This is a genomic window from Vibrio variabilis, assembly GCF_003263785.1.
In the GTDB taxonomy this organism is placed as follows: domain Bacteria; phylum Pseudomonadota; class Gammaproteobacteria; order Enterobacterales; family Vibrionaceae; genus Vibrio; species Vibrio variabilis.
In genome coordinates this window covers 1-54,945 of sequence record NZ_JYJK01000110.1, presented here as the reverse complement: position 1 = coordinate 54,945, position 54,945 = coordinate 1, and the positions used below count along the sequence as shown (strand labels likewise).

Genomic DNA, 54,945 nt, shown 5'->3' with positions numbered 1-54,945 from the left:
AAATTGAGTTTAGTGATTACGGTGGCTTTGTTTGAGTGTAGTGGTAGTTAGCTGCTACTTAAAAATGCGTTATGCGCCATAATCATTTGTAGCTACTCCACCTAGAGTAAACAGTTTTGGGCTTTAAAGGGTAATATATGAACGAGCGACTTTTCGAGTATTGGAGTAAGGCTAGAAAACACGGGGGGCTAACATGGATTTTAAAAAAAACACTAACAATTAGCGCTTTATTTGTAGTTTTTCATACTCTTTTAAATTATCCATCCTCAGATGTTGTAAGTATTTTCGCATATTTTAAGCAGGAGGCTGCAATTTATGTGATATTCCCTAGTCTAATGTTTTTTGTTAACTGGGGTATTTGGTTGTATCGTGAGAGTAAGTTCAAGGAAGAGATCAAGCGTAGAAATGTCACATAACAAATTGTTTAAGCAGACAGCTAACAGTAGGCGATTTTGGTTTGGTTGAGTTCAGTGACTACGTGGCTTTGCTTTAGTGTTGTGGTCGTTAGCTGCAACTTAACAATGCGTTATGTGCACTTCCAAAAATTTTTCAGTTTCTCAAAGTTAATAGGTGCCTAGTTGCGCACTCTTCTTTTTGTGTTGGAGGGCGAATATGAGTTATGAAAGAAAGTTGGGGCTTGCATTTAGTGTACTGGAAGCCGCTCGGATCTGGAAATGGAATTACAATCCACCATTGCACCGATGGGTAAGGAAGGCTGGTTTCAAGTTGAGACCACCATTCTATGTCCCGTTCTGGCATAATCTATGTATTCGTTTCGTTGAGTGTTTCATATTTTTCTTCCCTCTTATCTTTTTGCTTGGCTCTTTAATAGCAGAAGCTTCTGAATTTCATCCACTATATGAGTCAGTGGTGGTTAGCTTATTTTATTCAGTGGTAATGTGTTTGTATTACCTTTGGACTTTCAAACGGTGTCAATTGAGTAATTGGGATGAGCTCTAGGGATACCGTGAACATAACAAATTGTTCAAGCAGACAGCAATTAGTTGGCGATTTTGGTTTGATTAAGCCTAGTGACTACGGTGGTCTTGTTTTAGTGTAGTGCTACTTAACAAGGCGTTATGTGTAAACGGTGGCATGGGGTTAATTTTTGAAAAATCTAGCTATGGCAGTCGTTGCTCGGGACAAAAAGGTACTGCTTCAAAGGCGTTTCAGAAAAAACATAGGTATGGTTTTTGAGTTTCCTGGGGGAGCGGTTGATTGCTCCGAATCTGGAACAGACGCTGCGATACGTGAACTCTGGAAAGAGACAGCATTAATCGGGCTTGAAGTATTGGGCAGTCATATTTTGCAAAACGAATATGGAGGTGAAATTCATTACGTCGTGATGGTATCGTGTATTAGTGATGAACCAACAGCTACAGATTCGGAAAGACAACAAGAGTTTTATTGGTTTAGTGTACCCGAAATACCTACTGGGCACTTTTTCAGAGCCGATTTGGAGTTCATTTCGAATAGTCTAGAGTCTTATACATAACAAATTTTTCAAGCAGACAGCTGCCGTTTGCCGATTTTGGTTTGGCTGAGTGTAGTGATTACGGTGGCTTTGTTTGAGTGCACTGACAGTTAGCTGTTACTTGACATGGCGTTAGCTACCTTAGAGGCAATTAATGAAAATAAAACATTTATCTATTAACTCACTTCAACCGAAACGTAGTTCGCTGGTTTTGGCAGAGCTTACTAATGGTGAGGCTAAAGCGTTTCCGTCAAAGACAATGATTGGTGCATGGATGTGTGTTTGGAGTGAAATTGACAATGAGCTAGTAGAGTTTATTCCAGCTAGTTACAAGCTGGTATATGGTGACTTGGCTGCAACTTATAAAGAGCAAAGCGAACCCCAAAACTTTCAAGCATCTCACTTTATGCTAGAAGCAAATAAGTCTGTTGATGAGTTGGTCGCAATAGCAGAGAAACATCAATTAAAGCATCGTTTTAGAAAGCATTTTGGTGGTCCTTTGTATGAGGTTTGGCTTGAGGATAGCTTGCTAGTTGAATTTTACTCAGATGAGATCTCAAAGCTTTAGGTATGCAATCAATAGTTGACAATTGGTTCAAGCAAATAGCAAAAGTTTGGTTGGGTTTAGTGATTAAGGTGTTTTTGTTGGATTGAGGTGGCAGTTAGCTGCTTGTTAATAACGAGTTATATGCTTAGAGGAAAGAATGGACAATATCCTAGAGTTGGCGGTGAAGGAGTTAAAACGTAAGTATTCCCCCATACTATAATTCTGTATGGTTCTTACGCTCGAAATGAAGCGACAGAAACAAGTGATATAGATATTGCTTGTATTTGGGATCGTTCACAAGAGGTCAAAGATGCTAGGTTGTTTCATGGGGTTTTCCTCGATCTATGGGTTTATCCGACTTCGTTTTTCGATACTGTCTCTGAAGAGTCGTTAAGGTTTGGAGACGGAAGGATAATTCTTGATACCCATGGTTTAGGTCAAGATTTTATTCGCCGTGTTCAAAAAAAACTTAGCGTTGGCAAAGAAGCTATGTCTGAAGAAGATAAGGCACACCTTCAGCAATGGGTCACCAAAATGCTTGAACGAGCATGTGATGGCAATTTAGATGGTAACTATCGCCGCACTTGGCTTCAACACGAACTATTGGAGATGTACTTTGATGTTCGTGGTATGTGGTATTTGGGCTCTAAAAAGAGTTTTAATTACTTGGAGAAGTATGACAAACATCTTTATAGCTTGTTCGAACAAATGTATCGAGAACCTTTAAACTTAAACATATTAAGTGAAGTGGCGAAGCGAGTAGTGCGCATATAATAAATTGCTCAAGAAGGTTGCTAACGTTTAGCGACTTTGATTTAGGGATTGTGTTGGCTTTTTTAATAGGGTGGTGGCGCGTTACTATATAACAAGGCGTATATCATGGGGATGAATGGAATTAATAGAAATAACCGATAACAACTTAATCAAAAAATATATCGGCAAGCTTTATGGTGAGCTATTTGGAACTTCTTCCATACCAAGTGATATGAGTTTTCAAAAAGTCTTTGATGAGCTGTCTGACAATACCCATTTTGCTTACGAAGTGAAGTGTGATAATGAGGTGGTAGCTTTCGTTACGTTAAGTGAGTCTTTCTCGATTTTTGCTCATGGACGATATGGAATAATTAATGAGCTTTGGGTTCACGAAGATCATCGTTCAAAAGGTATTGGTCAAGCTGTCATTCAAGAACTCGTTGAAATCAGTCATGTTTATGGTTGGTCGCGAATCGATGTAACAGCCCCACCAAGTAAGAGCTGGAATAGAACGTTCGAGTTTTATCAAAAGTGTGGCTTTGAGTTCACCGGTAGGAAGTTAAAGATGTATCCTGCGTGACATAAATAAGGTTTTGACTGTTAACGCCAAAAGCTTTGCATTGTTCCTTTTACGCCCAAGGTTATCAAGACACTTGATAGTGGCACATACTGTTGTGAGCATCTCTGCAAAAGCCTAACAAGCTACTCGAGATGGGCACTCGACGCATGGCATTTTTGTTAGCGTAAAAGTATGTCCCCGGTTTGTGCCCATTCACAAGACGTGGAGCACTCGTATTACAATTTCTGGTTTTCATCAAGTTTTCCCTCTTTGCACCATAAATCTCGACTCACTTAAAAGTTTATTGCTCGCCAACGTTACAAATGTGAACTCAACTGGTTGAATGTCATGATGGTTAGCGGCTACTTAACAAAGCGTTTTGTATTATCTGAGTATTGAGGAAAATTATGGTCAAAGGGAGTTGTTTGTGTGGTTCAGTTAAATATGAAATTTCGGGTCAAATTGGTGACATAGTACATTGTCACTGTCAGACCTGCAGAAAAGCACATGGTTCAGCATTCTCTAGCGTCGGAGCTGTCGAGGCTAAGGATTTCTCTATATTAGGTGCTGATAGTCTGAAATCCTTTGAGTCATCCAAAGGGAAGTTTCGCTATTTTTGCTCGAACTGCGGCACTCAAATCTATGCTAAACGAGAGAAAGCCGAACATATTATACTCAGGCTGGGCTCACTTGATAGTGACATTACATCGCTAGAAAAGGAACATATATGGGTTTCCCAAAAAGCTAGTTGGTACAACCCTAAATTAAAGTTACCCCAGCGCAAAGAATATGAGTAGCCCATAAGACATGGTTCAAACCGACAGCTAGCAGGCACTTACACGGCATTATGCGTCTCGATAAAAAGGAGTGGTGAGTGGAGAAAGTAATTGATGAGTTAGTTGCTCAGGGATATGAAGTATCAGGCAGTGATTCCAGTGTTCGGGTTAAGATAGGTGCATTAACAGGTAAGGCTGTTATTCGTAAGAGTGCGTATTCAAATACTTTTGTAATTTCCACTCATACTTGGGCTCAACTTCTGAGTTTGACGTTATTGCTTTCTGCAGTTCTATCGTCGCTACTCAGCCAATGGGGGCAGGTCGAAGCAAGCTGGTCAATGTGGTTTAGTATTGTAATTGCTATCCCCATGATAATCGCAGGCTTTATTTCTGTAATTATTTCAGAGATCCAGTTGCAACCCGTACGCAAGATCGTCCGATTGGCTAATTCAAAGTTGTCACGACCAGTCGTATAGCATTTTGCTTCGGCTAGGTGGCAGCGTTATATACTAGCAAATTGGTCGGGAGATGACAGTGACCGTAAGGAATGCGATTAAGAGTGACGCAAGTACATTGTTGAGCCTTATAGAGCAAAAAGCGGAGTTTGACCGTGCTATGAAGGGCTTTAATGGTGAAATATCCACGACAGTTGAGAAAATTGAACGCACTTTGTTTGGTGATTACCCATTTGCCCACGCTTTATTATTGGAGCAGGACAACGACGTTTTAGGTTTTGCCTTATTCCACTACCGATATTCTTCTTTTAGTGGAGAGCCTTCCATCTGGCTTGATGACCTTTTAGTGGTAGAAAATCAAAGATCAAAAGGTTACGGCTACAAGCTAATGTTGGCCTTGAAAACGCAAGCAATATCATCATCTGTTTCTCACATCTCGTGGACTGCTAGTCCCCACAATGACAAAGCTCATGAGTTCTATAAAAGGCTCGGTGCGGAGGTGGAACGTTTGGATGGACAGAGGCCGTACTTTCGTTGGGTAATGCGAGAGCAGCAATAGCGAACTTTTAACGACGGTGAAGAAGTGTTCGTTGTCTTAGATGGTGTGGTAGACATGCTCTATAGAGAGAATAGAGTCGAGAAGGCAGCTGTGCTCAATGTCGGTGATATCTTTTATGCGTCTATCGCAACGGAACAGGTGGCTCACCCAGTCGGCGTTGTGAGGGTGTGAGTTATCGAAAGTGAAAGTAGCGTGTAGAATTATTTAAAACGAAAACAAAGGAATTTTCTTGCGCATGAAATACAAAGAGAGAGCGGCCTCTCATGATGACTTTGAGTTTCTTTTTGAACTCAAGAAAGCCGCAGAGTATGACGCAGTGTATAGAGTCTTTGGTTGGGATGAAGCACTTCAGCGTCAATTGCATGAACAAGAGTGGAACGAGGCTAGGCCAACAGTAATTGAACTTGATGGGAAAAGGATAGGTAGTTACTTATTTGAAGTACGAAGCGATGGTTACTACTTCGGTCGTTTCTTCTTGTTGCCCGAGTATCAAGGTATAGGCATTGGAAGCGCCGTCATGAAAGCCTGTATTGCGCGATCTCGCTCGAAACCTATTCATCTTTGTTACCTTATAGGTAATCAAGTACATAGCTTGTATGAGAGATTTGGCTTTAAGGTGGTTAGTCAAGATGAGCACTTTGTGTATATGCGTAACTAGATCTCAGCGACATGATTTAAAAACAACAGAGGTTTGAAAGCAATGGAAACCGTATTCATTACTGGAATATCGCGTGGTATTGGGCTGGAGCTAGCTAAACAATATCTCGCTTTAGGTTGGCGAGTTATTGGCACTCATAGAGGGAAGCCGACTTCTGCTCTAATTGAGCTGCTCAAATACGATCAATTGTCGTTACTTGAACTTGAAGTCACAGCGCAAGATTCAGTTAAAGCTATTAGTGAAAGCCTTTCCGACGTTGTGGTTGATGTGCTGATCAACAATGCTGGTGTGATAGGTTCAGATGAACAGTCAATGCTGGCGATTGATCCCGCCGATTGGTTGGACACATTTGCGGTAAATACGGTAGCACCATTAATGGTTACTCGTGAGATACTGCCATTTATGGCGAAGTCATCCAGACCAAGAGTCATTACCATTTCAAGCCAAATGGGTTCGCTTAATCGTGAGTCAACAGGAATGTATGCTTATCGCAGCTCTAAGGCTGCAGTCAACAAAGTCATGCAGGTGTTGTCGGTTGAGTTAAAGGAGCGTGGGATTATCGTTTGTCCGATCCATCCAGGCTGGGTACAAACAGACATGGGCGGCAGTGAGGCTGACATTACTGTAACTGAAAGCGCAGCGGGTATTATCAGCCTGATTGATTCGCTAACTATGGCCTCAACTGGGCGATTTTGGACGTGGAATGGTCAAGAGCATGAGTGGTAAGTCCAATCAAAGACGGGTAATCGTAGGACGCACTCCAATTGGTCAGGTGCACGAAGCAGAGGCGGTATGAACATAGTCCAGTGTAAGCCAGACTCTAAATATTTCTTTGAAGTCGAAGGGCTATTTAAGGTGCAGTGGCCCGACTTTTCCTTCGGTGACTACAGTGTTCAGTTACCTAAGCCGATGGCTGTGGTAGCCGACAATAAGCCTTTCGCAGGCATTGCTTTTACGCATCATCCACACCCTTTGTCTCGTAAGTCGGTGATATGGATAAATGCGCTTTATGTTTTACCTAAATTTCGTGAAAAAGGTCTCGCGAAAAAGCTAGTGGAGCTCGCTACTCAAAAAGTGATGGTGTTGGGACAATCTCAAATTTTGGCATATACAGATATTCCAGAGTTTTATCAAGCTATGGGGTGGGTTGAAATTGATTCCAGTTCAGATTCAGTCCATAAAATTATGGCTTTCACAATATCATAAAGATGAGGAGCATGCGGCAGTATGGAAGTGCACACTGTTTCAAAAGGTGATTTAAATAGTATACATGCATTGGTCAAAGAGGTTGCGACCATTGATGTATTACCTCTCCTCAATACACAAGGAAAGAACGAATTTCTAACACGAGTTCTGGGTGACATAGAGTCGACCTTTGATACGTCCTCGTACTATAGCGTTAAAGTTTTGGTCGAAGGGGAGATAGTTGGATATGGTGCTATACGAGATGGCAATTATCTAACACATCTATTTGTTTCTAAACAATCACAAGGACTGGGGGTTGGCCACTTTATTTTGTCACACTTGTTAGGCAGCACCGATGCGGCAGAAGTCAGCCTACGTTCATCGGTCAACGCGATGAGTTTCTATGAGAAGCATGGTTTTGTTGCAACAGGATCGGAGTCGAAATTCAATGGAATAAGATTTGTGCCAATGACTTTGCAAATTGCGCCTTAGGTATTGAAAGTGGGGGTAGAAAAACATTGGAGAATGGATCGTGGATCATTTAACTCTTAAATCAGCATCCATAGTTGATGCTAGGAACCTGCAAAACTGCGCATTGGATGCGTTTGAAGAAGATAGCCGTAAATATGGATCTTACCCACCAAACATAGAATCGATTGAATGGATAGAATCTCAAATCAAGGCTGGTAACTTCTTTCTAATCATATGGCAGAACCAGTTAGTCGGTGGTTTGTGTGCTGAGCTTGATAGTGATGAGCTGGTGGAGGTTAAGTATGTGTTTGTGGCATCGAGCTTTCAAGGCAAGCAAATCGGTTCATGGGTGATGACAGAGTTGGAAAAGCACTATCTCAATGCTATTGGCTTCAAACTGCTGACACCCGCCGAGTCATACAGAAACCACCATTTTTATGAAAAACTCGGCTATGTGAAAATTAGTGAAAGTGCCCCCATTCCAAATGACGAGTTTCGCGTTTTTAAGTATGTCAAAAAGCGAAATTGTGGCGCACTTTGGCAGCACTGACTTTAAAGAGTTAAAAAAAGTTTGCTCAAGGAACTTCAGTGCATAACTCCAATAGCCACTATAAGGAAATAGACTTTGGCTAAGTATTTAGAAACAACGAAACGGCTCACAATCGAGTTTTTTCGATATTTCGCGGCATCAGTATTGGTGCTTGGTATTAATGGCGAGTTGTTTAACATTGGACTTAGGGTATGGTCTGAAGGTGAGATGTCGTTTTATAGCCATGGTCTTTGGGGTGTGAGTTTATTTTTAGCCTTTGTCCTAACCTGCTGTGTGATGTTTAACAAGTACTGTCCGAAGTAGCCGTTGATATTAAAAACCATCAAATTTATACAGAGAGAATTTAACTTGATAGAGGAATTATCTGGAGGCAGAGGTGCTGCCATTTATCGAAAGGAAGATAAGGTATTAAGACCCGCAGGTCCTTGGTCGCCAGCGGTTCATGCATTACTGAATCATCTAGAACGCGTCGGGTTTTCAGCTGCTCCTAAGTCTTTTGGTTTTGATGATAACGACAATGAAATCTTGTCTTTTGTCCCGGGCGAAACGACCAATTTTCCTCTTGATGGCGCTATCGTCGGCTCTCATGCACTTATATCTGCCGCAGAGCTGTTACGAGCGTATCATGATGCATCGAGTAGCTTAATTGAAGCGGCAGACGTGACCACTATGCGTTGGATGTTACCTACGGTTCAGCCCATAGAGGTTATTTGCCATGGCGACTTTGCGCCATACAACGTTGCCTTAAATGGGAGCTCGGTTGTCGGGGTGTTTGATTTTGATACTGCACATCCAGGCCCTAGGATTTGGGATATCGCCTACGCTGTTTATACTTGGGCACCGTTTAAAACTCATAGCGATGATGCACTCGGTGATCTACAAACTCAAATGCAAAGAGCAAAGTTGTTTTGTGACGCCTATGACTTAAATGTTGAGTTGAGACTGTGTTTGGTCGAGGTGATGGTGAACCGAATTCAGGCGCTCGTTGACTTCATGCATACCGAAGCAAATCAAGGTAATCGGGCTTTTCTGGAGAATATCAACGACGGTCATCATCTTGCCTATCTATCAGATATTGCCTACCTAAAAGAGAATGAAACCGTTATTACAAAGACTTTAGTCGCGGATGTGTGATGACTCGCATTGTGAGGAAACTCATATCCTATCCTGGAATCTATCTGTTAGCGTCGGTACTGAATTGACACTATTTGGGGAGGATTCATGGAGTTTAAGTTCTTTACGAAAGATGGCGGTTATACCTACTTAGAGACAAGTTCTGAGACCTACAAACAAGAGGCAAGTCAGTTGATTCAACAGGGGTTTATTGAACAGTCTTTGATCATTAGTGCCGATAGCGCTCAAGAAGCAGAAGCGATTTTTAAAGATGAGCATCAAGGTTTTTTGAAACAGCTTAACATGCTGTTGGGGCCTTTTATTACTCCTGCTATCACCGAAGTAAATAGCAAGTAGCAGTCAATATTTCTCTCATATATAAATATCAAACTTGTTAATATCTGGAGTGTTGACTACTTACTTCACATTGTGAGGACTTTTTTGCATAAAGTTTATTATTGAGTATTTTCACAACTTCTCTACTTGGTTAGCCTTGGCGAGATAATTAACTAAAGGCGGACTATATGGAAAGCTATTGTAAAAAGTGCAGTCAAGTTACTCAGCATAAACAACACCTTCAAGAGGCAAAGGATAACTATCCCAATACATTCTGGGCGGGGTTAAAAAGTACATCGTTGAGACTCTGCTAATAGGCGGAAATACAGATATGGCACTTAAAAAACTCGATGAGCAAGAACTGGTGCTCACTTGTACCTCGTGCGGAAACAAAAAAGTAGAAAATCAAGCGACAGAACTTCAATAGTCGCTATAGAAATAACGACATAGATCTTTTTGAGGCGGCAATATGGCTTGCCGCCTCTGTCATAAACAAGATTCGTATAATCCTAGAAGTGTTAATCCTTCCAACCAAAGTCTGTACTGCCCAAGTTCTGATCGTTTGTACGGCGTATCTTTGCTCTATTCTAGAGTCACTTCAAAGTTCCTCACTTAGTATGGTTACAACTTGCTTATCAACTGGTTGAATATTTACATCGCATGAGATACCTCAAAATGGGGTCGAGATATACGGTGAACAAGGAAGAACCATGATACGTTTTTTACCAAAATTGCCATCAGGAAGGCAGATAATCGCGCTATTAATCGTGACGAATTTGATCTATGCATTAATGCTGGGGTATACCATACCCACACTAATGGAGTACTCCTCTGGGCTACCAATATTTGATATGTCGCCGATGGGGTACAGTTACGATCAAGCAATGACCTTGCTGACCGCACTGGGTGGTGAAGGGCGTGCATTCTATTTAACGCAGCTAGCATTGGATATGATCTATCCGGCAATGTTTGCGATGACTTATTACCTTTTGTTTGTCTGGCTTCTAACGAAATGCGGAATTACCAACGGCGTATGGCAGTGGTTGGCAATGTTGCCTGTACTCTCAGCACTTGCGGACTATCTAGAAAACATCTGTATTTGGTTGATGCTATCGAGCTACGAGGATGTGACTCCGTTAATGGTCGAGACCGCATCAATGTTTACCGTAACCAAGAGCATGCTTGGAATGTTGTATTGGATCTTTTTACTCGCGTTTGTGGTGGTTGCGATAGTGCGCTGGGTAAGGCGTAGCAAGATGGGAGCTAAAAACGCCGAAGTGGTTTCTGGAGCGGCGAATGAAACAAAGTCAAAGTGAGTTCTGGTCTGGTGCTGAGTATGATGACCAATATGGTGAATTGTACGATGAAGAGCTGGCATTCTTGAAGTCGTTAGTAGAGCGATTCAACTTTGAGACATCTCTAGATGTTTGCTGTGGGACCGGAATTTTGGCGATAGAGATGTCCAACTGGCTTGATTGTGTGGTGGGTATAGATATCTCCAAACCTATGCTGGATCACGCAAGGCTGAAGTCGGCTCACTCGAATATTAAATTTATACAAGCTGATGCCACTGATTTTGCTTTGGACGTTGACTTTGATTTAGTCGTTATGACAGGAAATGCCTTTCAAGCGTTTCTCACTGACGACGACTGTCTTGCGATGCTGAATAGTATTCGTTGCCATATGAAAGCAGAGAGTTTATTTGTGTTTGATACGCGCCTTCGCGGGCTAAGTCGAGCCGATTCTTCTACCTATCGCGACAGTTACTTAACGTCAGAGGGTGAACAGGTTCAGGTAATGGGCGTTCAAAGAGCACATGAAAGTATCGAAAATACAGTCATTTATGACATTCAACGTAATTATGAGCATAGTGAGACTCGCAGAACCACCATCGAGTTAAGATATCGCTGTATTGAAGAAATCCGTAATTGTCTGGCTATGGCTGGTCTTGAATTAGTAGAGATCTATTCAGATTGGAGTAAATTAGAATTTTTTAACGATACTCGCACTGTAGTTTGTATAGCGAAGAAAAAGGATTGTCCATGAAGCTAATTTCCCCAAGCGAAGAGTATCGCACCCCGTTTTATCTCGACGTGTAATGTCTTCGATTACATGTTGAATCTTCTGCTAACTTCCCGAGGCAGTTCAAAATTTAGTCTTGTTAAAGGTTACATTTATTGATTCAACTGGTTGAATGCTTGGATACAGAAACTCAAGCGAATCATCCATGATAGTGACATCGGTTTGGTTGGGAAAACAAAAATTCGTTTGGCACAGGGAACTCAGAGTTATGGGAAAGAAATTTAGTGAGCTAACACAAAAGCACGTTGAATTTATCGAGTCGCAGAAAATCTATTTTGTGGCAACGGCGGCTGAGAGTGGCACAGTAAACTTGTCGCCAAAAGGAGGTGACTCATTACGAGTCATTAATAACAAGCAGATCGCCTGGCTGAACTTAACAGGAAGCGGCAATGAATCTGCCGCTCATGTTCTTCTCAACAACCGCATGACGCTGATGTTTTGTGCATTCGAAGGTGCTCCTCTGATTTTGAGAACTTACGGGCAAGCAGAAGCGCTTCACATTAATGATGAGCGGTGGAACGATTACGCGCCTTTATTTCCTCATAGCCATTCTAATAGGCAAATCTTCATTCTTGATATAGAGCTTGTGCAGGCATCGTGTGGTATGTCAGTCCTGTACTATCACTATGAGGGTGATCGAGATGACTTGGATAAGTGGGCGAATAGACTTGGCTCTGAGGGTATCGAGAATTATTGGCGAAAGAAAAACCAGCAAAGTATTGATGGTTTCGAGTCCGAGATTGTGGAACGAGCTGGATTAAAACAAGAGTAGCGTGTGCACTAAAAGGAGACCTTATGTCTATCGAAAGTAGAATGGCAGAACTTGAACTCGTCCTCCCCACCGCGAGTGATCCTCAGGGTAGCTATTGTAACTGTGTCCGTACCGGAAATCTTTTGTATGTGTCTGGGAAAGGCCCCGTAGCAGGTCTAAATGATGTCCCTAAAGGCAAGCTGGGGCGAGAATATACGACTGAGCAAGGATATGAGTTTGCTAAGGTGACTGGACTAGACATATTGGCAGCGGTAAAACTCGAACTAGGTAGTCTTGATAGAGTCGCCAGAGTGATCAAGCTTCAAGGTTTTGTTAATGCAACAGAGACGTTTGAACAGCACCCTAAAGTCCTAGATGGCTGTTCGGACTTAATGGCCGAAGTGTTTGGAGATAAAGGGGTTCATGCTCGTTCGGTCTTTGGTGCGCAGTCTTTGAGGGGCAATTTACCAATCATTATTGACTCTATTTTCGAGGTTTACCCTGAGAGTGCTGTTATCATTGATTGAGTCTGCACGGGCATGAAAAATAGACATTAACATCGCCCCGATAAAATGAAATCTTCGCAGCTTGGCTCAAGCACTAAGTATTGGAACATCTATGAACTATGAAATCGATCTCGACCCTACGGATGCCGACATTAATGAGATACGACAAGGGTTAGTTGAGCACAACCGACCTTTTTTGGGAACAGTACGTCATGACAAGGTCGCGTTTTATGTCACTGAGCAAGGAAAGAAGAAGGCCGGAGTCACCGCAGAAATCATCGGAGATTGGTTGTCTATTCAATATCTTTGGGTTGATTCTTCGATTCGCGGCACCGGCATTGGTAGTGAGTTGCTATCGCGCGTCGAATCCCATGCCAAAGAGGTAGGCTGTCACTCGGTGTTGCTTGATACCTTTAGTTTTCAAGCAAAAGCGTTCTATGAAAAGCATGGATACCGGTGTCATATGACGTTAGAAAACTACCCATCAAATCACAGTAAGCATTACTTTACTAAACGACTGGTGTGAGCCGTGGCGAATCTAGCACTATTTGATTTTGACGGCACCATTACCACTGAGGATACGTTTACTGCTTTTTTATTTTACGCATCTTCCAAGTCACGGATTGTCATTGGGCTCAGTATACTGTGGCCGGTGATTGCTCTCTACAAACTAGGCTGGTTGCCCGCGAGTAAAACCAGACCCATTTTGTCGAAAGTTGCCTATTGGCGCCGAAAAGAAAGCGATGTGATTGCTAGTGCTCACCACTTTAATCATGAGTACTTAAACAAGGTAGTAAGACCTGAAATGGTCGAGAAGATCCGCTGGCATCAGCAGCAAGGCGATGAGGTCATTGTCGTCTCAGCATCGCTAGACCCTTATCTCCGGATTTGGTGTGAACAACAGAGTGTTCAACTCATCTGTAGTCAATTAGAGGTGAGAGGTGTTCGCTATACCGGGCGTTATGTTCAAGGGGATTGCAGCGAAGAGCGTAAGGTGACGTTTCTAAAATCGTCACTCGATATCACGCAATTTGGCAAAATTTACGCCTATGGCGATACCCCAGAGGATCTGCCTATGCTGGAGCTTGCCGATGTAAAGTACTACCAGGGGCAAGAGATTACCCAACAGTGAATTATATAAGAGCAAGGAGGCTCTATGGACATTGCCGCTAACTTTAGAGTGTTAGCGCTGTACAACCAGCGAATGAATCGGCAACTGATAAAAGTATGCGAAACTCTGAGTAGTGAAGAGCTTCATAAAGATCGCGGTGCATTCTTTACATCGATTATGGCGCATTGGAACCACATATTGTTTGGTGATTTGATCATGTTACAACGCTTGGTCGCCAACCAGTGTGTGGATGTCGCGGAGGATAGGTTAGCCAATCTCCCTACATCCAAATCGATCCACGATACCTTTGTGAAAGATATCGAACATTTGAAATCTTTAAGAAGCACTGTCGATGACATTTATATCGATGTCACTCGTCAGCTTACGTATGAATCTTGCCAACGACTTGTTCGCTACACCACGACAGAAGGCATACTAATGGAGCGAACCGTCGCTCAGTTTTACCAGCATATCTTTAACCATCAAACTCATCATAGAGGGCAGCTTACCTGCCTACTGAGTCAAATGGGTTTAGATTTTGGTTGTACTGATTTGCCGATGATTGTTCCTGAAATGCCAGAATAGAGTGTTTTTCGAGCTATATCACTTTGGTGGCACTGCGCTTTATTTGATATATTTGAGTTTGCTATTGTTACCGACAGGTTTTAGTGAAATAAAGTAACGGGTTCATTTTTAAGGATGAAAAATGAAAGTCTATGATGTGGTAAGTTATGCTCCTCAAACGATAAATCGTACCGCAGATGTGGTCGAAAAACTTGCTGACCCAGATAGTCTTAGCATTACAAAAGACAAGATGTCAAAGTACGTTGGTTATGCGGGACAGTATGCACAAGATGGAATGGGGTTTGCTGTCGATACGGTCAAAGATACAGCATTAGCGACACAGCGACTTTATGATGCTACATCATCTACCGTAAATTTCTATAATGAACGCTCCAAAGCTTCTAGTTATCAACCAGGCTCAATAATAAGCCTAAGTGTCTGATATCTTCTAAAGGCTATGAATGACACCGTCTTCTTCACTCGCTCTATTTTTCGCTTTAGCCCTTTCCGCAGCCATTCCGGGACCAAGTGTTTTAGCTGTCGTCTCTAGGAGTTTGTCGAGTGGCATGGCACAAGGCGTGCTGGTGGTGGTCGGTGTGATTATTGCGGACATACTCTTAATTAGTTTGGCGCTACTTGGGCTAACGACATTAGCTTCACTGTTAGGCGAGTTCGCTGCAATATTGAAGTATATTGGAGCGTCTTATCTAATTTGGATGGCATGGAAGGTGTGGCATTCGAATCCTAATACTGAGCAAAGTGGTGCAGAGGGGATAGGTTCCAGTGTGTTGACAGGCTTAGTGATGACGCTTTCCAACCCAAAAGCCATTTTGTTTTACATGGGGTTTCTTCCTGCATTCGTAGATCTTAGTTCGCTAACCATAGTTGATAGCGCCACTATCTATGTGCTTTCGATGTTTGCTGTGGGTGGCGTGCTGACATTGTATGCTGGCTTTGCTAGCACAATGCGTGAACATGTGAAAAACAGTCGTTCAAGTCGTTGGTTGAGCAAACTCTCTAGTGGCACTTTCGCTTCTTGCGGGGTTTTACTTGTGGTGAAACAATAGCTCGCTCCTTCACATGCTAGGGCAATTCAATGCAGCAAATACTGAACCTCATTAAGCAAGACCCGCTAAGACTGGCGGTGTTAGAGCAAGTTTGTAGGCTTAATTTGCCTCAGTGTTATGTCGCAGCAGGCTTTGTCAGAAACCTCGTTTGGGATCATTTGCATAATAAGCCTACCGCAACGCCCTTCAATGATATCGACGTTGTCTATTTTGACGAACGTGAATCCGACCCCAACGCTTACCTTGATTACCAGCATCAGCTTTCAACAGCGATGCCAGAGCTTGAATGGCAAGTTCGCAATCAAGCTTTAATGCACCAAAGAAACGGTGACGAGCCATACACAAGCACATTACATGCGATGAGTTTCTGGCCTGAGAAAGAGACGGCAGTAGGCATAAAAAAGCTTGCTGAGAATGAGTTTGAATGTATCGCTGCGTTTGGTTTTGAAACTCTTTTAGCTGGCCATATCTCTCACAATCCCAAAAGAGACAGAAGCACTTTTCTGCAACGAATCGAAGAAAAGCGATGGCTGATGCATTGGCCACAGCTTAAGGTGATAACAAGAAAAACGAATGAAAATTAGTTGTTGACCTCAATGTAACTTGAGGTTTTACGCTTAGCCTGTATCTAGGGAAACTAAAGAGGGCAGGCTATGCAAAACAACTACGATAAAACACTCGCGACAAAAACATTTCAAGAAGAGATTCGCCGAGAGTACTACAAAGCGGAAGGTAGCCGGTTTCATTGGCCGAGCTTTTCGGCTGGTATTTTGATTGCCATGATGGTGAGCATCCCCTGGTAGAACAGGCTTTGGTAGAGGCTCACCGTCATGTGCATGCAAGAATTAAAGCGCTTTTAGAATGGCCTCAGCGGTGCTGACCTCAAACTGATTTGGTGCTTCGACATTGAGTTGGGTTACCACGCCGTTATCTACGATCATTGCGTAGCGCTGAGAGCGAACTCCACCAAACGAAGCGGTATCCATATCTAGGCCAATGGCTTTGGTGAATGCGCCATCGCCATCAGCGAGCATCATCAGTTCACTGGCATTTTGGGAGTCACCCCATGCTTCATCACAAACGCGTCATTAACTGAAACGCAGCAAATCAAATCCACGCCTTTATCTTTTAATTTATCAGCTAGAACAATGAAGCCCGGTAAATGTGCTTCCGAACAGGTTGGGGTAAATGCGCCTGGGACGGCAAATAAAACGACCTTCTTGTCTTTAAAGAGTGTGGCGACCTCATGGTTTACCATGCCATCGGATGTAAGTTCGCTCAGCGTCGAGGCTGGTAACGATTGACCTTGTTGAATCATAACGTAGTTCCTTGTTGTTTGTTCTAACGATGGTGCTTAACTTGGGTATTTAGAGTACGAAGCTGAATTCAGTGTAGTTCGTCTTCTCAGGCTTGGTACGTGATAATTGTGAAGCGGGTTCGGTTCTTATTGAAAATAGCAGTTGGAACAGTCTTTGCTGGGTTGTTTGATAGAAGGGCTAAGGTCGACAGGTAAGTGGTAATAAGGCAGAATACCCCGCATTATTTGCTAAAGAATTGATGAAGTTATGTCGTTACCTCCTTGTCCAAATTGCCAGTCTGAATATGTCTATCAAGACCAAAACCAATTGATTTGTCCTGAATGTGCTCATGAGTGGAACCCTGTTGAGCTTGCAGAGGACAGTGAGCTCAACATCAAAGATGCCAACGGCACAAAGCTTGAAGAAGGTGACCGTGTCACGTTAGCCAAGGATCTGAAAGTCAAAGGAAGCTCATTGGTGTTAAAAATCGGTACCAAAGCGGTGGTAAGGCGTATCGTGGATGGCAAAGACCATCAGTTGGACTGTAAAGTTGATGGAGCGGGTGAGATGATGATCACCGCTAAGTTCGTTAAAAAAGCCAGCTAGAAAAATTTAAGCCAAAGTGCTATTCGCGCTTATAGGGATGTGGGGTAGCAGAAATGGATGTTGAGCGACTCAATACACAGCATTTTGATGCGTTGTTCGACTTTGAACAACAAAACAAAGCGTGGTTTGAACAGTATGTTCCTGCCAGGCCTGCTAGCTACTCTCATTTCGCTTCGTTCTGTCATGCTCAGCAAGCACTACTTAACGAACATGAGCAGGAAACCAGTCTATTTTTTGTCGTTGTTGAATCAGATAAAATTATTGCGCGGATAAATGCGACCCAACTGACTGAAGGGGAACCCACCCATGGAGAGTGCGCTTCTAGAGAGTGTGAGCTGGGCTACCGAGTAGGGGAAGATTACCAACAGCAAGGCGTTGCATCTTTTGCCGTTGCTAGAGTGCTGCAGCTTCTTCATAAAGATTACGGTGTGAAGCTTGTCTATGCGAAAGCTGCGACTGACAATGCTGCGTCGGCACGAGTATTAGAAAAGTCCGGTTTTAATAGAGTCTCGAAACGAACTGAACCAGTGCGAGTCAATGGTAGAGCATTGCATCTAGCTCAGTTCGAATGCCTGCTAACGCCTTAACGTAATGGTGAATACATCATTTCCCGACTGCGATACCTTCTCTTCGCGGATCGGCCGCGCCTTCAAGTCCCTCTGAAGTCATTCTAATCGCGTGCAAACCTGAGTTAAGCTCACGAGCTTTCACTTTATAGCCCATCTTCTCAAACTGCTGTGCATACTCAGCCAGCGGTGTATTGACTTCAATATCCATTTCACCAAATCGATTGATCATTCTCGGTTGGTCTATCGCTTCTTGAATAGTCATTCCCCAATCTAAATGTGCTATCAGAGTTTGAGCGACATAACCTATGATGCGACTCCCACCCGGTGAGCCAATGGCCATGTAGGGCTTTCCTTGCTCCATGACAATAGTGGGTGCCATAGATGAGCGAGGTCGTTTGTTAGGCTCTACGCGATTGGCAACGGGTTTGCCGTTGCTTTCGGCCACGAATGAAAAGTCGGTAAGTTCATTGTTGAGCAGAAAGCCGCTGGCCATGACTCGGGAACCAAATACATTCTCGATAGAAGAGGTCATTGAAACGACGTTGCCTTCGCTATCGACCACATTAAAGTGAGTCGTTGAAGGTAGCTCAAGACTTTGATCGGCCGAAAGGCTGCTTGTATTAACAGAAGGGGAGTACCGGCAGTCGCAGACGCCAGTGCACGGTTTGGTGTAATGAGTTCACTGCGTGAGCGCATATAGTTGGAATCAAGTAAGCCCGCTGAAGGCACATCAACAAAATCACTGTCCGCCATGTACAATCCACGGTCAGCAAAGGCGAGCCTTGAAGCGTCCGCTATAATTTGCCAACTCACCGGGTTGTCACTGCCGAGTTTATCGAGCTTATGTGGTTCGGTGAGCATCATAATTTGCCCAAGTGTCAGTGCGCCGCTACTCGGTGGTCCCATTCCACAAATATCGAACTGCTTATAAGGTGCACAGACTGCGCTGCGCTCAGCAACTTGATAGCGAGTGAGATCGTCGAGCGTTAATAGCCCAGGGTTGGTTTCCGACTGACTTTTAACGGCATTGACCATAGATTCTGCGACCGGCCCTTTGTAGAAGCCATCGCTGCCTTTAGCTGCCATGAGTCGCAGAGTTTTTGCATATTGTGGGTTCTTGAGTAGCGTGCCTTCCGTTTTCGGTGAGCCGTCGCTTTGCAAGAAATAGCGAGCAGTATCAGGATGTTTAGCAAGGAAGGTCACATCATTTGCTATCAGTTTAGCGAGTCGAGCACTAATCACGAAGCCTTGTTCTGCTTGTTCTGCGATAGGTTCGATAATTTGTTTCCAATCTAACTTACCGTATTTCTGATGCACGTCCCATAGCAGTTTTACGGTGCCAGGTGTGCCTACAGAACGCCCTCCAACGACGGCGTCAAAAAAGCCCATCGGCTTGCCATCTTCGCCAATAAATAGATCACTATCGACGGCGGCTGGCGCCGTCTCTCGACCATCATAAGTCGTTAGCTTGGATTGCTCGCTGTCCCAATACACCAAGAAAGACCCGCCGCCAATGCCGCTTGATTGAGGCTCAACAAGTCCGAGCATAAGTTGAATGGCGACCATCGCATCAATAGCGTTGCCACCTTGTTCAAGCACCTTAGCACCCGCATTGGTTGCTGTGGGGTTCGCGGCGGTGACCATCCAATCTTGACTGACGACGAGTGACTTCTTGTTTAAACCAGTGGCGATTTCTGGAGCAAATGCATCTGTGGCTTGAGAATTTGCGAAAGCCGAGAGAGAGGTAAATAAAGCCACAAGTGGGACAAGCCGCTTTAGCTGATGCGCCATAAACTATCCTTATAAATATGGAATGTTGACTGAATGCTTAAGGTATAAAAATAAGTGACTGACATCTATTTGCCAACGAAATGTAACGCGTTTGTCATGACTCGGGATCACAATTGTGCGTGAATTATTACAGTAACTTATCAGTTACGAAGTTTAGTATAAAAGGAAGTCAACGTGAGCCAATTTAATTACGACGATGATCAGCGTCCACTCGATCAAGAACCAGAATTTAATAAGTTTGTCGATGCAGCGATGTCGCGCCGAGGTTTTCTAAAAGGGACTGGAGCGGCTGCCACCGTTGGTTTTTTTGCTGCTACGCCGTTAAGTCAAGCGGTGGCAAGTGTAAAACCAGCGTCGTCTGCGCTGATGGGTTTTGATGCTATTCCGATTTCGACTTCAGATGCTGTCACTGTACCTGAAGGTTACCAAGCGGACGTGCTCATTTCATGGGGAGATGCGATTAAAAAAGGCGCGCCGGCTTTTAGTCAGAACAATGACTCCAAAGCACAAGAAATGCAGTTTGGTGACAACAATGACGGCATGACATTTTTCTTAATCGATAATGATCGCGCGGTTTTGGTAGTTAACAACGAGTACACCAATAACGAATATTTGTATCCTCACCAAGGTAAAAGCATTACTGCCGATGACGCCCGTAAAGCGCAAGCCGCGCACGGCGTATCTGTCATTGAACTTAAAAAGAACTTTGGTCAGTGGCAAGTAAACCTAGATGGGCGTCTTAACCGACGTGTGACCGCGTATACCGAGATGGAAATGACAGGCGTTGCTGCAGGTCATGATTTACTAAAGACAAGTGCAGACAAGTCAGGCAAGAAGATTCTAGGTACATTCAACAACTGTGCTAATGGCCAAACGCCTTGGGGCACATACCTGACTTGTGAAGAAAACTTCAATGGTTACTTTGCCGATACTAAAGGCTCTGATCTAGGTGAAAGCTATGCACGTTATGGGCTAAACAAGAAAGACCGTGGCTACGATTGGTACAAACACGATGCTCGTTTTGACATGGGTAAAGAGCCAAATGAACCTCATCGTCACGGTTGGGTTGTTGAAATTGATCCGATGAACCCGAATTCGACACCGAAAAAACGCAGTGCGCTAGGTCGATTTAAGCATGAAAATGCGGCGCTAACGATCAACGGTGATGGCCATGTGGTGGTGTATCTGGGTGATGATGAACGCGGCGAGCACCTCTACAAGTTCGTATCTAAGAATAAGTATATTGAAGGTGCAGAATCGAATCGCGACCTATTGGAAGAGGGCACGTTGTATGTTGCTAAGTTTGAAGGCACGCAAGGCGAACTCAAAGGCAAAGGTCAGTGGCTTGAACTGACTTGGGGCAAGAATGGCTTAACACCAGAGAATGGCTTTCCTGATGCGGCATCAGTAATGATTTTTGCTCGCATGGCTGCAACGCAAGTCGGTGCGACGACCATGGATCGCCCAGAGTGGGTAACCGTCCACCCTGACAATCAGTCAGTGTTCTGTACACTTACCAACAACAAATATCGCGGTGTTAAAGAGTCGCAGCCTATCAACGCGGTTAATCCGCGTGAAAAAAATCCTTATGGGCATATTGTCCGCTGGAACCCTACAGCAGGAAATCACACGTCAGATACCTTTGAGTGGGACATTTACGTGATTGCAGGTAATCCAGAAGTCCACAACTCTGGCTTGATGGCAGGTACGGACAACATCAATAAAGACAACATGTTTAACAGCCCAGACGGCATTGGTTTTGATAAATCAGGTCGTTTGTGGATCCAAACAGATGGTAAGTACTCAAACAAAGGTGACTTTGCAGGTATGGGTAATAACCAAATGTTGTGTAGCGATCCAGCGACAGGCGAAATCCGCCGTTTCTTAACCGGGCCTATTGCTTGTGAGATCACTGGCTTGACCTTCTCGCCGGATTACAAAACCATGTTTGTCGGTGTTCAGCACCCCGGTGAAGATCTCGCGCCTTCGCATTTCCCGGAAGGTGGTAATGCAGTACCGCGTTCATCGGTAATGATGATTACACGTAAAGATGGTGGCGTGATTGGTGCCTAGCTGCCTATCGTGAACGAAAAGGGAGGCAATGATCGCCTCCCTTTTTAGTTGGAATGAATGTGCCTACTTTTTATATATCTAAGCACGTGAATTAGTTTTAGGAAGCTTGAATACGAGCATCGAGCTTCTCCATGAGTATGTCGCGCTTGAAAGGCTTGGGTAGATAGTCATCCATACCACTGTCGTAACATCGCTTAATGTCATCGTCCAGCACTGATGCGGTAAGTGCGATAATGTGAGTCTGTTTAATTTCCTCACTCTTTTCATAATCTCGAATAGCTTTAGTGGCTTCAAAACCGTCCAGTACAGGCATCATACAATCCATAAGGATGAGGCCAATCGAGTCGTGTTGATGCTGATAAATATCGACGGCTTCCTGCCCATTATTAGCAATGACAAAATCGATGGAGAGCTTCTTCAAATTGAGGCTGACAATTTGCTGGTTCACTTTATTGTCTTCGACCACCAATATTTTGAAATGGCGTCTGTTTAGATCTTCATTACTTTCTGTAGATGTAACAGTCTCTGAAGTGTTCTCGGTTTCAGCGGCGGAAGTAACAAGGGTGTGAGTTCCATCAGCGTTGTTGCTGGTAGCGTGGTTAGAAGTCATGTTTTCGCGGGAAATAGCCGCAATCTGTCGAAGCGTGTTCATCATCCGGTTACCAAAAAGTGGGGCAGTTAGGTAGCCATCGACGTTGATATCTGAATTTTCTTGTCCATGTTTATTATCGCGCAGCAACACGAAACGATAACGGGCACTGGCTTTTTGTAGCTGTGCAATCTGGTGTGCGTCATCTGAAATAACGATAGTATTTGTGCTGAGGTTTAAGAGTTCGTCGCTTACATCTGAAAGTTGAGTTAAGTTGCAACCAAAGCGTTGTAGATCGTTGATCAGTAGAGCACTCGGCTTTTGAGAAATATAGGCGATGCTCAAACTCTCCTCGCTGTTAACCTCATGGTTATCACGCGGGAAAGTCAATGTGAAGCCAAACAGGCTACCAGAACCTTTCTTTGATTGAAGCTCAATCTTGCCGCCCATCATCTCAACCATTTTTGCACAGATGGCGAGACCCAGCCCGGTTCCCCCATAGTGTTTAGACGTATCCGAATTTTCTTGCTTGAACTCTTCAAATACGTGGCGCTGTTTTTCTGGGTCAATACCAATGCCAGTGTCCTTGACGCTAAAACCGATAGAGACCTCAGTGTCACTGGAGTGAATGGCTTTTAACGCAAAGGAGATGCTTCCAGTGTCGGTAAACTTGATGGCGTTGGATGCCAGATTCATTAGAGTCTGACGCACCTTTTGTTCATCCGCTTGAACGTAATCAGGCACGTTTGGGTCTATGTCGATGATGATATCCAGTGACTTTTGCTGCGCTTTGGGGGCTATAAGAGCGGCAGTATCATAAATAGTTTCCTTGATGGCTGTGGTGTGAGGGCAAATCTCAAGGTGCCCTGATTCGATTTTGGAGAGATCGAGAATGTCATTAATCAACATCAACAGCGTTTGTGAAGACGCGTTAATCGTCTCTAGGTAGTCCTTTTGGCTAGCGGATAACTTAGTGTCAGAAAGTATCTCTGTCATTCCCAATATGCCGTTCAGAGGTGTGCGAATTTCATGGGACATATTGGCAAGAAAGGCGCTTTTCGCCCTGCTAGCTTGTGCTTCGTCCTTGCGCGCTTGGATGAGTTGCTTCTCTAGTGCAGTCACTCGTTGGGTAACACTAAGAAGGACCAAAATAATAGCGGCGACCAAAGCCAGCGCCGACATGACGCGATAGGATTCATAGTCGCTGAGCTTGGCCGCAATTAATGGCGGTAAATCAGTAAACAAGCTATTGAGTGATTGTTCCAACTGGTGGATGGTGGCTCTTAACTTGCCAAGTTCGCCTTGCTGATGTGTGTAGCCAAACTCTTCATAGGCACTTTGCAAAGCGTAAAATGCGAGTTTGAATTCTTGAAATTGGCTGAAGGTTTCAAAGCCCAACTGCTCTTGAGTAATCGCTTGTTGAAGCTGCGTGAGATTGCGGTCGATACGCGGCAAAATGTTAGGGTCAAGGTCGCTGAAGAACTGGTACATCAGGTCTTTGGTGACAAGCGCTATCTGGTCGATGTTATTTGAATTGGCGCGAATGAGCGCGTGTTCGAGCGTAAGAACCTTATCTTTAAAATGTTCAATCAGACCTTCTCCTTGGTCTGCGCCATGAATGACGACCACTAATTCTCCGAGTTTGAAAAATCGTTGGGTATACGCATCTACATTGGCGAGTGCTTGTTGTCCGTTGTAATCAATGCTGATTTCAGACTCCATCACTCCGGTATTGATTTGTCCAATTTGGGACAGAATGCTTTGATATTCCGACTCCATTTTTTCGACATATTGATTTTCAACTCGCGCAATAAAGTCCTTCTCATGACGGCGCATCATAAGCATTGAATTCGCCGCTTTTAGTACATCTTTTTGGAGCCCAATGAGTTGTTGTTTAGTTTGGTCAAATGAGCGCTCGATGTAGAAGAAAATTGCGAGCAGCACCATAATGGCGCAACCACCTGATATTAAAATCTTTCGTAGGGATTGAGAGGTGTCTGAACGACGGTCTGGCATAACCCAACATCCTTGTAATAACCGCAAACAGGTTTCAGTTTAGCGCATTGTGGGCTGTAACGAAAATGAAACATTCGCTGAGAGCTATTTATAAATCAGACGGTTAGTTGTCGGATTATCCTTATATTTTCATAAATAAGTGCGACTAATCTAACATAGGGCACGCTATGTTCTAAAGGGTGCCGATTTTTAGGCGATAACAGAGAAAGAAAAATAAAGTTAAGTCTAATAATTGGAGTAATGTATGCAATGGTTTGATAATGCCAGCCTACGGCTAAAAATGTTGTTGCCCGTGCTGTTAATGGCGGTGATATTCAGTGGTCTCGCAGTTTACAACGTGTTGCTGTTTAACAAGCAAGCCGCAATAAATGATCAGCTCAACGACCACATCACCCCGGTCATGAACTCTCTAGAAGATGCTTATCGTGACTACTATCAAGTTGTGGGCGCAAGCTATGCGATGTTAGTTGCTAATGGCGATCCTGTTGAGTTTGATAAGCAAAAATTCGAATTTGAAGATAACGCTTACAACGCGGTGCCAAGGGTAGAGATTGTTCAGCAGCTCATCGACCAAGGCATTCTTGATTCGCGTTTCCAGTCATACCTCGACACGCTGCTGAGCAACACAAAGCAGTTTGTTGCAGGTTATGAAGCGATGTTTGCTGATCCAGAACAGTCCATGGCGGCATTCTCTAAAGATAAAGCCAGATTGGTAGACTTGTTCACGACGATGCGAAGCGACTTGAAAGTCATTCTTGATGAAATGGAGAGACTCCAAAATCAAGCTCGCGTCGATAGCGATAAAGCAGTCAAAGAAGCCGAATTTGCTATTGAAGTTGGCACATTATTGGCGATTGTAATTGCACTGGCATTGGCTGCTTGGGTGACGCGTTTGATCGTGAGTCCAATCCAGCGTCTAGAGCAATCAATGGCCGATATTGCCTCAGGTGAGGGCGATCTGACGCGTCGTGTGGATGTGACTTCCGGTGATGAAATTGGCCGACTAGGTCAGTCATTCAACCTGTTTGTGGGCAAAATTCAAGCGACGGTGACAGAAGTGATTGAGTCAACGACGCAAGTAAGACAGCAAACTCAAGAGTTGATTATGCTAGCGTCTGACATCACCGCATCTTCTCAATCTCAACAGCAAGAAAGTGACATGGTGGCGACGGCCATTAATGAAATGCGCGTAACGAGTGAGAATGTCAGTCAGAATGCTCAAGAAGCCGCACAAGCGACTGACAGAAGTGCAGAAGAAGCGGCCGTTGCTAATCAAGGCATTGGTGATACTGTTACATCTATTCAAGGGCTAGCGACTGAAATCTCTGCAGCTGAAGAAAGTGTTCAACGCTTGAATCAAGATGTAACCAATATTGTCTCTGTACTTGATGTGATTCGTGGTATTGCCGAACAAACAAACTTGCTCGCCCTCAACGCAGCAATTGAAGCTGCACGGGCTGGTGAGCAAGGACGTGGATTCGCGGTAGTGGCCGACGAGGTTCGTTCTTTGGCGAGCAAAACTCAAGAAAGCACCGGAGACATTCAAACAATGATTGAACGTCTTCAAGAAGGCACCAACGTTGTGGTTCATGCAATGGAATCCAGCCGTTCAACCAGTGAGAAAACAATTTCATTGGTGCAAAGCGCGTCGACCGCTCTTGGCGAGATATCAAACTCCGTTGGCATCATCAATGAGATGAACACGCATATCGCAACGGCGGCGTCGCAACAAACATCGGTGAGCGGTGAGCTAAACGCAAGTATTCAGAAAATTGCTGAGGATAGCCATAAAATGGCCGAGATCATCAAGCGTGCGGAAGGTGCTTGCGTTGGCCTTGAGAAGCGTTGTCAGAGTTTGGATGATGTTGTGGGGCAGTTTAGGGTTTAATAAAACGGCGATGCGTAGCGAGCCCCTAGTGTTCTCCCCCTTAATAACGGGGCGCGTAGCCGGGGAGTTAGAGGGGTGCTTTTGAGTTCTTTTTCTTTTGTATTTTAGCGAGTTAAAACATAAAGAGCACCCTCCCAGCCTCCCGGCTACGCGCCCCGCTTTAAAGGGGAGGAGCTAAAGGCTCGCTGCGCGTCGCCTGATTTTGAGCGAAGTATCAAACATCCAACTCAAACCCACCATCAACACGGCGAACTACAACATCTTTCGGAGCGTTCACGTAACTATCAGCTTTAGGTAACTGCTCTCTAGACGCGTGGCTTAACACCGCAATCGTCATACATCCTGCAGCAATCCCCGACTCCAAACCAGCAGACGCATCCTCAAAGCAAATACAGTCTTTTGCATCTAGCCCTAGCGCCTCTGCTCCGCGTAGATACGGCTCTGGATGCGGTTTACCTTGTTTGAGAACTTCGGGCGTTATCAGTACTTTTGGCTGAGGTAGTTGCGTGGTTTTAATGCGCGCGGTAGCGACAGGTAGGGTGCCGGATGTGACGATTGCCCATGGAATGCCAAGCTCGTTCAAACCCTTTAGAAGATCAATTGCGCCGGGCAGTGCGACGGTTCCGTCGGTGTGGGTGGCTTCATACTGTTCCAAATAGTCAAATTCAGCTTGAACTTCAGGGGAGGAAACCGGTGCGTCAAGCAGTTCGGCAATGGATTCAATGGCAGGTCTTCCATGGATGCGAGACATGACATAGTCTGGGTCTAACCCTTTAGATTCAGCCCAGGTTGACCAAGTGCGGGTGACACAAGGAATGGAGTCGATCAAGGTACCATCAAGGTCGAATAATAGACCTTTAAAACAAAGCGTAGTCACGATAAGTGTTCCTATTTTAAATACGAAGAGAGTACGTCGACGATTAGCTGGTGGTCTTCTTGTTGAGGCAGACCTGAAACCGTAATCGTTCCTATCATACCGCTATTTTGAATGCGAACTGGGAACGAGCCCCCAAAAGGACTGTAATCTTGTGTGTCAACGAAGGAGGCTTCAGCGATGGTTTTCCCTTTCATTTCCAAGTAATGCTTCATGTACCAAGAGCTGCGTTGAAACCGTTTGGTGACGTTTGATTTGCGTCTTACCCATTCTTGGTTGTTGTATGTCGCGCCCTCGAGCGCAGTGAAAAACAGCCGTTGCTCGCCAATGGTGATATCAATCGCGACTTTGGCCTGTTTTTGCTCAGCTCGAGCACGCAGTGCGCAGCCAATATCCCAAGCGGTTTGTTGGTTAAAATAGGGGAACTGGAGCTGATTCTCTTGTTCAATAAGAGTGTCTAGAAGAGGTTGGTAATCGATCGTTGACATAATTTTAAGCCTTTTTAAAACGAAAAAGGGCGAAGTAACACTGGACACGAATGAGGTTACTTCGCCAAAACTTGGAGCCGAACTAGAGCCTCAGTCCAAGTCAGAGGTGAGAAGGTTTTGGTTCCTTCTTACTACCATGTTTGTGGGGACTACAGTTCTAGCTCCGCCATCAGTTTTTGTTCAATTTCGGTACTCGAGCTGGCGTTGAACAGCGCATCACGGAAGTCAGCATGCATGATTTTACGAGCAAGCTTAGAGAAGATCTTCATGTGTTGGTCACCCGCCGCATGCTTGTTCAGCGTCAGCATGATGACGAACTGCGCTTCTTCATCTCCCCATTGAATAGGCTTGGCGAGTCGGCAAACACTGACCGCAGATTGTTCAATGTGCTCACTTTTAGTGTGAGGAATCGCAAAACCAAAACCTAGACCAGTAGAGAACACATCTTCACGTGCCCAAAGGTCATCAGCCAACTTGTTTGGATAGCGGCAGCGGCCGGTTAGGAACAAGTTGTCAGCAAGGGTTTTGATGACCTCTTCTTTGCTTCGAAGATCGAGGTCCAGCTTGATGCAGTCTTCAGAAATAAGTGGTGCTTCTGTTTGCGCCATGCGGAACTGAGCAAGCAGATGTTCGACTTCCAGTGGTGTGCGGCATTGCATTGCTTTATTCAGTAGTTGGCGACATTCACGGCTGTCTAGATTAGAAATGCGCTCTTTTGTTGCAGCAATACTTGGTGCGCTCATGCTGATTTCATCTAGCCCTAGACCAACAAGCAATGGTAGTACTGAGCCTTTCGCGCCCAACTCACCGCACAAACCAATCCATTTACCATGACGGTGTACTTCGTTGACCACATGATCAAGTGTTCTCAAGAATGCTGGATTCAAACTATTGTAGTGCTTGGTGACTTTCGCGTTGTCACGGTCTACTGCCATCAAGTACTGAGTTAGGTCGTTTGAACCGATAGAGAAGAAATCTACTTCTTCACAGCACTGGTCGATAATAAACGCCACCGATGGCACTTCCATCATGATCCCGAGTGGAATTTTCTCATCGAAGGGTACTTGCTCTTTACGCAGGTCTTGGCGTACTTCGGCGAGTATGTCTTTCACCCACAAGATCTCTTCCATCGAGGAAATCATTGGGATCATAATCTTCAGTGGACCATGGGCAGAAGCTCTTAAAATAGCGCGAAGCTGCGTTTTAAATAGCTCCAAAAACTCTTCATAAATACGAACCGCACGATAGCCTAGGAACGGGTTGTTCTCTTTTGGAATGTTGAGGTAATCAACTGGCTTGTCGCCACCAATATCAATGGTGCGCACGATGATCGCGCGGCCCGAAGTTGCGTCCAGGGCTTGGCAAAAGATGTTGTAGAGTTCGTCTTCTTTTGGTGCGCTTTTGCGATCCATATAGAGCATTTCAGTGCGGAACAGACCAATCGCCTCTGCACCTGACTCAAACGCAGCTTTTGCTTCTACTGAGTGAGCGATATTGGCAGCCACTTCCAATTTCTTGCCATCTTGGGTCATTCCTTGAGTGTCCTTGAAGGCTGCTTGGCGTTCGCGAACGGTTGCAATGACTCGATTTTCTTGTTCATAGTAGCGAATGACTGGCTCAGACAGGTCGGTGACAATCGCGCCTAAGTTGGCATCGAGATACACTTCATTACCAATTGCTTGATCCAGCGCTCCGTCTTTAAGACCGACAACGGTTGGAATGCCAAATGAGCGCGCTAGGATTACGGTATGTGACGTGCTTCCGCCATGAGTTAAAACCAAACCTTTCAACAGTGATTTATCCAACTCTAAGAACTGGCTAGGTGTGAGATCTTCAGCCATACAAATTGAAGGCTCAGTTAATTCCAGCTGGTTTGTGTAATGTTCGTCACCATAAATGGCTTGTAGCAGTTGGAAGCAGACATCGCGAATATCCAACTCACGCTCGCGCAGGTATTGGCTAGACGACTTTTGTAGCTGCTCCGCATAGTGTTTTGCAGTAGCAACAATCGCTTGTGCGCAGCTGCGTCCTTCAACAAGATTGGTGGATAGCTGTTCAGCAAAAGAGTCATCTTTTAAGATAGACAGGTGCGCCGCGAGCACTTCACTTTCGGTATCGACAGAGGTTTTTGCTTGCATTTCAATAGATTTTGCAAGATGTGCGATACCAGCAGAGAGATCACGTTGCTCATTCTCTAGCGCTTTGACTTCTGGCATATAAGGGAGTTGGTCAAAATTGATTGCCCCAACTTTCACTACAACGCCGCGTCCAACACCTGAGCTGACAGATGTTGCTCGTACGACGCCTTCGGTGAGATTCGATAGGTTACGCGGCAGTGGCTGTTGCTCTTCATCGGCTTGAGTTTTTTCTAGCGGCGCATCACAGTGCGGGAACTCATTAGCAATAAAGCTTTGCAGTGCTTCTAGTGCAATCTCTTCATCTTCGCCTTCAATGGTAATCACACATTTGTCACCGAGTAGGGTGTCCGTACCAATAAGAGAGAGAACGCTCTTAGCGTTGCCGGATAAGCCGGTACGTTCGTTTTGCCATTCGATGTTGGAGTTATATTGATTACAAAGGGTTTCTACATGACCCGCTGGTCTCGCGTGAACGCCGTTTGGCAGTTCACAAGAAAACGTAAAACTTCTCATAGGGGCTCATTCCTTAGTTTCGAATTTGTTATTGATGTTTATGCCTACCACTTTAACAAAACGCTCAACTTCATCTATTGGATAAAAGTGCTAAAAACTGGATATTTGTTAGGTTGAAATTTAATTGTGATACCGCTCAAAAATGCAGTTGTATATGTGATCTTCATCTTCTTTTTATAGAGTTTTTAAAGGGTGGGTTTCTATATAAGTCTTTATTTAACAAATACTTGCTACATTAATCCTAATAATCTAACAAATAGTCCATCAAAGTGTGCTCAAGATCAATATTCACATTCAACCTTACAAATATCCAGTAAAAAGCAGTTTTGTCCTCTAACTGAATAGCACAATTGCTCACTATTATAACCCTGTGCTGTAGAGATAGAGTTTCTCAGAAGCGAAATCAGAAACGTGAGCCAATAAATACAACAAGTACCTTCTTTTAATAAAAATTTTAATACTTATGTACTCTAAGGAGAGGTCAATGAATGACTTAATCTCAATTCTAAAAAACACGCGACAACATCTAATGACGGGTGTATCGCACATGATTCCATTCGTCGTGGCGGGCGGTATCTTACTTGCTGCTCGGTGATGATTTATGGTGAAGGCGCGGTGCCAGCTGAAGGGACGTGGTTGCACGATCTGTTCTTTATCGGCGTGGCAGGCTTTCAACTCATGGTTCCAATACTAGCGGCTTACATCGGTTACTCCATTGCAGACCGTTCAGCGCTAGCGCCATCAGCGATTGCAGCCTTCATCGGCGCAAACATGTACAACACAGGCTTCTTTGGTGCGATTTTCGCCGGTTTACTGGGTGGTATTGTTGTCTTCTACCTCAAGAAAATCAAAGTACCCGCGTTTGCTCGCTCGATCATGCCAATCTTCGTCATTCCTATCATTGGTACGTTTATTACCGCTGGTGCCATCGTATGGGGTATCGGTGAGCCAATCGGTGCAGCGACAGAAGGCCTAACTGCGTTCCTTAAAGGCATGCAAGACTCAAGCATCGTGGTACTGGCTATCATCATGGGTCTGATGATTGCTTTCGATATGGGCGGTCCTGTAAACAAAGTGGCTTATGCGTTTGTCATCCTTTGTGTTGGTGAAGGTATCTACAACGTAGCGGGTATCAGTGCCGTTGCCGTAGCAACACCTTCAATTGGTATGGGTCTAGCGACTTTCCTAAACAAAAAACTGTATGGTGCAGACGAGCAAGAAGCAGGTCGTGCATCCATGCTAATGGGCACCATGGGTATTACTGAAGGCGCGATTCCATTTGCAGCAGCAGACCCACTACGCGTTCTTCCTTCAATCATGATTGGTACCGCAACAGGTGCCGCAACTGCAGCAGTACTGGGTGTTGAGTGTTTCGCAGCTTGGGGTGGTCTGATTGTACTACCTGTTGTTGAAGGTCGCTTTGGTTTCCTAATTGCACTGGCAGTTGGTGCGCTAGTAACAGCATTGATGGTGAACTTCCTAAAGGCGCGTCGCAAAGTGGAAGAGCCAAAACAACAAGAATCTGATGACTTAGACCTAGATATCACTATCGGTTAACTCTGAGTCTTTGAAAACTAAATCCAATAAAAACAGAAATTTAAAATAAAGGTGAGAATTATGACTAGCATCGTAGCAGTAACAGCATGCCCATCTGGTGTAGCACACACTTACATGGCAGCAGAAGCAGTAGAATCAGCAGCGAAAGCGAAAGGTTGGAACTGCAAAGTGGAAACTCAAGGTTCGATTGGTATCGAAAATGAGCTAACAGCAGAGGAAATTGCAGCAGCCGATATCGTTATCTTGACCAAAGACATCGGTATTAAAAATGAAGAGCGTTTCCAAGGCAAAACCATCGTGCGAATCGGCGTCAGTGATGCAGTAAAACGCGCAGCAGCAGTGATGGATAAAATCGCTGCCCATCTAGAGAAGGCTACAGCGTAGCGAACCTTGGCTCCCTTTTACCAAAGGGAGCCTTCATACCACAGTCACTTTACATCGCCCGAGGTGACTTTGTTATGACATCAGCCTGTCCCAAAAAATAAAAATATGGAGCCTATTGTGAGCACCGAGAGAATATCCCGATTAAAGTCTGCCCTGTTTGAAGCCCAACGAGAAATTTCCTTAGAGCGTGCGCTCTTATATACCGAAAGTCATCAACAGACCGAAGGTGAGCATACGCTAATACGCCGAGCGAAAGCGACGGCGCATGTTATGGACAACGTGGCTATTTCAATCCGCGACGATGAGCTTATTGCTGGCAACCGCACTATCAAACCGCGTGCGGGCATTGTGTCTCCAGAAATGGATCCTTACTGGATAGACAAAGAACTGGATATTTTTGAGTCGCGTCCGCAAGACAAATTCTATATCAGTGATGAGGACAAGGCGGTTTATAAAGAAACCTTGCTGAGCTACTGGTCACAACGTTCGATGAAGGACTTCATCAACGCACAAGTTCCAGACAACGTGAAACACGCTGTCTCTGAAAAAGTATTTAGCGTTAACCAAACCGACAAAGGCCAAGGCCATATCATTATTGACTTTGACCGTTTGCTACGAAACGGTCTTGGTGCACTCACAGATGAAATGTCGACGCTGGCCACAGTGAATGCTGACAACGAGTTTTATCGCTCAGTACTGATCCTCTTAGAAGCATCGACAAGACATATTCGCCGCTATGAAACGCTGGCGAGAAACATGGCAGAGCAGTGCGAATCTGTAGAGCGCGCCGCAGAGCTTAACCGCATCGCGGACATCTCTGCCAAAGTGGCTACTGAAAAGCCCGATGATTTCTACGAAGCGTGCCAACTGTTTTGGTACATGAATATTGTTTTGCAGTATGAATCGAACGCGAGTTCATTGTCTTTAGGCCGATTCGATCAATACATGATGCCTTACTACCAAGCATCACTGGATAAAGGCGAGTCTGCTGCGTTTTTGCAAGAGCTGCTAGAAAGCTTATGGGTGAAGACTAACGATATCGTACTTCTGCGCTCTTCAAGCAGCGCTAAGTTCTTCGCGGGTTTCCCAACAGGCTACACCATTTTGCTCGGTGGTTTGACCGAGAACGGTCGCAGCGCTGTTAACACGCTTTCATCGCTTTGTTTGGATGCGTATCAGAGCGTTCAGTTGCCACAGCCTAACTTGGGCGTTCGTGTGAATGAGTTTATCGACCGTGCATTCTTGAATAAAACGGCAGAGACAATTCGTTTAGGCACTGGTATCCCACAGATCTTTAATGACGAAGTTGTGGTGCCGGCGTTTTTGAACCGCGGTGTTTCCCTTGAAGATGCTCGTGACTACTCGGTGGTAGGGTGTGTCGAGCTGTCTATCCCTGGTAAGACCTACGGCCTGCATGATATTGCCATGTTCAACCTGCTCAAGGTGATGGAGCTGGTGTTAAAACGCAACAAAGACAACCAAGAAGTCTCATTTGATTCGCTACTCACAGAAATCCGAGCCGATATCTGCGAGTACGTCAAACTCATGGTGGAAGGCTCAAACATTTGTGATGTTGGCCACCGAGACTGGGCACCGGTGCCGCTTCTGTCATCGTTTATCAACGACTGTATCGAGAATGGCAAAGACATTACTTATGGTGGCGGTCGCTATAACTTCTCTGGTGTACAGGGCATAGGTATTGCCAATCTATCAGATTCACTCATGGCGCTAAAACGCTTTGTGTTTGAGGAGAAACGCATGAGCTTTGCAGAGTTTATCGATGTACTTGAGTCGAATTTTGAAGGCAAAGACGGGGAGAAAGTGCGTGCCCGTCTCATGAATCGCTATGAGAAGTACGGCAACGATATCGATGAAGTGGATGCATTGGGTGCGGATCTGCTGCGTCTGTTCTGTAAAGAAGTCGAGACTTACGAGAACCCTCGCGGTGGTTACTTCACTCCGGGTTCATACACGGTTTCGGCACACGTTCCGCTTGGTGCTGTTGTCGGAGCGACACCTGATGGCCGACTAGCAGGAGAGCAGCTTGCGGATGGCGGGTTGTCTCCGATGTTGGGTAAAGATCAACAAGGCCCAACGGCCGTGTTGAAGTCGGTGAGTAAACTCGACAATTACCTGCTTTCTAACGGCAGTCTGCTGAACGTGAAGTTCACGCCATCCACACTAGAAGGTGAGCAAGGGATTACCAAACTGGGTGACTTCCTGCGTGCCTTCATGAAGCTAAAACTGCAGCACATCCAGTTCAATGTACTAAACGCAGAAACGCTACGCAAAGCTCAGGAAAAACCGGAAGACTATGCAGGGCTAGTCGTGCGAGTCGCAGGCTACAGTGCCTTCTTCGTTGAATTATCGAAAGAAATTCAAGATGACATTATTCGAAGAACCGCCCATGAGCTGTGATTGCCAAATCGGCTCCATAGATTGTTGCACTGTTTCAGAAGAGCCTCGCTCTTCTGAGATGGACTCAAAGGCTCTAACAGCACGGGTATTCAATATTCAACGCTACTCACTCAATGATGGCGAGGGCATACGTACCGTGGTGTTTTTCAAAGGGTGTCCATTGAAGTGTCCTTGGTGTGCCAATCCAGAATCACGGTCAATAGACTTGGTGAACATTCGTCGCGAGTCTAAGTGTCTGCACTGTGATGTATGTGAGCAGGATGTAGATGAGTGCCCAAGTGGTGCCTTCGAGCAAGTCGGTTATGACGTCACCGTGGAGCAATTGCTCGCAGAAATCGCCAAAGATGATGTGTTTTATCACACCTCTGGTGGTGGTGTGACGCTATCCGGAGGCGAGGTGCTCGTTCATGGCAAGTTTTGCTAGAGCTGCTCAAGCAGCTAAAGAGGCTAGGTTATAAAACAGCCATCGAGACCTCAGGTCATGGCAACAGTAAGCAGCTTGCGGAAATGGCGGAGTACTGTGACGAAATCCTTTTTGATTTCAAGATGATGGATGAAAAAAGAGCCAAGGCCGTAATTGGAATTAACTTAGAGAAAGTACTGAATAGCTTCTCTGCGTTGATGACAACCTCATGCAAGGTGATTCCCCGTTTACCTTTGATACCCGGTTTTACCTTGGATCTGATCAACGTTGATAAGGTGTTGAGTTTTATTGCCCCTTATCAACTAAAAGAAGTGCATTTGCTGCCATTTCATCAATATGGTTCGAGCAAATATGAAACGTTAGGGATGAACTACACGATGAAAGAGATCCCAGTACCGACCAAACAAGAAGTAGATGCGATTCAGCGCCATGTCGAAGCGCATGGATACCAAGTAGTCATAGGAGGCTAGGCATGAGCAAGAAACGAATTTTAATTACCGGAGCAGGCGGCTTTTTTGGTACGCGCTTTATCAATCGTTATCGCAATGAGTTTGATATCAAAGGCACCGACGTCGCGCAGCTAGACATTACCGACTCTGATGCAGTGAGCTCAATGTTTGATGAGTTTAAACCGGACTTTGTGATTCATGCAGCGGCTATCGCGGTGACCGATTTTTGTAATCAACACCCAGATGTTGCCCACAAAGTGAATGTGCAAGGCGCTATTAATGTTGCCAATGCGTGTAAGGCAGTGGGCGCAAAGTTGGTGTTTATCTCGACTGAACAGGTATTCAACGGTAACCCTGAAGCAGGTCCATACACAGAAGAGTCGAAGCCAGTACCAGACACTGTTTATGGTCAAAACAAACTCGAAGCAGAGAAAGAACTCGCATCGATACTGCCAGAAATGTGGGTACTTCGATTCACTTGGCTGTTCGGATTGCCTGAGCGCAATACCACTATCAACCCTAATGTGGTTTGGAATGCCACCCAAGCGCTATTTAAGGGTGAAGTGATGCACGAGCGCGGTAATGAGTTCCGTGGATTGACCTATGTTCATGAGCTTATTGAACAGTTTCCGAAAATCTTTGAAATCCCTTATGGCACCTACCACACAGGCGCACATAACGAGGCAAGCCGCTATGACATTGCCAAGCATATTCTTACTGAGCTTAAGCTTGAATCACGTCTCTCTGAGGTATTAGTCCAAAGCGATGCGCCAAAGATTCGAGATGTCCGTTTAGATACCAGTAAGTTGGCAGCACAAGGGGTTTGTTTTACCGAGAGTAAAGCGGCGATTACCAAGTGTTTGAAAGAATTTGGCTACTGATATAGCCACTTAGTTACAGTGATTGGAGATGTATCATGATTTATATGTTAGATACCGCTAACTTAGAAGCAATCAAAAAGGCGGTCGATTTATACCCTATTGTTGGTGTGACCACAAACCCGACGATTGTTGCTAAAGAAAACCGTCCACTTCGAGACATTATTTTGGATATACGTGAGCTGATTGGTCCAGAGCGCATGCTGCATGCGCAAGTGGTTGCCGACACAGCGGAAGTCATGCTTGAAGAAGCCAAAGCCCTTCGTAAACTCGACCCTGAAATCATCGTAAAGGTGCCAGTAACGCCACAGGGTATTAAAGCGATGAAAGTCATTAGTTCCGAAGGCATTCGCATTACTGCGACCGCTATCTTAACGCCGCAACAAGCGTTGATGGCCGCGATGGCAGGGGCGGAGTTCTTAGCTCCGTATGTGAACCGTCTTGATAATATCTGTGGTGATGGCACTCAGGTTGCCGCTGAAATTGCGCACTTAATCGATATGTATAATTTGGATGCTAAAGTGCTAGCCGCCTCGTTTAAAAATGTTCAGCAAGTTCACGAAGTAGCGAAAGCAGGTGTTCAGTCAGTGACCATCGCACCGGACGTATTTGACCAACTTCTGGTACATCCTTTGACCGATTCTGGCGTAGCCGGCTTTATGAGCGACTGGCACAACGCCTACGGTGAAGGAAAAACCGTTCTTGATTTGCTGTGATTATGATTGAGAACAAGTTTACGTAGAATAGACAAAGACATGGATGCCTAGTGAGATTATACTCACTAGGCTTTTTTGCTATAGGAATATCTCAGGAAAACGATGAATTTAGTTGGAGTTACGGCTTGTATTAGTGGTGTCGCACATACCTATATGGCAGCGGAATTGCTAGAAAAATCGGCCAAAAAAGCAGGTCACAAAATTGATGTTGAGACACAGGGTGCACTTGGCGCAGAAAACTCGCTAGAACAGGAAGCGATCGACAGAGCGGATGTGGCATTTATCATTGCTGACATCAATATCGAAGGCGCAGAGCGTTTTGCGAACTCTCGCCTGATTAAAATGTCGATATCTGATTTTCTTCGTAATCCTGAACTCGCCATCAGTGCTATTGAGCGCGCGAAAAGAGCGCCAGCTGGCACGGTAATCAACGTTTAAGTCTATTCTACCGTTCCACTTTGGTAGTGCGCACGATACTGCGAAGGGGAGCGGTCCGTTTGTTGTTTGAACACGCGACAAAAGTAATTGCTATCATTAAATCCGCATCGGTGAGCAATCTCTTTTACTTTTGTATCATATTGTTTTAATAAGTATTTTGCTCGCTCTAGGCGGATGCGAGTTAGATACTCGTTGAACTTTACATTGCCTTCTTTGTGAAAAAGCTGGGATAAGTAGTTAGGTGATACATAAAAGTGTTTAGCGACCGACTCTCTGGTTAGCGGCTCGTGGTAGTTTTGCTCGAGATAATCTCTAACCGCATCAAACAGCGCCTTACTTTTCGAAGGTGTTTCTGGTGGATTATGGATAAGATCATGGATATGACTGAACAAGCTACTTGCTAACAATTGCAATGTGTTTTGATCTTGTGCATGCCACGCCATTTCTTCTACAGCTTGGAGAATGAATGAACCGGTTCGTGGCCCACGCCTTGCGACATTTTCTTTGATAGCTGAATCGAACTTCTCGCCATCCCAACTAAGTAAACTCATACCAAAACTTTGTTTGCCCACAAGTACTGTCATGGTGACGACGGGTTTGTCCCAGTTGGGTTTGTTCCAACTTTCAGCGGGTAGGTAGAGAACATCACCTTGTTGCAGTTTCACTCCAGTATCGCTACCTACGCTGTTACCGACATCCATATCCAGCTCACCAATCAACACCATCTCAATGCGAGGAAAGTGGACTTGATAAGCAAGGGGAGGGGGACTGGGAAGATTGCCAGCAAACTGCAGTGAACGAATTTGTTCCGTATTGGTGGCGTAGTGTTGGAGGGCTTCAATCAGGTAAGTTCTGTCTAACATGTTTTTATAACAATCTTCTAGCTAAAGTGCACTCGTTTGAGGAGATAACATTATACATTACTGGCGAAAACTGGGGTTTTGAGTTGGTTCACATTTATATAACGATCATACAAATGTCCAGTTTATCGTAGAAATTCCCTACAGGATTTTTCTCCATTTCGCAGTAGATTGTTAACTGAAAAGTCAGCCTAAGAAAGGATAATAATAATGCCTCATCAATCTACCTTACATGGACTTTACTCCACACAAGGCCTCACGCCACGCCAATACGACGAACTCGATACCCATGGATTTACGGTTATTCACGATGTGATTGATCCTGAGTGGCTCCAAGAGTTGAGAGATAAGTTCGACTACCTTGTTGAGAAAGAGGGTGAGAATCTAGCAATAGAACACCACCAAGAAGAGACTGTGACTCGAATTGCCAACTTGATTAACAAAGGCACGGTTTGGGAGAAAATTTGGTCACACCCTTTAGTACTCGATGCATGCCAGCACATATTCAAAGGAGAATTTAAGCTGTCGAGTCTTAATGGCAGAGAAGCGCATCCAGGCGGTGGGCTTCAGCCATTGCACGGTGACTGGAAGAAGCCTCGTCCCGACTTTCCTAAAGTTCACTTGGTGAATTCGATATGGGCACTCGATGATTTATGCAAAGACAATGGTGCGCCGCGTATCATCCCTGGAACGCATCTACGACCAGAGTTGCCTGAAGATGTGCTTGAAGATACCGAAGCTCCTCACCCGCAAGAGGTGTACTTGGAGTGTCCTGCAGGCAGCATAATGATTTTCAATGCTCATACATGGCATGGAGGAACAATAAACCATATCGGTACTAGGAGACGTGTGCTACACGGTTTGTATGTTTCTGGTGACGGCATTCAACAACAAGATCAAAAGAAATGGCTACTACCGCAAACAGCACTGAGACTTAATCAAGCTCAAATGCGCTTGTTGGACGTATAGTGACAAGCAGACACAACTAATACTAGATTTGGTTCACCTGAAAATAGGCTATCTGCTTTGAAGTTGTAGATAGCCGTAAACTGTACATCTCTGGATTTGCGACTATCCTCTAAACTTTCCGCTCAAATTAACCTTTCCTTTAGTGGGTGAATTTGCTCACGTTATTTTGCAAAGCCCCATAATGAGACTTATCGCGCCATGTTATAGGGCAAGTGTTTCTATTATGTAACCACTTGTTGCAACTATGTAAAATGTTGAGCTCTTAACTCTATTTTTATAGTGTTGAATTTCAGAGACTTAATAATAATGCTCGACAGTTAGCTTTTGAAAATACGTTATTATGTTGATACTTAATTTACAAGTGATTGCACTTTTTTAGTGCGTAGTCTATTGGTCTTATTTATTGATAAAAATGCCACTTGCATAAATTAGTTCGTTAATTCAGTGAGTTATATTGTTGTTGATGATTTTAATGTTTGTTTACATTGTTTGTTGTTGATTACATGTTCATTTGTGATAGTGATCAACTTTATGGCTCGTTACCTAAATATTCGATGGTGAAATATTAAGATTCCTTTAAATTTATATTTAAAACTTAAAACGTAATAAAAGCTGTGTAATTTCAATAATAAAAGTCAGCTAAGTAAAAAAGCGTACTAGGTCGTCTTATTTTAATTTTAATAAAATAGCTAATAAAGCTAGTTGCTAGGAATGGAGTCACCAATGAAAAAGCTCGCAATAATTACGGGATCAAAAGGCGGAATTGGTTCTGCTATCTCTTCGAAACTTGTCCAACAAGACTATCGTCTCATTGCAACGTACAGCACAGGGAATTACGAATGTGCTAAGCGCTGGTTTGATGAAAAAGGCTTTACAGAAGATCAGGTTCGTTTGTTCGAACTCGATGTGACGAACACGGAAGAGTGCAAGGAAAAGCTAGGATTGCTGCAACAAGAAGAAGGTACTTTTGACCTTGTTGTAAACAATGCTGGTATTACTCGCGACGGCCAGTTCAAGAAAATGACTTCAGACAGCTGGTTTGATGTCATCAATACCAACCTAAATAGCGTGTTCAACGTTACCCAACCTCTGTTTGCGGCCATGTGCGAAAAAGGCAATGGTCGAGTCATTAACATTTCATCGGTCAACGGACAAAAAGGCCAGTTTGGTCAAACCAACTATGCGGCAGCGAAAGCGGGCATGATTGGTTTTACTAAAGCTCTGGCGGCGGAAGGTGCGCGTTCTGGCGTGACCGCGAATGTTGTCGCGCCTGGTTATACAGGTACTCCTATGGTTGAAGCTATGCGTGAAGAAGTATTGGACTCAATTAAAAGTACCATTCCTTTAAAGCGTCTAGCTAAACCAGAAGAAATTGCCGCATCAGTTGCTTATTTGGCAAGTGAAGAAGCAGGTTATATTACAGGTGAAACAATCGCTATCAATGGCGGCTTATACATGGCGTAAAGCTAATAAGGGATAACAATGGAAAAAGTATTTATAGTTGCAGCAAAACGAACTGCAATTGGTAGTTTTGGCGGTACCCTTAAAAATATTTCAGCAGGTGACTTAGCGGCAGCGGCAATTAAAGGCGCTCTTGAGTCGACAGTCATTCCCGTTGAAGAAATTGATGAAGTTATTGTTGGTAATGTTGTTAGTGCAAATCAAGGTATGGGTATTGGCCGCCAAGCGTCAATTAAAGCCGGCATTCCAGCAGAGGTGCCAGCATACACACTAAATATGGTGTGTGGTAGCGGCATGAAAACCTTGATGGACGCGGCCTCTCATATTAAAGCGGGTGAAGCTGAGATCGTTGTAGCAGCAGGCGTTGAAGTGATGTCGCAAATTCCATTTGCTATGCCAGCGATAGCGCGCAGCGGTCATAAAATGGGTGACATGACAGCAAAAGACCTATTGGTTTCGGATGGTTTGACGGATGTTTTCAATGCTTATCATATGGGTGTGACGGCAGAGAACATTGCAAAGCAAGTCGATATATCACGCGATGATCAGGACGCTTATGCGCTAAGCAGTCAGCAAAAAGCAGTCGCAGCTATCGAAGCGGGTAAGTTTGAGCAAGAGATTGTCCTGTAGAAGTCAAAGTACGTCGTAACGTGGTTGAGTTTGCTACAGACGAATATCCAAAAGTAGACGCAACCATGGAAGGTCTCGCTAAGCTAAGGCCTGCATTTGACCGTGAAGGATCAGTGACCGCTGGTAATGCATCAGGGATCAATGATGGTGCAAGTGCTTTGATTGTAGCCTCTGAATCTGCGGTCAATCGTTTGGGTTTAACACCACTTTGCGAGTTGGTGGCAAGTGCTCAGACGGGTCTGGATCCTCAGGTGATGGGATTGGGGCCAGTAAAAGCGGTGACAGAAGCATTAGCCAAAGCTGAGCTGACGATTTCTGATGTCAATGTGTTTGAGCTCAACGAAGCATTTGCGGCACAAGCCCTTGGTGTTATTCGTAATTTGGCCTCCGAGCATGGCGTATCAGCTGAGTCAATTTTGCAACGCGCAAACCCAAATGGGGCGCGATTGCTCTAGGGCACCCTTTGGGTGCGTCAGGTAACCGCATCATCGTGACGTTGATTCACGAGATGCTAAGAGAAAATAAAGATCTAGGTGTCGCCTCTCTATGTATTGGTGGTGGCATGGGAACTGCAGTCGTTGTTAAGCGCTGTTAATTGTGTTGTCGGAAGCCCAATTTACTGGGATAGATTTGATTTAGAAACTGGAATGTTTATTTCTTAGGAGAAATGATTATGTACACGGATATTTTCAAAGTGATCAACGAGCAGTCTGAAAAAACGTTTGAACCATACGTGAAGTTCAACAAGCTCATGACGAAAAATGTTGAAACACTGACTGAACTTCAACTGAATGCTATGCGCGCATACAGCGAGTTGGGTGTGAGCCAAATGAAAGCAGCAACAGAGATCAAAGATGTTTCATCTCTAGCGGTTTTCAACAGCCAACAGCTGAGCACGATGTCTCGTCTATCACAACAAATGATGGATGACAGCAACAAGCTTCAGCAAGTAGCAAAAGAGTTTAAAGAAGACCTAGAAGCTATCACTACTGAAGCTGTTAAGGCGAGCACACCTGCTTAAAATCAGTTTTAGGTAGATTCAGTACCTATATATAGAGGGTTGCGGGGGCACTCGTTCCCGCAACCTTTTTTGTTTCCAAGAAAAGGGTTTTAGCTATGTTCCAAAACTTCTTTTCGGACTACCTTGTGAAACTGCAGGAGAGCAACCAGCAATGGTGGAAAGACTTCGAGCAAGGCAAGGCAGCCGTTAATAGCCCTCTGACAAAAGCGATGCAAGAACTCAATGCTGAGGACACTGCAGAGTTTATGAACAAGGCATCCAAGCAACCCGCCGCTATGTTGGATATGCAAACCAAGTGGTGGATGCAGCAACTCGAAATATGGCAGCGTGTGGCGCTGCAATCTAGCAAAGAACAAGTTGTTGACGTTGAAAAAGGCGATCGTCGATTTCAAGACGACGCGTGGAAAGAAGAAGCGTTTTACAACTTCATCAAACAGTCTTACGTTTTGTTCAGTAAAACGTACCTTGATACCATCAATTCGGTTGAAGGTGTGGACGAGAAAATCAAGGAACGTCTCACATTTTTCTCTCGTCAAACCTTAAACGCACTATCGCCAACCAACTTTATCGCAACTAACCCTGAGCTTTTAAAACTCACGCTTGAGCAAAATGGTGAAAACTTGCTCGCGGGTTTGCAGCAGTTTCAGGAAGACATGGAGGCGAGCGCGGATGTACTGAAAATTCGCATGACGAATACAGAAGCGTTCCAGATTGGTGAGCATGTCGCGAACACAGCAGGGGATGTGGTATTTAAAAATGAGTTGTTTGAGCTCATCCAATACCGTCCGTTGACTGAAAAGGTGAATGCGACTCCGCTTTTGATCGTTCCACCGTTTATCAATAAGTACTACATCCTTGATCTTCGTGAGAAGAACTCGATGGTGAAATGGCTGCTTGAGCAAGGTCATTCGGTATTTATGATGTCTTGGCGAAACCCAGGTCCTTCACAAGCTAAAGTCGAATTTGGCGACTATGTGACGGAAGGGGTAGTCAAAGCAGTAACGGCGATTGAGTCGATTACAGGTAAAGATCAGATCAATGCGGCGGGTTACTGTATTGGTGGCACTGTGTTGGCGTCAACCGTGGCTTACTACGCTGCTAAACGTATGAAGAAGCGCATTGTATCAGCGTCTTTCTTTACGACGTTACTAGACTTCAGCCAGCCTGGTGAAGTCGGTGCCTACATCAACGATACTATTATTCGTGCGATAGAACTTCAGAACAATTCTTTGGGTTACATGGATGGCCGCTCTTTGAGTGTGACCTTCAGTCTGCTGCGTGAAAACAGCTTGTACTGGAACTACTACGTTGATAACTATCTCAAGGGTAATAGCCCTGTCGACTTTGATTTGTTGTACTGGAACAGTGATAGTACGAACGTTGCGGCAGCGACGCATAACTTCTTACTACGTCAACTGTACTTAGAGAACAAGTTGATTGCTGATAAAGGGGTTAAAATTGGCGGCGTTTGGATTGATTTGGATAAGATTCGTATTCCAAGCTATTTCATCTCCACAAAAGAAGATCATATTGCTCTGTGGCAAGGCACATATCGCGGTGCTTTGAAAATGGGTGGCAATAAGACCTTTGTGCTCGGTGAATCAGGGCATATCGCTGGCATCGTTAATCATCCAGAAAAAGAGAAGTATGGCTTTTGGACAAACTCAACGCTGGATGAGTCAGCGGAAGAGTGGATTAACAACGCTGATCATCACAAAGGGTCTTGGTGGTTACATTGGAATGAATGGCTTGGTCAATACATTCCAGAAGAACAAGTTGAACCATTCCCGGTGGGTAACGAAGATTATCCGGTATTGGGTGCAGCTCCGGGTAAGTACGTTGCTCAAACCCTGCCCATTATTGAGCCTATCGATGCGAATGAGCAGACCGAGTCAGACACGTCGGAATCTCAAACTGCATAAATTACTAAGGGTCCACAGCGGCCCTTAGCTTTTTCTGATGAGTTCGAGTATCCGTAACATACTTTTCTTTTCTAGGTTGATACGTATGATAAACCCATAACCAGAATCCAAGAGGTTGTTATGGAAATCGAAACACTAGAACAAAAAGTAAGCTATATCTACGGCCGAGAAATTGCTAAAGAGCTTGCTCAAAAATCATTTCCAAAGATGAACATCAAGATCATTCAAGAAGCGATCATGGAAGCGTTTATGCAAAAGCCATGGCCTTTCGACCCAAATGAAGCGGAAGCGCTGAAAAAGGAAATGGAAGAGCAGCGCAAACGTGCGCAAGCTGAGCATCTTGAGCAAAAACAACAGTTTGAAGCAACATTTTTTGAGCGTAATGCCGCCCGTGAACAAGTGACGACTCACAGCTCTGGCATCCAAATTGAGATCATTGACGAGGGTGGGGAACGACAAGAGTCTGATCCTAGCAGCGAGTTCCTTATTCGCCATAAAACCTGGCTTTTGAATGGCCAGCAGGTGGATGGGTCAGCTCATCTTCCTGAGCCAATGAGTGTCATGCTGCATCAAGCGCCGGTTGCGTGGATTGTCGCACTTAAAGAAATGCCAGTTGGAGCGACCTGGCGTCTATATGTACCCGCACATCTTGCGTACCAAGAAGACGCTCATCCGACGGTTCCAGCGGAAACTGCGGTTATCTTTGATATCAAGTTAGAGTCGATAAAGACACAATAGTATAAATGTCTATATAGTTACCAAGCCAGCATTTAATGCTGGCCTTTTTGTCTTGGCTGACATTCAATTTTGACATAATCTTTGGTTATAAATAAAACTTATCTGAAGATGAAAAGAATATAATGCTCAATAGGTTAATATACGTTGGATTTTAATTTACTTTGTGGCCAGTTTGTAGCGTTTATGTTGGTTTTGGCTTTTGGTTGATAACAAGTTTGGTGATCTGTGTCACGCCGTGTGATCGGAAAACAAATTTGTGATTCTAATCGCCTAAAGGGTACTGCTAATCTGCTCCGGCTTTTGATGTCTCCATCAACAAGCAATATAAAAAAAAGGAGTAATTATGACTAATGCCAAGAAACCAATGTCACTGACGAGTCGTGTGATTATCGGTATGGTTGCAGGTATTTTGACGGGCTTCGCTATTCGAGGTCTATTTGCTGAGAACGGATTTGTAGACGCTTACATTGTAAACGGCCTTTTTGAGGTTGGTGGTCAAGTCTTTATCGCCAGCTTGAAAATGCTCGTTGTTCCACTGGTTTTCGTATCGCTTGTATGCGGCACCAGCTCTCTTAAAGATGTCACCACTCTAGGCCGTTTAGGTGGTAAGACAGTTCTATTCTACGTCGCTACCACAGCAGTTGCCATTACACTGGCACTGACTATGGGCACAGTATTCCAGCCAGGTGCGGGTGCTGACCTAACTGCAGCAAGTTCATTTGCGGCGACAGAAGCGCCATCGCTGGGTCAAGTCATCATCGATATGTTCCCAACGAACCCAATCAGCGCAATGGCTGAAGGTAAGACCCTTCAAGTTATCGTGTTTGCCGTGCTATTCGGTATCGCGATCAGTGCAGCAGGTGAGCCAGGTGAGCGCATTGCTGCGACATTCCGCGATCTGAATGACGTTATCATGAAGCTTGTTGCGCTATTGATGAATATCGCCCCATACGGTGTGTTCTTCCTAATGGCAAAATTGTTCACAGGTCTTGGCTTGGGTGCCATCTTAAACCTAGCTGAGTACTTCCTAGTGCTTACAGCGACGCTATTGCTGCACGGCCTAGTTACCTACAGCGTGATGCTTAAGTCTTTCACTGGACTAAGCCCAATCACCTTCCTTAAGAAGATGGAAGATGCGGTAATGTTTGCGTTCTCGACCGCATCATCAAACGCAACCATCCCAGTTACGATGGAAACTGCGCAAAACCGTTTGGGTGTAGACAATAAAGTATCGTCTTTCACCATTCCTCTTGGTGCGACCATCAACATGGATGGTACGGCTATCATGCAAGGTGTTGCGACTGCATTTATTGCTCAGGCGTTCAACATCGACCTAACTATGGGTGATTACCTAACTGTGATTCTAACAGCAACGTTAGCATCGATCGGTACTGCGGGTGTCCCTGGCGTCGGTCTTATCATGCTAGCTATGGTACTCAACCAAGTCGGTCTGCCGCTTGAAGGTATCGCACTAATCATGGGTGTTGACCGTCTACTTGATATGATTCGTACTGCTGTCAACATCACTGGTGACAGTGCAGTAACTTGTATCGTTGCTAAGTCAGAAGGTGCATTGGATCTTGAGAAGTTCAATGACCCAGCTGCGGGTGAGAAAGAAGAAAAAGTAGAATTGGCGCGTAGCTAGGCTTCTAAACCAATAAGCTATAACAATCAAAAAGGGGTCAGTGCTTAGTGCGCTGACCCCTTTGTTTTTTGTAGTGTCCTAGCTTACCCAGCAGGTTGGCTACGATACTTACTAAAGCAGTAAGTAGCGAGTGCGCCCCAAACGGCCGTAAGTAGCCATAAATGATTCCAATGTTCGCGAATCTGATACCATTCCGCACCCATTTGATTGAGCTTCAAAAAGCCACTGATCGCAGCCTGAGTAGGGAATACTGCCGCAAACCACTGCATCGGTGCAGGTAACATTTCTACTGGCCATATAAAGCCTGCAGAGAAGATAAGAGGCATTGAGCTAATGAGTACTAGCACGGTAACTAACTCTCTCCTTGGAGTGATGGCTCCAAGAAAAATGCCAATAAAGCATGAGGTCAAAAAGAACGGTAGCATCAATGTCAGCATTTCAAACGGGTTGGCGAGCTTACTGATACCGTACATATCGAAGCTGGCACCGAAATAAAACATACCGAGTAAGTAATAGATAGCAGTGAGCACTAAAGTTCGGACTGCGACGACGCTCAATACTGGGCGTAAGCTCCAGTATCCTTTACCTTGCGCTGAGTACCGCCAACTAAACCTGATGCCATCGCCAATGTTTGTTGAAGGATCAGAACAAATACCGCGGGCACGACGTAATCCACATACCCCATACGAGGGTTGAATGTCGGCTTAGTATTCAGTTTGGTTGCAGAATACTGCTCACTAGCCAGCTCGAGCGGCACACCATCAATAAGCAGTTTGGAAACCTTGGCTTTTGCGGCTAGCGTACCACCGGCTTGTGCCAAACCTTCAACAACCGTTCCGTAAACTAGGAAGAGTGAGGCGTCGCCAGCGTATGCCAGCACGGGGCTTTTACCTAACATCAAATCCTTGTAGAAGTGCTCGGGTATCACCAAAAAGCCGGTAATTTCACCTTTTAGAAAGGCCTGTTTAGCGGCTTCAATCGTAAAGTCACGCTGGACAACATGGACGTTCGGAGTGGCGTCTACCATTCTCTCAAGTTGGAAGCTGGTTTGACTTTGATCGAGGTTGACCACCGAGATAGGCTGCTCCCGCGGCGTTTGGTGGCTGTAGGGAAGTGGGTATAGAAACGAGTAAAAAATCACGCCGCCGAATACAGTTAATACTACGACTGGATTGGTTAAAATGGCGCGAAGCTCGAGCTTGATGTGATCCAGTAATGTCATGCTGACAACTCCTTACTGAGATGCTTTTTGATCAGTAACACGGTAAGCGCCAGTGGGAGCGCGTAGCCCAACATTGGAGCCAGATGCACCAATGATTGAGCCGCGTGTACGCCGTAACTTGCTTGGCTTACTTGAACCTCAATATAGTGACTAATCGGTAAGAGCTCACGCCAGAACAGTGCCAGTGGGCTCATATCAGTGGCAGGGAAAGTGATACCCATAAAAGCAAAACTCGGTGCTGTAAACGCACCCGCAAAGCTCATTGCTCGTGCCGCATCACAGGTAAGGAAAAAGAAAAGCGCGCCCATGATCATACAAGCAATCGTTGTGACCAATTGCGCGATGATCAGCACCATCCAGCTTCCTTCCATAGGCCAGCCAATGATGTCATAGAACCAAATCAAAAAGGCAAACCCAAGCAAAGAGAACCAAACAAAGTAGGGCATCAGTGTTGCTGCAAGGTGACGAACCAGTTTGGTTTCGCCAAGCCAAGGTTGGATTCCTGCGACTCGGTAATTGGCACTGAGCACTAATACCGTAAACGAGACGATAGCGATTTGCCAAATCGCTGGCACAATTGCCGTCACTAAGAACTGAGCGTAGTTCGTGCCTTTATTAAACAGTGGCGTGATTTGGGTTCTTACTGAAACCGCTTTACCCACTGCAGCGGCGCCAGTGGTATTGCCTTTGGCAAGTGCCTTAACCACTTCTACCTGTGCGTTGAATGTCCCTTGCGCCTGCAGGGCAGCGGAGTTAATCAGTCTACCAACCAAGATATATTGGCTGTTATAAAACAGCGTCACTTGCGGCGGCATAGATTTCATTACCGATTTATCAAAGCCATGGGGGATGTACAAAATGGCGTAGATATCGCCGTCTATCATTGCTGTCTTAGCTTGCCCTATGTCGCTGTACTGATGATCGACGCTTAGCATCGACGTCGCATCATAATTACGAACCAGTTTTTGTGACAATGTACTTTGCTAAGGTCGACAACGCCAATAGGAAGGCTATGTGCTATCCCTTGAGAGAATATCCAGTAGATGGATAGACACAATACGATGGGCAGCCAAGTCAGGCACGACAATAACCATTTGTCGTGCCTAAGTAGATGCCACTGACTCCGAAAGTGGCTTTTCACCAACTTTCGTCTTGTGGCTATCTTCCCTAGAGCATGAGTCTGCTCTAGGGTTTTAGCTGAAGTATGGGATGATTCTTGTGGCATAGTCGTTCCTACAGTTCCACAACCAAGCTCATGCCCATTCGGAGCGGAGCCTCATCCACTGGGCGAGCTTCTACTTCAAACGTACGAAGGTCAAACCCTTGCGTGGCATCGGTAGAACGCCAAGTTGCAAAGTCGCCCATCACTGCCACGTGAGTGACTTTAAAAGTGATTGTATCGTCTAGAGCAGGGACGTAAGCGTCAAACTCGCTGCCTTTTTCAAATTGGCTTAGCGCATCTTCACGAACATTAAGCACAGCCCAAGTATCTTTGGTATCGATAACGGTTACGACAGGGAAACCTTGCGGGGCAAGCTCACCGCTATGTAGGAGCACTTGCGACACTTCACCGTCAAACCAAGAATGGATTTGAGTATCGGCAGCATACGCTTCAACTTCCGCAACCGCACCAGCGGCCATACGTGCTTTTTCTGCCGCTGCAAGTTTGGTTTCGTCTCGTGCACCTTCTTTGGTCATCTGGAACATTTGAAACGCTGCGCTTTCAGTGTATTTCGCTGCTTGCCATTGGGTTAGCGCTTCATCACGCTTTTGCTCGGCCACAACGCCATCTTTATAAAGGTTGTTAACACGAAGGTAGGTCTTTTCCATCAGCGAAGCAGCGGCCTTGGCTTTACGCCATTGGTCTTCTGCGGCTTTAATTTGTTGTTGTCTCGCGCCAATTTCAGCTTCTTTCGCGAGCGCGCCTGCGGCTTTTTCGCCAGCAACCGCTTGTTCTAGCTTGGCTTCAATTTCCGGGCTGTGGATAGTGAAGATGAGCTGACCTTCAGTGACATTGTCACCTTTTCGGACGAGTACGTCATCGATCCGACCAGGTACTTTTGACGAAATGCTGTATTGCTGTGACTCAATTTGGCCTTGAATATGCATTGCTGGTGCTTGGTAAGCATCGAAAAACTTATAGCCAACCCAACCAATAACGGCAACGGCGCCTAGTGTAACTAAAGTGGGTTTTACCTTGTTCATGATGCATCCTCAGATCGTAGTTGGGCAGGGTGATAGCGTTGTATTTGTAGCTGGAGAAATTGTTCATCTCGCTAGAAAGCGCGAGCAGTTTGTTTAAAGACAGCAGATATTGAAAACTCGCTGCGTCTTGTTGAGTTTTGATACTGGCCAGGTAGAGTTCAGCGTCAACCACATCGAGAGAGCGGCCTAGCCCTTGGGAGAAGGCTTTTTGACGCAGCTTCAGATTCTCTTGCGCCAGTTTGATACTGGAATTTAGTCCTTGAACTTCGTCGAGGGCTTGCTGCGCTTCAAGATAGGTTTTTTCAACTAACACGCTCAAATCTTGGCGCGCTTGCTTACGTAAAAATTGAACTTGAGAGACGGCGCTGCCAGCTGCTTTCATCTGTTCGCTACGACCAGAGTTTTCCAGTAGCGGTACGCTGACGCCAATACCAACTAACCAATCGGGCTTAAGCTGGCTAGTTAAAGAGTCACCGTGATAAAGACTGTAGTCACCGTACGCATAGACTTCCGGGTAGTATTTACCTTTTTCAGCTTTGATTAAGCTGCTGGCTTGTTTTTCTTTAGCATCAAGAATCGCAAGGCCAGGGTAGGTATCAAGGGTTTGATCGATAAATGCATCCAGTGGCGGTAAAGTTCGGTTAATGAAAAGTTCGTCACGGGGTTCGACTTTCTCGATTTGGCCAAGTACTTGAGTTAATGCCGCTTGAGCAATGTTCAGGCTATGTTCGGCTTTTTTACGTTCAACGACCGCTTTATCCAATGAAGCTTCTGCTTGCAGGCGCTCAACTCGGGCGATCTGCCCTTGTTCTTCCATTTTGAGGGCAAAGTCGCGATGCTTAGTCAGCCCTTTTTCAACCGCCATACGTGTATCGACGACATTTTTGGCCAAGATGACACTGAAATAGTATTTGCTGAGATCTTCATATCGCGCTTGGACTTCCATTGCCAATTGGCTGCGAGCTTCATCTTGCTTACCCTCTGCCGCGGTCTGCGCTGCGGTAATACGACCACCAGTGAAGATTGGCCACACTGCTCGAATCGAGGAGCTAAAGATGTCTTTGTTTTCAAGTGTTGAGGTGACGCCTCCAAGTGCATTCGCGATTTGGCCTAAGCCGGGTACGGCACCAATCGCAGAGAGATCCGGAAGGCCACTCAAACTTTCGGCAAACTGCTGGCCGTTTAGCGTGACGTCTTGGTCAAGTCGAGTGTAATTGGCACCTACAGTGACTTTAGGTAGGTTCAAGCTTTTTGATGCGTCTTTTAGGTGTCCGTAGCGCTCCACGTTAGCACGTTGTGCGGCCAAGGAGTTATTGTTCTGCTGAAGCAATTGCCATGCTTCATCAAAAGAAACCTCTGCGGCTACGGTACTAAATGAAAGCGATCCTAGTAAAACGCCCATGGCCAATGGCAGGGACTTGATCTTCATGAATGCTCCAAACAGGTGTTTATAAAATCTTTCTAGAGTATATGCTCTAATAAAATGGTGTGCAATAACTTAACTATAGATGCTGTGGCGAAAATTACGCATGTATGTGTTTGTTTTTCCGAATTTATTGATGTGTTCTAAAGGGGCGAAAAAAAAGCAACATCCGGGGAGATGCTGCTTTTTACCTAGCTATTGTTGTTAGTTACCTTTAGATGCTCGTTATTACACTAGTCATGAGAAGGACAAAGATAGCCCGCTCGCCACAACAAGTGTTTTGATTGTTTCAGCACCTTAAGTACTTCGTTGCCTGACATTTGAGGCGATGAGAACGAGACGACAACGTCTTGTTCCAAATCGTCTTCCAAAGAGGTTGTGGTTTGATAAGCCCTTACGTGAGTAAAGGTGGCTCGTCGGTGTTGCGACAGCAAAGCCTTATCAAGGCAAATTCCAAAACAGTCACGTTCCATAATCATTCCCTTATCAGATACCTAATATTGCTATTAGTTACGGGTACTACTGCTTCATTGCTTATTGTTTTTGTTGTTGCGCCAACCAGTATGAGTAAAGTCGTGGGCAATAAGACATGCTTGCTCTTCTGTTTTGTACTGGGGCACGTTTCATACTATACGAAAGTGGTAGTCAAGAGTTCTAAATTTAACCTAAAAATGGTGTGATCTTAGTCAGGTTACAGAATGAACACGATTGCAACATAACGAGTGTGTAAACTGATGTAAAAATAGACAACACAATGATAACCAGGTCAAAACAGTTGAGCAGTTCACAGATCGCTTTCGGTGTGGATGCTCGCATGTTGCAATACTGTTACATTGGCGTTTGGGGGAGTGTCTAAATGAAATGGAATCAGATAAGTTTTCGATACCGAATGCTGATCATCATGACAGTGTCGGGATTGTTGCAGTTGCTTGTCTTAACGCTCGCAGGCTTCAGCTATATCAAACAATCTCAAGAGCTGGAAGTCGGCTTGAAGGCCAAAGGCGTGGCGACATTTCTTGCTCAGTCTTCTGCTGTTATCCACATGATTGAGTACGATACAGCGTCGCTTATGCAAGATCGCTATCGTGGTCTCACTGAAATGATCGGTGCGGCGTTTATTGTGATTGGCGACAAGCAAGGTATCCGTCTTATACACCCGGTGGATGAGCGTATTGGCTTGCCTATGAAAGGGGGCGACAACGACCAGGCTCTGGTTCACGGTCAGTCGTATGTGTCCTTCGCAGAAGGCTCGCTAGGCAAATCCGTTCGCGGCAAAGCGGCTGTCTTTGATCAAGACGGAAATATTATTGGTGTGGTTTCTGTCGGTTATTTGTTAGATAGACTGCAAGATCGCATTGAGCCTTACTTGTTGTTCTTATTAGGAATGGCGGTATTGGTGCTTATAGCCAATGCGATTGTTTCGTACTTCATTTCAAGACGTTTTCAAAAAGCCATCCTTGGCTTTGAACCCGAAGAGATAGGCCGCTTGTATGGTGAGCTCGATGTGACGATGAGTACCATCAAAGAAGGAGTCATCAGTATCGATAGTCACGGTGTGCTGCGTTCTATTAACACCAGTGCTTGTGACATCTTAGGGCTGGAAAAAGGGAAGGTGATTAACCAACCGCTGAGCAAAGCACTCCCTAATTCTGATCTTCAGTCTTTGATTGATAGTCAAGAGGCGGATCACGATATAGAACTCTATCTCAATCAGCAGCGTATCGTGGCCAATCGAAGCCCAATTGTTGTTGATAATAAGGTGGTTGGTGCCGTTTCTAGTTTCCGTCGCCGTGATGAAATTAGTGAGCTGACTGACCAACTGTCGCAAACCAAAGCTTATGCAGAGATGCTGCGCTCTCAAACTCATGAACATCGCAACAAACTGAATACGATTAGTGGTCTTGTACAAATGGGTGAGGTAGACGCGGTACAAAACCTAATTGGACAAGAAACTGCGCACTATCAATCCCTCATTGAGTTTTTAAGAGAAACAGTCAAAGACCCTCTAATAGCGGGAATGTTGTTGGGCAAAACCGAGCGAGCTCGTGAGCTAGGTTTAACGTTGACTGTTGATGAAGAATCTCGATTAGAACCTTTGGATGACAGCATCAATGCTGACGATCTGGTGACCATATTGGGTAATTTGATCGACAACGCGTTTGAGGCAAGCTTATCTGCTATCAAACAAACCCCGAACCAACGACCAGAGCGCTCAACAGTCGACGTATCAGTCAGTGATTTTGGCAACGAAGTCATTCTAGAGGTTATCGACAGGGGTGTGGGCTGCCACAGCACCTTGATGTTGATGCCTTAACCACCCGAGGCGTTTCAAGTAAATCAGCCCAAAATCGCGGCGTTGGCTTGTTTTTGGTGAAGCAACTGACTGAGCGTTACCAAGGGCAGTTAGAGATGATAGACAACGACACCATGGGAACCCGTGTTACCGTATACATTCCGAAGGATGGATTAGTATGAATGACTTCACTCGAGTCATGATAATAGAAGACGATCTCAAGATCGCTGAACTTCATCGCCGCTATTTGGAGCAGATTGGCGGCTTTGAGGTCGTAGGTATTGCTACCTCAAAGCTCGAAGCAGAGATGCAGCTTGAAGTACTGGAGCCTGATTTGGTGATGCTGGATGTGTATCTACCTGATGGTACTGGGATTGAGATACTTGGTCATATTCGCAGTCTTAACCAAGAGTGCGATGTGATTCTGATTACCGCTGCGAGAGATGTCGAGACCCTGCAACATGCGATGCGAGGGGGCGTGATTGACTATCTGCTAAAACCGGTCATGTTCCCAAGGTTGGAAGCGGCGCTTAAGAAGTACCAAAAACGCACCGAACAACTTCATCACGCTGACGATCTTAATCAATCCCTCGTTGATGAAATGATGCAGCAGAACAACAGTGCGGAGAGCAATTCTGAGGTACGCCTGCCGAAAGGCATTGATGGTGTTACCTTGGAGAAAATTCGTGGTTTGTTTAAGCAAGATAGCCGTTTTACTGCGGATGAGGCAGGGGATAGCATTGGTGCGAGCCGAACGACGGCGAGGCGTTATTTGGAGTTCTTGGTTGGTACTGGAGAGCTTGAGGCCGATGTGAATTATGGGTCGGTGGGTCGGCCGGAGCGTTGTTATCGGAGGCATTGTTAGTAATAGGCTTGCGGCGCATCGGGAATATAATCTCAGGCGAAGCGGCGATAGACGCTAGCCTGTAGTT

The 54,945-nt window shown here is 45.0% G+C and carries 54 protein-coding genes and 7 pseudogenes; 49 read left to right on the top strand and 12 right to left on the bottom strand.

The features are described from left to right. Window positions 1-612: 612 nt before the first annotated feature. From TZ48_RS25515 to TZ48_RS25505, 28 genes and pseudogenes are all read left to right on the top strand, one after another. Window positions 613-960, top strand: coding sequence for a DUF6404 family protein (locus TZ48_RS25515; protein ID WP_112480374.1), 348 nt, complete (start codon window positions 613-615; stop codon window positions 958-960). A gap of 148 nt (window positions 961-1,108) precedes the next feature. After that, window positions 1,109-1,495 carry an NUDIX hydrolase gene (locus TZ48_RS19720; RefSeq protein WP_112480373.1) on the top strand — a complete coding sequence of 129 codons (387 nt, stop codon included), beginning with the start codon at window positions 1,109-1,111 and terminating at the stop codon, window positions 1,493-1,495. Between the two features lie 133 nt (window positions 1,496-1,628). Continuing rightward, the gene (locus TZ48_RS19715) at window positions 1,629-2,042 is read left to right on the top strand and encodes a hypothetical protein (RefSeq protein WP_112480372.1); all 414 of its coding nucleotides are present in this window, start codon (window positions 1,629-1,631) and stop codon (window positions 2,040-2,042) included. A gap of 195 nt (window positions 2,043-2,237) precedes the next feature. Continuing rightward, window positions 2,238-2,297: pseudogene (locus TZ48_RS25510) on the top strand (nucleotidyltransferase domain-containing protein); the annotation flags it as partial. Window positions 2,298-2,339: 42 nt separating this feature from the next. After that, the gene (locus TZ48_RS19710) at window positions 2,340-2,795 is read left to right on the top strand and encodes a nucleotidyltransferase domain-containing protein (RefSeq protein WP_239670995.1); all 456 of its coding nucleotides are present in this window, start codon (window positions 2,340-2,342) and stop codon (window positions 2,793-2,795) included. Between the two features lie 115 nt (window positions 2,796-2,910). Further along, complete coding sequence (locus TZ48_RS19705) at window positions 2,911-3,354, top strand: GNAT family N-acetyltransferase (RefSeq protein WP_112480371.1); 444 nt, start codon at window positions 2,911-2,913, stop codon at window positions 3,352-3,354. Between the two features lie 386 nt (window positions 3,355-3,740). Beyond that, window positions 3,741-4,130: a GFA family protein gene (locus TZ48_RS26505; protein ID WP_112480370.1), complete on the top strand. Its 390-nt coding sequence runs from the start codon at window positions 3,741-3,743 to the stop codon at window positions 4,128-4,130. 77 nt (window positions 4,131-4,207) lie between these two features. Then, the gene (locus TZ48_RS19695) at window positions 4,208-4,585 is read left to right on the top strand and encodes a hypothetical protein (protein ID WP_162674670.1); all 378 of its coding nucleotides are present in this window, start codon (window positions 4,208-4,210) and stop codon (window positions 4,583-4,585) included. Window positions 4,586-4,637: 52 nt separating this feature from the next. Further along, complete coding sequence (locus tag TZ48_RS19690; RefSeq protein ID WP_239670994.1) at window positions 4,638-5,123, top strand: GNAT family N-acetyltransferase; 486 nt, start codon at window positions 4,638-4,640, stop codon at window positions 5,121-5,123. Between the two features lie 24 nt (window positions 5,124-5,147). Beyond that, window positions 5,148-5,294, top strand: a complete 147-nt coding sequence (locus TZ48_RS19685) for a hypothetical protein (RefSeq protein ID WP_239670993.1) — start codon at window positions 5,148-5,150, stop codon at window positions 5,292-5,294. 64 nt (window positions 5,295-5,358) lie between these two features. Beyond that, window positions 5,359-5,781 carry a GNAT family N-acetyltransferase gene (locus tag TZ48_RS19680; RefSeq protein ID WP_112480369.1) on the top strand — a complete coding sequence of 141 codons (423 nt, stop codon included), beginning with the start codon at window positions 5,359-5,361 and terminating at the stop codon, window positions 5,779-5,781. A gap of 42 nt (window positions 5,782-5,823) precedes the next feature. Then, window positions 5,824-6,507, top strand: coding sequence for an SDR family oxidoreductase (locus TZ48_RS19675; protein ID WP_112480368.1), 684 nt, complete (start codon window positions 5,824-5,826; stop codon window positions 6,505-6,507). Between the two features lie 66 nt (window positions 6,508-6,573). Next, the gene (locus TZ48_RS19670; protein WP_112480367.1) at window positions 6,574-6,987 is read left to right on the top strand and encodes a GNAT family N-acetyltransferase; all 414 of its coding nucleotides are present in this window, start codon (window positions 6,574-6,576) and stop codon (window positions 6,985-6,987) included. A 21-nt stretch (window positions 6,988-7,008) separates the two neighbouring features. Continuing rightward, window positions 7,009-7,458: a GNAT family N-acetyltransferase gene (locus tag TZ48_RS19665; protein WP_112480366.1), complete on the top strand. Its 450-nt coding sequence runs from the start codon at window positions 7,009-7,011 to the stop codon at window positions 7,456-7,458. 40 nt (window positions 7,459-7,498) lie between these two features. Continuing rightward, a complete protein-coding gene (locus tag TZ48_RS19660; protein ID WP_162674669.1) occupies window positions 7,499-7,987 on the top strand; it encodes a GNAT family N-acetyltransferase in 489 nt (162 codons plus the stop codon). 351 nt (window positions 7,988-8,338) lie between these two features. Then, window positions 8,339-9,121, top strand: coding sequence for an aminoglycoside phosphotransferase family protein (locus TZ48_RS19650; protein ID WP_112480376.1), 783 nt, complete (start codon window positions 8,339-8,341; stop codon window positions 9,119-9,121). An 87-nt stretch (window positions 9,122-9,208) separates the two neighbouring features. Further along, entirely contained in the window at window positions 9,209-9,457 is a 249-nt protein-coding gene (locus TZ48_RS19645) for a hypothetical protein (RefSeq protein ID WP_112480363.1), read from the top strand. A 689-nt stretch (window positions 9,458-10,146) separates the two neighbouring features. Beyond that, window positions 10,147-10,752, top strand: a complete 606-nt coding sequence (locus TZ48_RS19640; protein WP_162674668.1) for a hypothetical protein — start codon at window positions 10,147-10,149, stop codon at window positions 10,750-10,752. After that, on the top strand, window positions 10,733-11,482 hold the full coding sequence (locus TZ48_RS19635) for a class I SAM-dependent methyltransferase (protein ID WP_112480361.1): 750 nt from the start codon (window positions 10,733-10,735) through the stop codon (window positions 11,480-11,482). The genes TZ48_RS19640 and TZ48_RS19635 overlap by 20 nt, the downstream gene beginning before the upstream one ends. Before the next feature lie 244 nt (window positions 11,483-11,726). Further along, window positions 11,727-12,290 (top strand): pyridoxamine 5'-phosphate oxidase family protein, encoded by a 564-nt coding sequence (locus TZ48_RS19630; protein WP_112480360.1) that lies wholly within the window; start codon window positions 11,727-11,729, stop codon window positions 12,288-12,290. Between the two features lie 23 nt (window positions 12,291-12,313). Then, a complete protein-coding gene (locus tag TZ48_RS19625) occupies window positions 12,314-12,796 on the top strand; it encodes a RidA family protein (RefSeq protein ID WP_112480359.1) in 483 nt (160 codons plus the stop codon). A 91-nt stretch (window positions 12,797-12,887) separates the two neighbouring features. After that, on the top strand, window positions 12,888-13,301 hold the full coding sequence (locus TZ48_RS19620) for a GNAT family N-acetyltransferase (RefSeq protein WP_112480358.1): 414 nt from the start codon (window positions 12,888-12,890) through the stop codon (window positions 13,299-13,301). Window positions 13,302-13,304: 3 nt separating this feature from the next. Further along, window positions 13,305-13,907 carry an HAD-IB family hydrolase gene (locus tag TZ48_RS19615; RefSeq protein WP_112480357.1) on the top strand — a complete coding sequence of 201 codons (603 nt, stop codon included), beginning with the start codon at window positions 13,305-13,307 and terminating at the stop codon, window positions 13,905-13,907. A gap of 24 nt (window positions 13,908-13,931) precedes the next feature. Beyond that, complete coding sequence (locus TZ48_RS19610) at window positions 13,932-14,471, top strand: DinB family protein (RefSeq protein WP_112480356.1); 540 nt, start codon at window positions 13,932-13,934, stop codon at window positions 14,469-14,471. Between the two features lie 121 nt (window positions 14,472-14,592). Next, window positions 14,593-14,892 carry a hypothetical protein gene (locus TZ48_RS19605; RefSeq protein WP_112480355.1) on the top strand — a complete coding sequence of 100 codons (300 nt, stop codon included), beginning with the start codon at window positions 14,593-14,595 and terminating at the stop codon, window positions 14,890-14,892. Window positions 14,893-14,911: 19 nt separating this feature from the next. Then, complete coding sequence (locus tag TZ48_RS19600) at window positions 14,912-15,517, top strand: LysE family translocator (RefSeq protein WP_112480354.1); 606 nt, start codon at window positions 14,912-14,914, stop codon at window positions 15,515-15,517. Window positions 15,518-15,546: 29 nt separating this feature from the next. Beyond that, window positions 15,547-16,101: a nucleotidyltransferase family protein gene (locus tag TZ48_RS19595; RefSeq protein ID WP_112480353.1), complete on the top strand. Its 555-nt coding sequence runs from the start codon at window positions 15,547-15,549 to the stop codon at window positions 16,099-16,101. A 69-nt stretch (window positions 16,102-16,170) separates the two neighbouring features. Next, entirely contained in the window at window positions 16,171-16,320 is a 150-nt protein-coding gene (locus tag TZ48_RS25505; RefSeq protein ID WP_239670992.1) for a hypothetical protein, read from the top strand. A gap of 42 nt (window positions 16,321-16,362) precedes the next feature. On the opposite strand, the pseudogene TZ48_RS19590 reads toward TZ48_RS25505, so the two are convergent. Beyond that, window positions 16,363-16,835, bottom strand: a pseudogene (locus TZ48_RS19590) (redoxin family protein). Between the two features lie 247 nt (window positions 16,836-17,082). Between TZ48_RS19590 and TZ48_RS19585 the strand changes: the two are divergent. Together TZ48_RS19585 and TZ48_RS19580 are read left to right on the top strand one after the other, a co-directional pair. Beyond that, the gene (locus TZ48_RS19585; RefSeq protein WP_112480352.1) at window positions 17,083-17,421 is read left to right on the top strand and encodes a zinc ribbon domain-containing protein YjdM; all 339 of its coding nucleotides are present in this window, start codon (window positions 17,083-17,085) and stop codon (window positions 17,419-17,421) included. A gap of 53 nt (window positions 17,422-17,474) precedes the next feature. Beyond that, window positions 17,475-18,008 (top strand): GNAT family N-acetyltransferase, encoded by a 534-nt coding sequence (locus TZ48_RS19580; protein WP_112480351.1) that lies wholly within the window; start codon window positions 17,475-17,477, stop codon window positions 18,006-18,008. Window positions 18,009-18,024: 16 nt separating this feature from the next. On the opposite strand, the pseudogene ggt reads toward TZ48_RS19580, so the two are convergent. Beyond that, a pseudogene (gene ggt, locus TZ48_RS19575) lies at window positions 18,025-19,781 on the bottom strand (gamma-glutamyltransferase). 252 nt (window positions 19,782-20,033) lie between these two features. Here ggt and TZ48_RS19570 point away from each other — a divergent pair. Further along, window positions 20,034-21,854, top strand: coding sequence for a PhoX family protein (locus TZ48_RS19570; protein WP_239670996.1), 1,821 nt, complete (start codon window positions 20,034-20,036; stop codon window positions 21,852-21,854). A gap of 97 nt (window positions 21,855-21,951) precedes the next feature. Here the strand turns inward: TZ48_RS19570 and TZ48_RS19565 are convergent, their stop codons facing one another. Beyond that, window positions 21,952-24,459, bottom strand: coding sequence for an ATP-binding protein (locus TZ48_RS19565; RefSeq protein WP_112480349.1), 2,508 nt, complete (start codon window positions 24,457-24,459; stop codon window positions 21,952-21,954). A 655-nt stretch (window positions 24,460-25,114) separates the two neighbouring features. Between TZ48_RS19565 and TZ48_RS19560 the strand changes: the two genes are divergently transcribed. Further along, window positions 25,115-26,347 (top strand): methyl-accepting chemotaxis protein, encoded by a 1,233-nt coding sequence (locus tag TZ48_RS19560; protein ID WP_420822967.1) that lies wholly within the window; start codon window positions 25,115-25,117, stop codon window positions 26,345-26,347. 214 nt (window positions 26,348-26,561) lie between these two features. Here TZ48_RS19560 and TZ48_RS19555 read toward each other — a convergent pair whose 3' ends face one another. The 3 genes from TZ48_RS19555 to ptsP form a co-directional block, all read right to left on the bottom strand. Beyond that, window positions 26,562-27,224, bottom strand: a complete 663-nt coding sequence (locus TZ48_RS19555; protein ID WP_112480347.1) for an HAD-IA family hydrolase — start codon at window positions 27,222-27,224, stop codon at window positions 26,562-26,564. An 11-nt stretch (window positions 27,225-27,235) separates the two neighbouring features. After that, complete coding sequence (locus TZ48_RS19550; RefSeq protein WP_112480346.1) at window positions 27,236-27,709, bottom strand: heme-degrading domain-containing protein; 474 nt, start codon at window positions 27,707-27,709, stop codon at window positions 27,236-27,238. A gap of 149 nt (window positions 27,710-27,858) precedes the next feature. After that, window positions 27,859-30,360, bottom strand: coding sequence for a phosphoenolpyruvate--protein phosphotransferase (gene ptsP, locus TZ48_RS19545; protein ID WP_112480345.1), 2,502 nt, complete (start codon window positions 30,358-30,360; stop codon window positions 27,859-27,861). A 594-nt stretch (window positions 30,361-30,954) separates the two neighbouring features. On the opposite strand from ptsP, the gene TZ48_RS19540 reads away from it, so the two are divergent. From TZ48_RS19540 to TZ48_RS19510, 8 genes are all read left to right on the top strand, one after another. Further along, a complete protein-coding gene (locus TZ48_RS19540) occupies window positions 30,955-31,917 on the top strand; it encodes a PTS fructose transporter subunit EIIC (protein WP_239670991.1) in 963 nt (320 codons plus the stop codon). Between the two features lie 60 nt (window positions 31,918-31,977). After that, window positions 31,978-32,301 (top strand): PTS fructose-like transporter subunit IIB, encoded by a 324-nt coding sequence (locus TZ48_RS19535; protein WP_042499825.1) that lies wholly within the window; start codon window positions 31,978-31,980, stop codon window positions 32,299-32,301. 117 nt (window positions 32,302-32,418) lie between these two features. Further along, window positions 32,419-34,719 (top strand): formate C-acetyltransferase, encoded by a 2,301-nt coding sequence (locus tag TZ48_RS19530; protein ID WP_275426468.1) that lies wholly within the window; start codon window positions 32,419-32,421, stop codon window positions 34,717-34,719. After that, a complete protein-coding gene (locus tag TZ48_RS26000) occupies window positions 34,709-35,143 on the top strand; it encodes a 4Fe-4S cluster-binding domain-containing protein (RefSeq protein ID WP_275426467.1) in 435 nt (144 codons plus the stop codon). Before TZ48_RS19530 ends, TZ48_RS26000 begins: the two co-directional genes overlap by 11 nt. Further along, window positions 35,137-35,613: a radical SAM family protein gene (locus TZ48_RS25995; protein WP_275426466.1), complete on the top strand. Its 477-nt coding sequence runs from the start codon at window positions 35,137-35,139 to the stop codon at window positions 35,611-35,613. Before TZ48_RS26000 ends, TZ48_RS25995 begins: the two co-directional genes overlap by 7 nt. 2 nt (window positions 35,614-35,615) lie before the next feature. Then, the gene (locus TZ48_RS19520) at window positions 35,616-36,473 is read left to right on the top strand and encodes an SDR family oxidoreductase (RefSeq protein ID WP_112480343.1); all 858 of its coding nucleotides are present in this window, start codon (window positions 35,616-35,618) and stop codon (window positions 36,471-36,473) included. 35 nt (window positions 36,474-36,508) lie between these two features. Continuing rightward, window positions 36,509-37,186 (top strand): fructose-6-phosphate aldolase, encoded by a 678-nt coding sequence (locus tag TZ48_RS19515; protein WP_112480342.1) that lies wholly within the window; start codon window positions 36,509-36,511, stop codon window positions 37,184-37,186. A 102-nt stretch (window positions 37,187-37,288) separates the two neighbouring features. Next, window positions 37,289-37,624 carry a PTS fructose transporter subunit IIB gene (locus TZ48_RS19510; protein WP_112480341.1) on the top strand — a complete coding sequence of 112 codons (336 nt, stop codon included), beginning with the start codon at window positions 37,289-37,291 and terminating at the stop codon, window positions 37,622-37,624. A gap of 2 nt (window positions 37,625-37,626) precedes the next feature. Here TZ48_RS19510 and TZ48_RS19505 read toward each other — a convergent pair whose 3' ends face one another. After that, the gene (locus tag TZ48_RS19505; protein ID WP_112480340.1) at window positions 37,627-38,487 is read right to left on the bottom strand and encodes a helix-turn-helix domain-containing protein; all 861 of its coding nucleotides are present in this window, start codon (window positions 38,485-38,487) and stop codon (window positions 37,627-37,629) included. Between the two features lie 207 nt (window positions 38,488-38,694). Here TZ48_RS19505 and TZ48_RS19500 point away from each other — a divergent pair, with 207 nt between their 5' ends. The 7 genes and pseudogenes from TZ48_RS19500 (at window position 38,695) to TZ48_RS19470 (ending at window position 46,870) form a co-directional block, all read left to right on the top strand. Next, window positions 38,695-39,453 carry a phytanoyl-CoA dioxygenase family protein gene (locus TZ48_RS19500; protein ID WP_112480339.1) on the top strand — a complete coding sequence of 253 codons (759 nt, stop codon included), beginning with the start codon at window positions 38,695-38,697 and terminating at the stop codon, window positions 39,451-39,453. Between the two features lie 723 nt (window positions 39,454-40,176). After that, a complete protein-coding gene (locus tag TZ48_RS19495) occupies window positions 40,177-40,917 on the top strand; it encodes an SDR family oxidoreductase (RefSeq protein ID WP_112460850.1) in 741 nt (246 codons plus the stop codon). 18 nt (window positions 40,918-40,935) lie between these two features. Further along, window positions 40,936-42,139, top strand: a pseudogene (locus TZ48_RS19490) (acetyl-CoA C-acetyltransferase). Between the two features lie 78 nt (window positions 42,140-42,217). After that, window positions 42,218-42,565: a phasin family protein gene (locus TZ48_RS19485; protein ID WP_112480338.1), complete on the top strand. Its 348-nt coding sequence runs from the start codon at window positions 42,218-42,220 to the stop codon at window positions 42,563-42,565. 95 nt (window positions 42,566-42,660) lie between these two features. Further along, window positions 42,661-44,487: a class I poly(R)-hydroxyalkanoic acid synthase gene (gene phaC / locus TZ48_RS19480; RefSeq protein WP_112480337.1), complete on the top strand. Its 1,827-nt coding sequence runs from the start codon at window positions 42,661-42,663 to the stop codon at window positions 44,485-44,487. A gap of 120 nt (window positions 44,488-44,607) precedes the next feature. After that, window positions 44,608-45,225 (top strand): FKBP-type peptidyl-prolyl cis-trans isomerase N-terminal domain-containing protein, encoded by a 618-nt coding sequence (locus TZ48_RS19475; protein WP_112480336.1) that lies wholly within the window; start codon window positions 44,608-44,610, stop codon window positions 45,223-45,225. A 343-nt stretch (window positions 45,226-45,568) separates the two neighbouring features. Beyond that, window positions 45,569-46,870 (top strand): dicarboxylate/amino acid:cation symporter, encoded by a 1,302-nt coding sequence (locus TZ48_RS19470; RefSeq protein WP_042499845.1) that lies wholly within the window; start codon window positions 45,569-45,571, stop codon window positions 46,868-46,870. An 83-nt stretch (window positions 46,871-46,953) separates the two neighbouring features. On the opposite strand, the pseudogene TZ48_RS19465 reads toward TZ48_RS19470, so the two are convergent. From TZ48_RS19465 to TZ48_RS19445, 5 genes and pseudogenes are all read right to left on the bottom strand, one after another. Then, window positions 46,954-48,092 (bottom strand): annotated as a pseudogene (locus TZ48_RS19465) (ABC transporter permease). Then, window positions 48,089-49,233: pseudogene (locus tag TZ48_RS19460) on the bottom strand (ABC transporter permease). Before TZ48_RS19460 ends, TZ48_RS19465 begins: the two co-directional pseudogenes overlap by 4 nt. Before the next feature lie 92 nt (window positions 49,234-49,325). Further along, on the bottom strand, window positions 49,326-50,297 hold the full coding sequence (locus TZ48_RS19455; protein ID WP_112460855.1) for an HlyD family secretion protein: 972 nt from the start codon (window positions 50,295-50,297) through the stop codon (window positions 49,326-49,328). Beyond that, window positions 50,230-51,699 (bottom strand): TolC family protein, encoded by a 1,470-nt coding sequence (locus tag TZ48_RS19450; protein ID WP_420822970.1) that lies wholly within the window; start codon window positions 51,697-51,699, stop codon window positions 50,230-50,232. The genes TZ48_RS19455 and TZ48_RS19450 overlap by 68 nt, the downstream gene beginning before the upstream one ends. 254 nt (window positions 51,700-51,953) lie before the next feature. After that, window positions 51,954-52,193 (bottom strand): cation transporter, encoded by a 240-nt coding sequence (locus TZ48_RS19445; protein ID WP_042499850.1) that lies wholly within the window; start codon window positions 52,191-52,193, stop codon window positions 51,954-51,956. Between the two features lie 383 nt (window positions 52,194-52,576). Here TZ48_RS19445 and TZ48_RS19440 point away from each other — a divergent pair. Next, window positions 52,577-54,195 (top strand): annotated as a pseudogene (locus TZ48_RS19440) (ATP-binding protein). Then, window positions 54,192-54,878 (top strand): response regulator, encoded by a 687-nt coding sequence (locus TZ48_RS19435; protein ID WP_112480334.1) that lies wholly within the window; start codon window positions 54,192-54,194, stop codon window positions 54,876-54,878. The pseudogene TZ48_RS19440 and the gene TZ48_RS19435 overlap by 4 nt, the downstream one beginning before the upstream one ends. Window positions 54,879-54,945 lie beyond the last annotated feature (67 nt).

What these genes read in the sequence shown, in the direction of transcription:
- TZ48_RS19445 (WP_042499850.1), bottom strand. Translation starts at nt 52,193, where the DNA reads ATGGAACGTGACTGTTTTGGAATTTGCCTTGATAAGGCTTTGCTGTCG.
- TZ48_RS19585 (WP_112480352.1), top strand. Translation starts at nt 17,083, where the DNA reads ATGTCGTTACCTCCTTGTCCAAATTGCCAGTCTGAATATGTCTATCAA.
- TZ48_RS19675 (WP_112480368.1), top strand. Translation starts at nt 5,824, where the DNA reads ATGGAAACCGTATTCATTACTGGAATATCGCGTGGTATTGGGCTGGAG.
- TZ48_RS19645 (WP_112480363.1), top strand. Translation starts at nt 9,209, where the DNA reads ATGGAGTTTAAGTTCTTTACGAAAGATGGCGGTTATACCTACTTAGAG.
- TZ48_RS19600 (WP_112480354.1), top strand. Translation starts at nt 14,912, where the DNA reads ATGACACCGTCTTCTTCACTCGCTCTATTTTTCGCTTTAGCCCTTTCC.
- TZ48_RS19715 (WP_112480372.1), top strand. Translation starts at nt 1,629, where the DNA reads ATGAAAATAAAACATTTATCTATTAACTCACTTCAACCGAAACGTAGT.
- TZ48_RS19605 (WP_112480355.1), top strand. Translation starts at nt 14,593, where the DNA reads ATGAAAGTCTATGATGTGGTAAGTTATGCTCCTCAAACGATAAATCGT.
- TZ48_RS19450 (WP_420822970.1), bottom strand. Translation starts at nt 51,699, where the DNA reads ATGGGCGTTTTACTAGGATCGCTTTCATTTAGTACCGTAGCCGCAGAG.
- TZ48_RS19705 (WP_112480371.1), top strand. Translation starts at nt 2,911, where the DNA reads ATGGAATTAATAGAAATAACCGATAACAACTTAATCAAAAAATATATC.
- TZ48_RS19495 (WP_112460850.1), top strand. Translation starts at nt 40,177, where the DNA reads ATGAAAAAGCTCGCAATAATTACGGGATCAAAAGGCGGAATTGGTTCT.
- TZ48_RS19520 (WP_112480343.1), top strand. Translation starts at nt 35,616, where the DNA reads ATGAGCAAGAAACGAATTTTAATTACCGGAGCAGGCGGCTTTTTTGGT.
- TZ48_RS19595 (WP_112480353.1), top strand. Translation starts at nt 15,547, where the DNA reads ATGCAGCAAATACTGAACCTCATTAAGCAAGACCCGCTAAGACTGGCG.
- TZ48_RS19510 (WP_112480341.1), top strand. Translation starts at nt 37,289, where the DNA reads ATGAATTTAGTTGGAGTTACGGCTTGTATTAGTGGTGTCGCACATACC.
- TZ48_RS19485 (WP_112480338.1), top strand. Translation starts at nt 42,218, where the DNA reads ATGTACACGGATATTTTCAAAGTGATCAACGAGCAGTCTGAAAAAACG.
- TZ48_RS19610 (WP_112480356.1), top strand. Translation starts at nt 13,932, where the DNA reads ATGGACATTGCCGCTAACTTTAGAGTGTTAGCGCTGTACAACCAGCGA.
- TZ48_RS19435 (WP_112480334.1), top strand. Translation starts at nt 54,192, where the DNA reads ATGAATGACTTCACTCGAGTCATGATAATAGAAGACGATCTCAAGATC.
- TZ48_RS19455 (WP_112460855.1), bottom strand. Translation starts at nt 50,297, where the DNA reads ATGAACAAGGTAAAACCCACTTTAGTTACACTAGGCGCCGTTGCCGTT.
- TZ48_RS19565 (WP_112480349.1), bottom strand. Translation starts at nt 24,459, where the DNA reads ATGCCAGACCGTCGTTCAGACACCTCTCAATCCCTACGAAAGATTTTA.
- TZ48_RS19580 (WP_112480351.1), top strand. Translation starts at nt 17,475, where the DNA reads ATGGATGTTGAGCGACTCAATACACAGCATTTTGATGCGTTGTTCGAC.
- TZ48_RS19635 (WP_112480361.1), top strand. Translation starts at nt 10,733, where the DNA reads ATGAAACAAAGTCAAAGTGAGTTCTGGTCTGGTGCTGAGTATGATGAC.
- TZ48_RS19630 (WP_112480360.1), top strand. Translation starts at nt 11,727, where the DNA reads ATGGGAAAGAAATTTAGTGAGCTAACACAAAAGCACGTTGAATTTATC.
- TZ48_RS19500 (WP_112480339.1), top strand. Translation starts at nt 38,695, where the DNA reads ATGCCTCATCAATCTACCTTACATGGACTTTACTCCACACAAGGCCTC.
- ptsP (WP_112480345.1), bottom strand. Translation starts at nt 30,360, where the DNA reads ATGAGAAGTTTTACGTTTTCTTGTGAACTGCCAAACGGCGTTCACGCG.
- TZ48_RS19620 (WP_112480358.1), top strand. Translation starts at nt 12,888, where the DNA reads ATGAACTATGAAATCGATCTCGACCCTACGGATGCCGACATTAATGAG.
- TZ48_RS25515 (WP_112480374.1), top strand. Translation starts at nt 613, where the DNA reads ATGAGTTATGAAAGAAAGTTGGGGCTTGCATTTAGTGTACTGGAAGCC.
- TZ48_RS19560 (WP_420822967.1), top strand. Translation starts at nt 25,115, where the DNA reads ATGTTTGCTGATCCAGAACAGTCCATGGCGGCATTCTCTAAAGATAAA.
- TZ48_RS19550 (WP_112480346.1), bottom strand. Translation starts at nt 27,709, where the DNA reads ATGTCAACGATCGATTACCAACCTCTTCTAGACACTCTTATTGAACAA.
- TZ48_RS19540 (WP_239670991.1), top strand. Translation starts at nt 30,955, where the DNA reads ATGATTTATGGTGAAGGCGCGGTGCCAGCTGAAGGGACGTGGTTGCAC.
- TZ48_RS19625 (WP_112480359.1), top strand. Translation starts at nt 12,314, where the DNA reads ATGTCTATCGAAAGTAGAATGGCAGAACTTGAACTCGTCCTCCCCACC.
- TZ48_RS19475 (WP_112480336.1), top strand. Translation starts at nt 44,608, where the DNA reads ATGGAAATCGAAACACTAGAACAAAAAGTAAGCTATATCTACGGCCGA.
- TZ48_RS26505 (WP_112480370.1), top strand. Translation starts at nt 3,741, where the DNA reads ATGGTCAAAGGGAGTTGTTTGTGTGGTTCAGTTAAATATGAAATTTCG.
- TZ48_RS19690 (WP_239670994.1), top strand. Translation starts at nt 4,638, where the DNA reads ATGACAGTGACCGTAAGGAATGCGATTAAGAGTGACGCAAGTACATTG.
- TZ48_RS19515 (WP_112480342.1), top strand. Translation starts at nt 36,509, where the DNA reads ATGATTTATATGTTAGATACCGCTAACTTAGAAGCAATCAAAAAGGCG.
- TZ48_RS26000 (WP_275426467.1), top strand. Translation starts at nt 34,709, where the DNA reads ATGAGCTGTGATTGCCAAATCGGCTCCATAGATTGTTGCACTGTTTCA.
- TZ48_RS19640 (WP_162674668.1), top strand. Translation starts at nt 10,147, where the DNA reads ATGATACGTTTTTTACCAAAATTGCCATCAGGAAGGCAGATAATCGCG.
- TZ48_RS19470 (WP_042499845.1), top strand. Translation starts at nt 45,569, where the DNA reads ATGACTAATGCCAAGAAACCAATGTCACTGACGAGTCGTGTGATTATC.
- TZ48_RS19505 (WP_112480340.1), bottom strand. Translation starts at nt 38,487, where the DNA reads ATGTTAGACAGAACTTACCTGATTGAAGCCCTCCAACACTACGCCACC.
- phaC (WP_112480337.1), top strand. Translation starts at nt 42,661, where the DNA reads ATGTTCCAAAACTTCTTTTCGGACTACCTTGTGAAACTGCAGGAGAGC.
- TZ48_RS19680 (WP_112480369.1), top strand. Translation starts at nt 5,359, where the DNA reads ATGAAATACAAAGAGAGAGCGGCCTCTCATGATGACTTTGAGTTTCTT.
- TZ48_RS19670 (WP_112480367.1), top strand. Translation starts at nt 6,574, where the DNA reads ATGAACATAGTCCAGTGTAAGCCAGACTCTAAATATTTCTTTGAAGTC.
- TZ48_RS19535 (WP_042499825.1), top strand. Translation starts at nt 31,978, where the DNA reads ATGACTAGCATCGTAGCAGTAACAGCATGCCCATCTGGTGTAGCACAC.
- TZ48_RS25505 (WP_239670992.1), top strand. Translation starts at nt 16,171, where the DNA reads ATGCAAAACAACTACGATAAAACACTCGCGACAAAAACATTTCAAGAA.
- TZ48_RS19665 (WP_112480366.1), top strand. Translation starts at nt 7,009, where the DNA reads ATGGAAGTGCACACTGTTTCAAAAGGTGATTTAAATAGTATACATGCA.
- TZ48_RS19570 (WP_239670996.1), top strand. Translation starts at nt 20,034, where the DNA reads ATGTCGCGCCGAGGTTTTCTAAAAGGGACTGGAGCGGCTGCCACCGTT.